At 57.7% G+C, this 57671-nt stretch carries 47 protein-coding genes and 1 pseudogene (1 of these 48 running past the window's edge); 23 read left to right on the top strand and 25 right to left on the bottom strand.

The window, feature by feature from the left end:
* Positions 1 to 514 carry the 3' portion of a formate dehydrogenase accessory sulfurtransferase FdhD gene (gene fdhD, locus VIL80_RS02490; protein ID WP_332034577.1) on the top strand. Its footprint begins 395 nt before the window's first position, so 514 of the gene's 909 nt are visible here — the last part of the coding sequence; its start codon lies off the left edge, out of view; its stop codon occupies positions 512 to 514.
* Complete coding sequence (locus tag VIL80_RS02485; RefSeq protein ID WP_332034576.1) at positions 511 to 2844, top strand: FdhF/YdeP family oxidoreductase; 2334 nt, start codon at positions 511 to 513, stop codon at positions 2842 to 2844. The genes fdhD and VIL80_RS02485 overlap by 4 nt, the downstream gene beginning before the upstream one ends.
* Positions 2845 to 2919: 75 nt before the next feature.
* Here VIL80_RS02485 and VIL80_RS02480 read toward each other — a convergent pair whose 3' ends face one another.
* Entirely contained in the window at positions 2920 to 4317 is a 1398-nt protein-coding gene (locus VIL80_RS02480) for a sensor histidine kinase (protein ID WP_332034575.1), read from the bottom strand.
* A complete protein-coding gene (locus VIL80_RS02475; RefSeq protein ID WP_332034574.1) occupies positions 4314 to 4982 on the bottom strand; it encodes a response regulator in 669 nt (222 codons plus the stop codon). Before VIL80_RS02475 ends, VIL80_RS02480 begins: the two co-directional genes overlap by 4 nt.
* 224 nt (positions 4983 to 5206) lie before the next feature.
* Here VIL80_RS02475 and VIL80_RS02470 point away from each other — a divergent pair, with 224 nt between their 5' ends.
* Positions 5207 to 6745 (top strand): SulP family inorganic anion transporter, encoded by a 1539-nt coding sequence (locus VIL80_RS02470; RefSeq protein WP_332034573.1) that lies wholly within the window; start codon positions 5207 to 5209, stop codon positions 6743 to 6745.
* A 15-nt stretch (positions 6746 to 6760) separates the two neighbouring features.
* On the opposite strand, the gene VIL80_RS02465 is transcribed toward VIL80_RS02470, so the two are convergent.
* The 7 genes from VIL80_RS02465 to VIL80_RS02435 all read right to left on the bottom strand — a co-directional run bounded on the left by VIL80_RS02465 (position 6761) and on the right by VIL80_RS02435 (position 13117).
* Complete coding sequence (locus tag VIL80_RS02465; RefSeq protein WP_332034572.1) at positions 6761 to 7273, bottom strand: DUF7931 domain-containing protein; 513 nt, start codon at positions 7271 to 7273, stop codon at positions 6761 to 6763.
* Positions 7251 to 7712, bottom strand: coding sequence for a GNAT family N-acetyltransferase (locus VIL80_RS02460; protein WP_332034571.1), 462 nt, complete (start codon positions 7710 to 7712; stop codon positions 7251 to 7253). The genes VIL80_RS02465 and VIL80_RS02460 overlap by 23 nt, the downstream gene beginning before the upstream one ends.
* Entirely contained in the window at positions 7712 to 8920 is a 1209-nt protein-coding gene (locus VIL80_RS02455; RefSeq protein ID WP_332034570.1) for a JmjC domain-containing protein, read from the bottom strand. The genes VIL80_RS02460 and VIL80_RS02455 overlap by 1 nt, the downstream gene beginning before the upstream one ends.
* A gap of 40 nt (positions 8921 to 8960) precedes the next feature.
* Positions 8961 to 10334 (bottom strand): adenylosuccinate lyase, encoded by a 1374-nt coding sequence (purB, locus tag VIL80_RS02450; RefSeq protein WP_332034569.1) that lies wholly within the window; start codon positions 10332 to 10334, stop codon positions 8961 to 8963.
* A 64-nt stretch (positions 10335 to 10398) separates the two neighbouring features.
* The gene (gene hflD, locus VIL80_RS02445; RefSeq protein WP_332034568.1) at positions 10399 to 11034 is read right to left on the bottom strand and encodes a high frequency lysogenization protein HflD; all 636 of its coding nucleotides are present in this window, start codon (positions 11032 to 11034) and stop codon (positions 10399 to 10401) included.
* Entirely contained in the window at positions 11031 to 12212 is a 1182-nt protein-coding gene (mnmA, locus tag VIL80_RS02440; protein WP_332034567.1) for a tRNA 2-thiouridine(34) synthase MnmA, read from the bottom strand. Before mnmA ends, hflD begins: the two co-directional genes overlap by 4 nt.
* A gap of 254 nt (positions 12213 to 12466) precedes the next feature.
* On the bottom strand, positions 12467 to 13117 hold the full coding sequence (locus tag VIL80_RS02435) for a pseudouridine synthase (RefSeq protein ID WP_332034566.1): 651 nt from the start codon (positions 13115 to 13117) through the stop codon (positions 12467 to 12469).
* A gap of 219 nt (positions 13118 to 13336) precedes the next feature.
* On the opposite strand from VIL80_RS02435, the gene icd reads away from it, so the two are divergent.
* Positions 13337 to 14587: an NADP-dependent isocitrate dehydrogenase gene (icd, locus tag VIL80_RS02430; protein WP_332034565.1), complete on the top strand. Its 1251-nt coding sequence runs from the start codon at positions 13337 to 13339 to the stop codon at positions 14585 to 14587.
* A gap of 226 nt (positions 14588 to 14813) precedes the next feature.
* Here the strand turns inward: icd and cspD are convergent, their stop codons facing one another.
* Positions 14814 to 15098, bottom strand: coding sequence for a cold shock domain-containing protein CspD (gene cspD / locus VIL80_RS02425; RefSeq protein WP_332034564.1), 285 nt, complete (start codon positions 15096 to 15098; stop codon positions 14814 to 14816).
* Positions 15099 to 15458: 360 nt separating this feature from the next.
* Here cspD and clpS point away from each other — a divergent pair, with 360 nt between their 5' ends.
* Positions 15459 to 15851 carry an ATP-dependent Clp protease adapter ClpS gene (gene clpS / locus VIL80_RS02420; protein WP_332034563.1) on the top strand — a complete coding sequence of 131 codons (393 nt, stop codon included), beginning with the start codon at positions 15459 to 15461 and terminating at the stop codon, positions 15849 to 15851.
* Between the two features lie 127 nt (positions 15852 to 15978).
* Positions 15979 to 18267 (top strand): ATP-dependent Clp protease ATP-binding subunit ClpA, encoded by a 2289-nt coding sequence (gene clpA, locus VIL80_RS02415; protein WP_332034562.1) that lies wholly within the window; start codon positions 15979 to 15981, stop codon positions 18265 to 18267.
* A 125-nt stretch (positions 18268 to 18392) separates the two neighbouring features.
* Here clpA and infA read toward each other — a convergent pair whose 3' ends face one another.
* From infA to trxB, 4 genes are all read right to left on the bottom strand, one after another.
* Entirely contained in the window at positions 18393 to 18611 is a 219-nt protein-coding gene (infA, locus tag VIL80_RS02410) for a translation initiation factor IF-1 (protein ID WP_010130378.1), read from the bottom strand.
* A 169-nt stretch (positions 18612 to 18780) separates the two neighbouring features.
* Positions 18781 to 19512: an arginyltransferase gene (locus tag VIL80_RS02405; protein ID WP_332034561.1), complete on the bottom strand. Its 732-nt coding sequence runs from the start codon at positions 19510 to 19512 to the stop codon at positions 18781 to 18783.
* Positions 19513 to 19694: 182 nt separating this feature from the next.
* Positions 19695 to 20429 (bottom strand): leucyl/phenylalanyl-tRNA--protein transferase, encoded by a 735-nt coding sequence (gene aat / locus VIL80_RS02400; protein WP_332034560.1) that lies wholly within the window; start codon positions 20427 to 20429, stop codon positions 19695 to 19697.
* A gap of 127 nt (positions 20430 to 20556) precedes the next feature.
* Positions 20557 to 21498, bottom strand: coding sequence for a thioredoxin-disulfide reductase (gene trxB / locus VIL80_RS02395; protein ID WP_332034559.1), 942 nt, complete (start codon positions 21496 to 21498; stop codon positions 20557 to 20559).
* Positions 21499 to 22156: 658 nt separating this feature from the next.
* Here trxB and VIL80_RS02390 point away from each other — a divergent pair.
* The 7 genes from VIL80_RS02390 (at position 22157) to VIL80_RS02360 (ending at position 30107) form a co-directional block, all read left to right on the top strand.
* Positions 22157 to 24478, top strand: coding sequence for a DNA translocase FtsK (locus VIL80_RS02390; protein ID WP_414684513.1), 2322 nt, complete (start codon positions 22157 to 22159; stop codon positions 24476 to 24478).
* Positions 24479 to 24575: 97 nt separating this feature from the next.
* Positions 24576 to 25193: an outer membrane lipoprotein periplasmic chaperone LolA gene (lolA, locus tag VIL80_RS02385; protein WP_332034558.1), complete on the top strand. Its 618-nt coding sequence runs from the start codon at positions 24576 to 24578 to the stop codon at positions 25191 to 25193.
* Positions 25186 to 26550 carry a replication-associated recombination protein A gene (locus VIL80_RS02380; protein ID WP_332034557.1) on the top strand — a complete coding sequence of 455 codons (1365 nt, stop codon included), beginning with the start codon at positions 25186 to 25188 and terminating at the stop codon, positions 26548 to 26550. The genes lolA and VIL80_RS02380 overlap by 8 nt, the downstream gene beginning before the upstream one ends.
* Positions 26551 to 26627: 77 nt before the next feature.
* Entirely contained in the window at positions 26628 to 27050 is a 423-nt protein-coding gene (crcB, locus tag VIL80_RS02375; protein ID WP_332034556.1) for a fluoride efflux transporter CrcB, read from the top strand.
* A gap of 18 nt (positions 27051 to 27068) precedes the next feature.
* Positions 27069 to 28346 carry a serine--tRNA ligase gene (gene serS, locus VIL80_RS02370; protein WP_332034555.1) on the top strand — a complete coding sequence of 426 codons (1278 nt, stop codon included), beginning with the start codon at positions 27069 to 27071 and terminating at the stop codon, positions 28344 to 28346.
* A gap of 18 nt (positions 28347 to 28364) precedes the next feature.
* On the top strand, positions 28365 to 29744 hold the full coding sequence (cysG, locus tag VIL80_RS02365) for a siroheme synthase CysG (protein WP_332034554.1): 1380 nt from the start codon (positions 28365 to 28367) through the stop codon (positions 29742 to 29744).
* A 99-nt stretch (positions 29745 to 29843) separates the two neighbouring features.
* Positions 29844 to 30107: a hypothetical protein gene (locus tag VIL80_RS02360; RefSeq protein WP_332034553.1), complete on the top strand. Its 264-nt coding sequence runs from the start codon at positions 29844 to 29846 to the stop codon at positions 30105 to 30107.
* Positions 30108 to 30222: 115 nt separating this feature from the next.
* Here VIL80_RS02360 and VIL80_RS02355 read toward each other — a convergent pair whose 3' ends face one another.
* A complete protein-coding gene (locus VIL80_RS02355; protein WP_332034552.1) occupies positions 30223 to 30828 on the bottom strand; it encodes an FMN-dependent NADH-azoreductase in 606 nt (201 codons plus the stop codon).
* 299 nt (positions 30829 to 31127) lie between these two features.
* Positions 31128 to 33485 (bottom strand): penicillin acylase family protein, encoded by a 2358-nt coding sequence (locus VIL80_RS02350; RefSeq protein ID WP_332034551.1) that lies wholly within the window; start codon positions 33483 to 33485, stop codon positions 31128 to 31130.
* A 370-nt stretch (positions 33486 to 33855) separates the two neighbouring features.
* Here VIL80_RS02350 and VIL80_RS02345 point away from each other — a divergent pair, with 370 nt between their 5' ends.
* The 8 genes from VIL80_RS02345 to VIL80_RS02310 all read left to right on the top strand — a co-directional run bounded on the left by VIL80_RS02345 (position 33856) and on the right by VIL80_RS02310 (position 46372).
* Positions 33856 to 36423, top strand: coding sequence for a TonB-dependent receptor (locus VIL80_RS02345; protein WP_332034550.1), 2568 nt, complete (start codon positions 33856 to 33858; stop codon positions 36421 to 36423).
* Positions 36424 to 36597: 174 nt separating this feature from the next.
* Positions 36598 to 37983, top strand: a complete 1386-nt coding sequence (gene egtB, locus VIL80_RS02340; protein ID WP_332034549.1) for an ergothioneine biosynthesis protein EgtB — start codon at positions 36598 to 36600, stop codon at positions 37981 to 37983.
* 2 nt (positions 37984 to 37985) lie between these two features.
* Complete coding sequence (egtD, locus tag VIL80_RS02335) at positions 37986 to 38960, top strand: L-histidine N(alpha)-methyltransferase (protein WP_332034600.1); 975 nt, start codon at positions 37986 to 37988, stop codon at positions 38958 to 38960.
* Positions 38944 to 39477 carry a DUF411 domain-containing protein gene (locus VIL80_RS02330; RefSeq protein WP_332034548.1) on the top strand — a complete coding sequence of 178 codons (534 nt, stop codon included), beginning with the start codon at positions 38944 to 38946 and terminating at the stop codon, positions 39475 to 39477. Before egtD ends, VIL80_RS02330 begins: the two co-directional genes overlap by 17 nt.
* Positions 39478 to 39565: 88 nt before the next feature.
* Positions 39566 to 40552, top strand: coding sequence for a hydrolase (locus VIL80_RS02325; RefSeq protein WP_332034547.1), 987 nt, complete (start codon positions 39566 to 39568; stop codon positions 40550 to 40552).
* 103 nt (positions 40553 to 40655) lie between these two features.
* A complete protein-coding gene (locus tag VIL80_RS02320; RefSeq protein ID WP_332034546.1) occupies positions 40656 to 41993 on the top strand; it encodes a TolC family protein in 1338 nt (445 codons plus the stop codon).
* Positions 41990 to 43228, top strand: a complete 1239-nt coding sequence (locus tag VIL80_RS02315; RefSeq protein WP_332034545.1) for an efflux RND transporter periplasmic adaptor subunit — start codon at positions 41990 to 41992, stop codon at positions 43226 to 43228. The genes VIL80_RS02320 and VIL80_RS02315 overlap by 4 nt, the downstream gene beginning before the upstream one ends.
* A gap of 9 nt (positions 43229 to 43237) precedes the next feature.
* Positions 43238 to 46372: an efflux RND transporter permease subunit gene (locus VIL80_RS02310; RefSeq protein ID WP_332034544.1), complete on the top strand. Its 3135-nt coding sequence runs from the start codon at positions 43238 to 43240 to the stop codon at positions 46370 to 46372.
* Positions 46373 to 46527: 155 nt separating this feature from the next.
* Here VIL80_RS02310 and VIL80_RS02305 read toward each other — a convergent pair whose 3' ends face one another.
* The 7 genes from VIL80_RS02305 to VIL80_RS02275 form a co-directional block, all read right to left on the bottom strand.
* Positions 46528 to 46863, bottom strand: coding sequence for a hypothetical protein (locus VIL80_RS02305; protein WP_332034543.1), 336 nt, complete (start codon positions 46861 to 46863; stop codon positions 46528 to 46530).
* Between the two features lie 153 nt (positions 46864 to 47016).
* Entirely contained in the window at positions 47017 to 48285 is a 1269-nt protein-coding gene (locus VIL80_RS02300) for a tyrosine-type recombinase/integrase (protein WP_332034542.1), read from the bottom strand.
* 311 nt (positions 48286 to 48596) lie between these two features.
* A complete protein-coding gene (locus VIL80_RS02295; protein ID WP_332034541.1) occupies positions 48597 to 50702 on the bottom strand; it encodes a M3 family metallopeptidase in 2106 nt (701 codons plus the stop codon).
* A 500-nt stretch (positions 50703 to 51202) separates the two neighbouring features.
* Entirely contained in the window at positions 51203 to 51997 is a 795-nt protein-coding gene (locus VIL80_RS02290) for an OmpW/AlkL family protein (RefSeq protein ID WP_332034540.1), read from the bottom strand.
* A gap of 140 nt (positions 51998 to 52137) precedes the next feature.
* Positions 52138 to 52596, bottom strand: a complete 459-nt coding sequence (locus tag VIL80_RS02285; RefSeq protein ID WP_332034539.1) for an ATPase — start codon at positions 52594 to 52596, stop codon at positions 52138 to 52140.
* A 274-nt stretch (positions 52597 to 52870) separates the two neighbouring features.
* Positions 52871 to 53467: an HD domain-containing protein gene (locus VIL80_RS02280; protein ID WP_332034538.1), complete on the bottom strand. Its 597-nt coding sequence runs from the start codon at positions 53465 to 53467 to the stop codon at positions 52871 to 52873.
* 10 nt (positions 53468 to 53477) lie between these two features.
* Entirely contained in the window at positions 53478 to 54251 is a 774-nt protein-coding gene (locus tag VIL80_RS02275; protein WP_332034537.1) for a class II aldolase/adducin family protein, read from the bottom strand.
* A gap of 118 nt (positions 54252 to 54369) precedes the next feature.
* Here VIL80_RS02275 and VIL80_RS02270 point away from each other — a divergent pair, with 118 nt between their 5' ends.
* Positions 54370 to 55062 (top strand): Crp/Fnr family transcriptional regulator, encoded by a 693-nt coding sequence (locus VIL80_RS02270; RefSeq protein WP_332034536.1) that lies wholly within the window; start codon positions 54370 to 54372, stop codon positions 55060 to 55062.
* A gap of 106 nt (positions 55063 to 55168) precedes the next feature.
* On the opposite strand, the gene VIL80_RS02265 is transcribed toward VIL80_RS02270, so the two are convergent.
* Together VIL80_RS02265 and VIL80_RS02260 are read right to left on the bottom strand one after the other, a co-directional pair.
* Positions 55169 to 55696, bottom strand: coding sequence for an acyl-CoA thioesterase (locus VIL80_RS02265; protein WP_332034535.1), 528 nt, complete (start codon positions 55694 to 55696; stop codon positions 55169 to 55171).
* Between the two features lie 70 nt (positions 55697 to 55766).
* A complete protein-coding gene (locus tag VIL80_RS02260; RefSeq protein ID WP_332034534.1) occupies positions 55767 to 56840 on the bottom strand; it encodes a DNA-binding protein in 1074 nt (357 codons plus the stop codon).
* Positions 56841 to 57059: 219 nt separating this feature from the next.
* Here VIL80_RS02260 and VIL80_RS02255 point away from each other — a divergent pair.
* Positions 57060 to 57671 (top strand): annotated as a pseudogene (locus VIL80_RS02255) (integrase); the annotation flags it as partial.

The following is a 57671-nucleotide window of genomic DNA, read 5'->3' as shown; positions in this document are numbered from 1 at the left end:
ACTGTCACAGGCACTCTCTTTTGGCGCGGTGCGTAACGAAAGTTTTTCCCAAGACGTTTATTCACCGCTGCCGCCCGCGGAACAATTCACGGACCTGCGTGCGCGATTTCATGCCGCACAGAAACATCGCGAGTTGCGCGGCGCCATGCACTGTGCGCTTTATGTCGATGAATCCGGGGAAACCCGGCTGTGTCGCGAAGATATCGGCCGCCACAATGCGCTCGACAAATTGATTGGCGCCTGCACCGCCGAGGGCCTGGATCTGCGCCTCGGGTTTGTCGCCGTCACCAGCCGTTGCAGTCTGGAACTTATCCAAAAATCCGTGCGCGCCGGCATCGGCACGCTGGTCAGCCTGTCCTCACCGTCGGACATCAGTGTGCGCTGGGCCCAGCGCTATCACCTCAATCTGCTGCATCAACCAGCCTCTGATGCCGCGCGAATTTACAGCGGTGCTGATATTGCGGTGAATAGCCGCGGTGCCGCGGAAAAACCTTCAATACGAGATTCCCAATGAAAACGCCTGTGGACCGCTTCCGCTTCAGACCTTACCAGCGTCCGGCCGCCGGTTGGGGCGCACTGCGCAGCGTCGCGCACGCCTGGCTGGATAGCCGCCAGCCTTTCAAGAACTTGCGTGCGATGTTGCAGACCAATCAGAACGGCGGTTTCGATTGCCCCGGTTGCGCCTGGGGCGAGGCGCCGAAAGAGGGGCGCATCCGTTTTTGTGAAAACGGCGCCAAGGCGGTGAACTGGGAGGCTTCTGGCCGCGGCGTGGACCGGGAATTCTTTGCGCGCCATAGCCTGCAGGATCTGATGGCACAGGACGATTACTGGCTCGAATATCAGGGGCGCCTCACCGAACCGATGCTTTTCGATGGCGAGAGCAATCACTATCGTCCCATCAGCTGGGACGACGCCTTTGCGCTGGTGGCCACGCATCTGCAGGGCCTCGATTCGCCGGATGAGGCCGCGTTTTACACCTCCGGTCGCGCCAGCAATGAGGCGGCGTTTCTCTACCAGCTTTTCGCCCGCGCTTTCGGTACCAATAATCTGCCGGACTGCTCCAACATGTGCCATGAGGCCAGTGGCGTGGCGTTGAAGGCCAGTATTGGTACCGGAAAAGGCACGGTCACCTATGGGGATTTCGATAAGGCCGAGGCCATTTTTGTCATCGGCCAGAATCCCGGCACCAATCATCCGCGCATGCTTGAGCCATTGAGCGAAGCGGTGGAGCGGGGCGCGCGGGTACTGGTGTTCAACCCCTTGCGCGAGCGCGGTCTCGAGCGCTTCCAGGCACCGCAAAACCCTGTGCAGATGCTCACTGGCGGAGAGGTGCCGTTGAGTACCGATTATTTTCGCCCTGCGCTCGGCGGAGATATGGCGGTAATCCGCGGTATCGCCAAGTTCCTGTTTCAATGGCAGGACGAGGCGCAGCAGATCGGCGAACAAGGCCCGCTGGATCTGGATTTTATCCGCGAGCACAGTGAGGGGTTCGAACAGTATCGCGCGGTGGTGGATGACACCAGCTGGGAGGAAATTCTGGCGTACAGCGGTATCTCCAAGGATGAGATCGAGTGTGCTGCGCATGTCTACAGTCGCAGCAACGCCACCATCATGTGCTGGGCCATGGGCGTAACCCAACACCGTCATTCTGTGGCGATCATTCAGGAAATCACCAACCTGCAGCTGTTGCGCGGCCAGGTGGGGCGGCCCGGCGCCGGTCTCTGCCCGGTGCGCGGACACAGCAATGTGCAGGGCGATCGCACCATGGGGATCGATGACAATCCCTCCGCGGTATTGCTTGATGCACTGGAGCGGAAATTTGCGATGCCAATGCCGCGTGAAGCGGGCGTGAACGTGGTGAAGGCGATTGAGGCAATGCTTGCAGGGCGGGTAAAAGTGTTTATCGGTCTCGGTGGCAACTTTGCCCAGGCCACGCCGGACAGCGCGCGCACCCACAGCGCACTGCGCAAGTGCGATCTCACGGTTCAGATCAGTACCAAGTTGAATCGCAGCCATCTGGTTACCGGAAAACAGGCATTGATCCTGCCCTGTCTCGGACGCACCGATATCGATATACAAGCCGGTGGCGCCCAGGCGGTGACGGTCGAAGATTCCTTCAGCATGGTGCACGCCTCTTTTGGCCAGCTGAAACCGCTGTCTACGGAGATGCGCTCTGAACCGGCAATTATCGCCGGTCTCGCGCAGGCGACACTGGGAGAGAAACCCGTGCCCTGGTTGAAGCTGGTGGAGGATTACCGGCTTATTCGCGACCTGATCGCGGATGTCATTCCCGGATTCGAAAACTTCAACCGCAAACTGGAAACCCCGGGAGGATTCTATCTTCCGAACTCCGCGGGCCAGCGCCGCTGGAACACCAAGAATGGCAAGGCCAATTTCGTCAGCCATTCGCTACCCGCGCCATTGCCGCCCGAGGTATTGGAGAAAATCGGCAAGGAGGGGGCGCGCAAGGCCGATCTGGTACTGCAGACACTGCGCTCCCACGACCAGTACAACACCACGGTTTACGGCCTGAACGACCGCTATCGCGGAGTGACCGGCAATCGCCGTGTACTGTTTGCGCACCATGATGATATCCAGCGTCTGGGATTTACGGACCGCCAGCCGGTGGATATCGTTTCTCTGTGGAGTGATGATGTGGAGCGCCGGGTGCAGGGCTTCACCCTGATTGCGTTCGATATACCGAAAGGGCAGGCGGCGGCCTATTACCCGGAAGCGAACCCGCTAGTACCGCTGGACAGCTACGGCATCGGCAGTTTCACGCCCACCTCCAAGTACATCGCGATTCGCCTGGAGCCGAGTAGCGCGCCGGAGCGGATCCTATAACAACCACAGAAACACTACTGCGCGTGAGCCTGGTGTCGATCACCAGTAACCCACGCGCTGCATTTTCAGTGGTTTCTAGCTCTGATTTTCCATTGTTGGAAAGGTACATACGAAGCACGCACCGCTCGTGTCGGGTGCCTGCTGTAATTCCACGGTCGCGCCGTGGGCGTAGGCGATTTCGCGTACAATCGCGAGACCCAGTCCGCAACCTTCACCGGTGATTTTCGAGCGGAAGAAACGCTCGAAAATCTGCGGCCAGTGCTCGCGGGGGATTCCCTGGCCATCGTCCTTTACCGCCAGTCGGATTTTGTTGGCGGTACGCGTGAGCTCCACCCACACATTACCGCCTTCCGGCACATACAGAATGCCGTTTTCCATCAGGTTCCACACCAGTTCACGCAACAGGTAGTAGTCACCGGGGACTTTAAAGGTATCCAGCGTTTCGCCGTTGATATTCTGGTGCACCTTTACCTTGCGGCTGCGGGCCAGCTCACGCAGGCTCTCGGCGGCTTCGCGCACCACATTGTCCAGGGCCACCGGTTCATTGCGCAATCCACGACCGGATGCGGCCTCCGCGCGCGCCAGTTTGAGCAGCTGGTTATTCAGGTGCGTCATGGCGTCGGTAGTCTGGCAAATACGTTCCAGTGCCTGGTGTGCGGTGTCGAGATTTTTCTCGCGCAGCGCCAACTGCGCCTGCAACTTGATGCCCGCGAGCGGCGTTTTCAGCTGGTGGGATATATTGCCGATGAACTGTTCGCGCGCACTGAAGGCACCGTCGAGTCGCTCGAGCAATCGATTGGTATTGTCGATAACCGTGCGCACCTCTTTCGGCGCCGGCAACGCGCTGATCGGTGTGAGATCCCGCGGCGAGCGGCTGGCAAGCTCCTGGCTGAGTCGGAGCAGGGGGCGAATCCCCCGACTGAGCGCAAAGGCGACAACCAGCAGCGCGACCACAATCATGGTGGCCTTGGATAGCACCACTTCAAACATCAGCGTCCGTGAAAGCGGAATGCGTTTGTGCAGGGTTTCCGCCACGCTTACCAGCGCGCTGTCGCGGGGGGAATCGGGATTTGCAAGAACGGTGACACTGCGCACCCATTCGCCGCCCATTCTCACGTTGGTAAATACCGGCCCCTTTTTGAGCGCGGCGATATCCGGATTTACCCAGGCTTCACTTCTGCCGCCGAGGACCTGGCCGTCGAGGGTGGAAACCCGATAGTAGACTTCGTCCAACTCGTCCCACTCGAAGACCTCAATCGCCGCTTCGTCGGCATACAGCACAAGTTTGTCGTTTTCACGACGGACTTCCTGCGCCAGTGAATAGGCGGAGTCGAGTAGCCAGCGATCGAATACCTGATTGGTTACATGCAGGCCGATACCGAAGGTGATCAGCATTTCGATCACCAACAGGACAAACAGCGGTCCGCCGACCAGCAATAGCAGCAGCGAACGCAATCCCAGGCTGGTGTTCAACCGGCTTCCTCCAGCACATAGCCGGCACCTCGCTGGGTGCGGATGGCGAGCCCGGAATCCTGCAATCGGCGGCGCAGGCGGTGCACGTAAACCTCCACCGCGTTATCGCCCACCTCGTCGCCCTCGCGACTGAGACGCTGGGCGAGGCGCGCCTTGGTTACCACACGACCGGCATTGAGCGAGAGAATTTCCAGGATTTCGTATTCGCGCGCCGGGAGTTCCAGTCGCTCGCCATTGAGGGTCGCAGTGCGCTGGAACGGGCTAAGCTGCAGGGCGCCCAAGCTGACTTCATCGGTGGAGAGGTCGTGGCTGCGACGCAATAGTGCCCGCACTCTGGCTTCAAGCTCGCGCAGATCGAAAGGCTTCTCCATGTAGTCGTCAGCGCCCTGATCCAGTGCGGCGACTTGTTGTTCCACGCCATCGCGGGCGGTCAGCACCAGTACCGGCACGCGACTCTGGCGGGCGCGCAGGCGCCGCAACAGCTCAAGCCCGTCCATGTCCGGCAGTCCCAGATCGAGAATGATCAGGTCCACGTCATTGGCAAGTAGCAGGCCCTCGGCGCGTTCGCCGTAAGGTGCGTGCACAACCGTATAGGCACTCTGCTTGAGCGCCTGCAATAACCCCTGTGCGATCAGTGGGTCGTCTTCTACCAGCAATACATTCATGGCGTCGGGCTAACCGTTGACTTTTTCAATACGGCAAAGATTACACGATTCCGCGCGTTTGTACCTGACTGTTGAGACATTCGGAAATCCGTCGCAGTGAAAGGTTACTGAAAGCGGTCGTCAGTAATCTCGCTGGCCTCATGGTCACTTTGCATGTGGTGCAGTGGCCGCCTTCCATTTCCGTTAATCGCATTGACTGATGAGTAGTACAGGAGTTGTTGGTGATGGATTTACAGAATCTCAAGAAAGACATTCCCGCAAGTGTGGTGGTGTTTTTTGTCGCACTGCCACTTTGTCTGGGCGTTGCGCTTGCGTCCGGAGCGCCACTGTTTTCCGGCCTGATTGCCGGTATCGTCGGTGGCATTGTAGTGGGTGCGGTGAGCGGCTCGCGTCTCGGTGTTTCCGGGCCCGCCGCCGGCCTTACCGTAATTGTACTGAGCGCCATCGAGACGCTGGGCTCATTTGAAGTATTTTTGCTGGCGGTGGTGATTGGCGGTCTGATGCAGATTGTGCTCGGTCTGCTGCGCGCCGGTATTTTGGGGTATTTCTTCCCGTCGTCCGTGATCAACGGGATGCTCACCGGTATCGGTTTGATTATCGTGCTGAAGCAGATTCCCTATGCGTTTGGCTTGGATGATGGCGTATCTATCAGTGATGGCGCGCTCTCGCTACTGAGCTCGGTACACGCGGGTGTGTTGGTGATTTTTACGTTGTCTCTCGCGCTGTTAATTGCCTGGGAAACGCCGCTGATCAAGCGTTCGCGCTGGCTGGCGATGGTGCCGGGCCCGGTGGTCGCGGTGCTTTCTTCGGTGCTGATGTACTTGTTGTTCCGCAACTCTGCGAGCCTGGGGTTGAGTGAATCCCACCTGGTGAGCGTGCCTGTGGCGACGAGCTTCAATGAATTTATCGGTCTGTTTACGTTGCCTGACTTCTCGCAACTGAATAATCCATTGGTGTGGACCGTCGCCGTAACCATCGCTGTGGTGGCGAGCCTGGAAACACTTCTAAGTGTCGAAGCCATCGATAAGATGGACCCGTTGAAACGCACTACGCCAACCAACCGTGAGCTGGTAGCGCAGGGGGTGGGTAACTCCGTTTCCGGCTTGATCGGTGGTTTGCCGGTTACTCAGGTAATTGTTCGCAGTTCGGTAAACCTGCAGACCGGGGCGCGATCCAAGGCGTCGACCATTTGCCACGGTGTCTTGCTGATGGTGTGTGTGGCGACTCTGCCCACCTGGCTCAACATGATTCCGCTCGGCGTGCTGGCCGCGGTGCTGATCCTAACCGGATACAAGCTTGCCAAGCCCGCATTGTTTCGCAAGATGTGGGACAACGGTATGGAGCAGTTCCTGCCATTCCTGATTACGGTAGTCGGGGTGGTATTTACCGATCTGTTGACCGGCGTTGGCCTGGGTGTGGTTGCGGCGATCTTTGCGCTGCTGCGTCGCAATTATCTCAACTCGCATTTCCTGCACAAAAAACAGGACACGGAGCAGGGTGATCGCATCCGCATCAGAATGCAGCTGGCCGAGGAAGTGACGTTTCTCAACAAGGGCGCCATCCGCAAAGAGCTGAGTGAAATTCCGGACAATGCCCATGTAATTCTCGACAAGCGCAACTGTGTGTACATCAATCACGATGTGGCAGAGGCAATTGCTGACTTTATCGAGACTTCCGCCACTCGCGGGATCGATGTGGAAATCATCGAGCGCAAACCCGTGGTGCCGATCTGGGACGAGAAAGGTTTCCGGGAAGTGGCGTAAGTCCGCAGTCAAAAATTAAAGGAAAAGTGTTTTAAGATTCGGGTCTGGCTGCGCATGTAGCCAGGCCCGCTCAAAGATTTCCCTCAACTGGCGCGTTCGCACCGGGTTGTTTGCCTGGTATTGCCCCAGCCACTTCTCTCCATCAGTACGCAGCAACAATTGCCGATTATCCGCTAGTACAAACTCGTAATTGTCGGGCTCTGACCCCGGCTGTGTCTTACGTAATTCGATACTACTTTCCAGCCGCTGGATCAGCGGCAGCAAACGGTGAGGTGAGCGCAGCAGTGGCTCGCCATCGCAAATCAGGATCTGCACGCGGGCGTAGCGGCTGCTGCGCGCAAAATCCGACAGTGCCTGTACCGTGTGCGGCTCGTGGTAGAGCGCGCGCGCGAGATGTTGCGAATAGATGACGATGTGGCGGCGGGCGTCAGCGATCAATCGCTGCAGGGCGCTGGCAAACTGCTCGGCAGTTTCCAGCGGCATGGGGGCGGGATTGCTGCCTGAATCAGCGGTTCCAGTCGTCCGCATTTTCGCAGGGTTCCTTGTCGTTCAGGGTAAGGTCCATGCGCACGTGCGGAATGTCCGCTTCCATGAACTCTTCCCCGGTCACCGTAAAGCCCGCTTTTTGATAGAAGGGGACGGCGTGAACCTGGGCGTTCAGATAGACGTTTTTCTGCCCGGATACCCGCGCAAATTTGCAGATGCGGTTGAGCAGCTCCAGCCCGGCGCCATGGCCACGAGCGTCCTTGAGGATCGCCATGCGGCCGATTTTGCCACCGCCAGTCAGGCGACCCGTGCCGATGGCCTTGTTGCTCTGATAGATCAGGAAATGCTGCGCACTTTCTTCCAGCTCATCCCACTCCAGGTCCGCAGGGACCTGCTGTTCTTCTACGAACACTTTCTGGCGGATGCCGCGGATGGCATCACGATCCGTCTGCCAGTCGGCCAGGCGTACAAACAGGCTCATCAATCACTCTCCTGATCTTCATCGAGATCTTCATCTTCGAGAAGCTCAGGGTAAATGAGACTGCCTTGGGAAACCAGCTGGTCGATCAGCGCGTCTTTGGCGGCCAGCTCGGGATGTGCATCGACATCGCTCTGGGTGATTTCCCGAGACTCACAGAAGCCTTCGGCGAACAGCAGTGGCACCGGCAGCGATTCGCCGTCCACGAACAGGGTGGCCGGGTCACGACAAAAGGCGCAGCGGGAGCCGGGGTTGAGAATCAGGTTGCCGCCCTCGGCGAGGTGCTCGCGCCAGTCGTCGGCAGCGCCCGCATCGAGGGCGACGGTATCCGGGTATTTGGCTTCGGTCATGATGGCGCCGAACCACTGGGCAATGTTCTGCGGTTGCTGCAGCCACTCTGCCAGTTGGCGCTGTACCCGCGCCACCGTTGCGCTGTCGATTTCCGCCGGGTTTGCCGGCAGCGTCAGGTCGGCATCGGTGTAGCGATAGTGGTCTGGCAGCCCTGCGCCCAGCTCGGCCGCCAGATCTTCCAGCATGGTGCGCGCGGATGGTGCGCGGAAGCCTACGGAAATGGTGGTGCAGCCACCTTCGGCAATGCCCCAGTGGCTGTACTGTGGCGGCAGATACAGCATGTCGCCGGGTTCCAGCAGCCAGCTGGCCTCGGATTCGAAATCCCGCAGGATATTCAGCGGTGTGCCTTCCACGCGCGGACTGCTGGCATCGGCCTTGGGCCCCAGGTGCCAGCGGCGATTGCCTTCCGCTTGCAGCAGGAACACGTCGTAGAAATCGTAGTGTGGGCCTACGCTGCCCTGATCGGCGGCGTAGCTGATCATGATGTCGTCGAGCCGCCAGTCGGGAATGAAGCGGAAGTAGTCTTTGATTTCCGCCACTTCCGGAATCCACTGGTCCACCGCTTGCACCAGCAGGGTCCAGTGGGTTTTCGGCAGTGAGAAGAAGTCTTCTTCGGTAAACGGACCGTTGCGCAGCTGCCAGGGTCCGTTGATACCGTGCTCCTCGACGATGCGGGATTCAATCTGCTCCTCGAGCGCCATACCGGCGAGCTCTTCACCGGAAATAGGCGCCTCGAATCCGGGAAATGCATTGCGAATCAGCAATGGCTTTTTCTGCCAGTATTCCCGCAAAAACGTTTCCACCGGGATTTCTCCCAGGTGAGTCAGCGGGTCAACGGAACGGTACACCGATGCCGTCATGGAACATCTCCCGAATTGAAAAACAGATTCTGAGTTTCAGTTAAATGTTGTTTGCCTGGGCAATGGCGTTGCCAATGTAGCTGGCCGGCGTGAGTTCACGCAGTGCCTGCTTGGCATCTTCCGGCATATCCAGGCCGTCGATAAATACCGCCAGGGTTTCCTTGGTGATGCCCTGGCCGCGAGTGAGCGCCTTGAGCTTCTCGTAAGGCTCTTCGATGTTGTAGCGGCGCATAACGGTCTGAATCGGCTCGGCCAGTACTTCCCAGGCGTTGTTCAGGTCGTCTTCCAGGCGTGCGCGGTTGATTTCCAGTTTGCTCAGACCCTTCAGGGTGGCGGCGTAGGCAATCACGGAGTAGCCGGCACCAACGCCCATATTGCGCAGTACGGTGGAGTCGGTGAGATCGCGCTGCCAGCGGGAAACCGGGAGCTTGGCGGCCAGGTGCTGGAATACCGCGTTGGCGATACCCAGGTTGCCTTCGGAGTTTTCAAAGTCGATCGGGTTGACCTTGTGCGGCATGGTGGAGGAGCCCACTTCGCCCGCCACAACCTTCTGCTTGAAGTAGCCCAGGGAGATGTAGCCCCACACATCGCGATCGAAGTCGATCAGGATGGTATTGAAGCGCGCAATGGCATCGAACAGCTCGGCAATGTAGTCGTGGGGTTCGATCTGGGTGGTGTAGGGGTTCCAGCTGAGGCCGAGGGAGGTCACAAACTCTTCGGCATTCGCCTGCCAGTCCACATCCGGATAGGCGGACAGGTGCGCGTTGTAGTTGCCCACAGCGCCGTTGATCTTGCCCAGCAGCTCCACATCGCGGATCTGTTTAACCTGGCGGCGCAGGCGCGCGACCACGTTGGCCATCTCCTTGCCCACGGTGGTGGGGCTGGCAGTCTGGCCGTGGGTACGAGACAGCATCGGCACGTCGGCAAAGTTTTTTGCCAGGGTGGCGATTTCGTTCACGATCTGGTTCATCGCCGGCAACAGCACCTGATCGCGACCGGCGCGCAGCATAAGTGCGTGGGACAGATTGTTGATGTCTTCGGAAGTACAGGCGAAGTGGATGAATTCACTCACTGCGGCCAGCTGCGCGTCACCTTGCACTTTTTCCTTGAGGAAATATTCCACCGCTTTCACATCGTGGTTGGTGGTGCGCTCGATTTCCTTGATGCGCTCGGCATCCTGGAGGGAAAACTGGCTGACGATGTCGTCGAGAATCTGGTTGCTGCTGCTTCCGAAGGGCTGCACTTCGGCAATTTTCTCGTGGCGGGCCAGCTGTTGCAGCCAGCGCACTTCCACTTCCACACGCGCACGGATCAGGCCGTATTCACTGAAAATATCCCGCAGCGCGGCGGTTTTGCTTTCGTAGCGTCCGTCAATGGGGGAAACCGCGGTAAGGGCGGATAGCTCGACAGTCATTGTGTCTCTCCGATATCAATATCACCGCTAACGGGCAGTTTCCCTGCGGCGGAAAATGAAAAATTTAGTGTTCCAGTGATTCGTATTTGGCCACCAGCGCATCCATGGCTGCGATCAGCTTCTTGCGCTGAAACAGCAGATGCAGGCGGCGCCCACCGAGTTGTCGCCAGAGCATGGCGGAGCGCACGCCGGCAAACAGCATGGTGCGGATCTGGTTGGCGATGCGCTGTTGCTGCAGGTAATTGAAGTCGCCGAGTACCTGGATGCGGAAGCGGAAGGTGCTCAGGGTGTCGCTGTAAATACTGGCGAGGTTGGCGTAGACATTCTCATGCCCGATTCCGAAGTGGTCGGTCTGCGAACGGGCCTTTTCCAATCGGCTGCCAATGATCGACAGAAGTCCGGGTTTCTTCGCCAGCTGCCGTTGCAGATACAGAATAGAAAGCACGTAGCGCAGGCAGTCGGTGTATTCCGGATGGCTGCGGGTGGCGAGCAGTTGGCGCGCGCCGCGCAGGCCCGCGAGCACTTTTTCCACACCGCCAAACACGTCCTCAGTGGTTTCCGGGTTCTGCTGGAACAGGCTGTAAACAGCGGTTTCCATCTGCTCTGTCGGCGCAGTGCCGGTTTTTGCCAGCCTCTCCACCAGAATTGCAGCCTGAAAAACGCCCGCCAGCGCCAGTGCCTGATCTCGCCAGTTACTCAATTGTTGCTCCCTGCAGCCTGTTGGGTGTTGCCCGGGTGTTGTATGTCGATTTCGCCGATGCCGGTAGCCTGTTCGATCACCGCGCCCCCGAGGCAGACTTCGCCCTGGTAAATGACCACCGATTGGCCGGGGGTGACGGCGCGCTGGGGTTTGTCGAACGCAATCGTCAGATTGCCATCTTCGCCCACCTTGATCAGGCATGGCTGATCTTCCTGGCGGTAGCGGGTTTTGGCCGCTGCACGGAACTCACTTGCCGGCGGGGCGCCATTGATCCAGTGCGTCTGGGTAGCCGTCAATCCGGTGGAGTAGAGTAGGGGGTGGTGTTTACCCTGGGCCACGATCAGCACATTCTTGTCGAGGTCCTTGCCCACCACATACCAGGGTTGGTCACCGGCACCCTTCACGCCACCGATACCCAGGCCCTGACGCTGGCCGATGGTGTGGTACATCAGGCCGCTGTGCTGGCCCATGACTTCCCCTTCCGGCGTTTGCATTTCGCCGGGCTGTGCCGGCAGGTACTGCTCAAGAAAGTCCTTGAAGCGGCGCTCGCCAATGAAGCAGATGCCGGTGCTGTCTTTCTTGCTGTGGGTGATCAGTCCATTCTCTTCGGCGATGCGGCGCACTTCCGGCTTTTCCAGCTCGCCGATGGGAAACAGTGATCGGGCAAATTCCGCTTCGCCCACGGCGTGCAGGAAGTAGCTCTGGTCCTTATTCGCGTCCAGCCCTTTTAACAAGTAGGTGCGGCCGTTCTCATCCCGTCGCCGGGTATAGTGGCCGGTGGCAATGGCGTCGGCGCCGAGCATCTCGGCATATTCGAGAAACACCTTGAACTTGATTTCGCGGTTACACAGGATGTCCGGATTTGGTGTGCGCCCCGCCTTGTATTCCGCCAGGAAATACTCGAAGACGTTATCCCAATACTCGGCGGCGAAATTGGCGGTATGGAGCTTGATGCCTAGACGGGCACAGACCGCTTCGGCATCCGCCAGATCCTGTTTCGCGGTGCAGTATTCGGTGCCGTCGTCCTCGTCCCAGTTCTTCATGAACAGCCCTTCGACCTCGTAGCCCTGTTGCATCAGGAGCAAGGCGGCCACGGAGGAGTCCACTCCACCGGACATGCCGACGATTACCCGCTTGGGCTTTACTGGCTGGTCGTTGGTGCTAGAAGGCAAAGACATATCCGAATCTGACATGGAATACCGGGTCACTAAAGTGAGGGGCGCGGAGGGGTTTTCAACCCTTAGTAGCTCCAAGTGCCCAGAAACCCACAGGGGGCTGGAAAATGGGGGCGCATTTTACCCGCGATTCCCTTTGCTGACCAATCTTCGGATATCTGGTCCGAAAAGCGGGGGAGGCGAGTCACCAGAAAAATACGCGCCAGTTCCCTATCAGCCTAGTCGAATGGCCCGTAGAGGTGTGCCCGGTGCTCCTTTCAGCGCTTGCGGCTGCGCCCCTGACCACTGCGGGAGCCCGCGGGCTTGCGCGTTCCCGCTCCGGGTTTGTGGCGGGTTTGCGGTTTGCCCTTGAGCGGGGGGAGGCCGGTGGTTTCCGTGCGCTGTTCCCCTGGCTGCAGGCCGTTAAGACTCCAGGTGCCGATGGACCGGCGGATCAGGCGCAGGGTAGGGTGGCCGACGGCGGCGGTCATGCGCCGTACCTGACGATTGCGCCCCTCTGTAATGGTCAGCTCGATCCAGGTGGTAGGGATCGATTTGCGCTCACGGATGGGAGGGGTGCGCGGCCACAGATCTTTCTCTGGCTCGGCAATGACTCGCGCCTTGGCCGGCGCGGTGCGGCCGTCTTTCAGGTCGACGCCGTGGCGCAGCATATACAATGCCTCTTCCATCACCTCGCCCTCAACTTGTGCCCAGTAGACCTTGGGTTGTTTGTTGTCCGGGTGGGCAATCTTGTGCTGCAGGCGGCCGTCGTCCGTAAGCAGCAGCAGTCCCTCGGAGTCGTAGTCCAGGCGGCCTGCGGCATACACCCCAGGTGTCTTGATGTAATCCCCCAGGGTGGGGCGACCTTCCGGGTCGGTGAACTGGCAGAGAACGCCGTAGGGCTTGTTGAATAGAATGAGTTGAGTCATGAGGCTCGGTGAACGTTGGTTCTGGTACCTTGGTTGTAATCAAACTACAAAATTGGACAGATACTGATATAATCCCGCCGATTTTTAGCCGGCTCGGCGTATGCAACGACGCAAACAATGGGCGGCAACCATGACCGGCGGTGGAAAGTTCGGCGCATTATGCCGTTTTTTCCCAGATAAAGCCGGGCGTTTAGTCAAAGAGTTACGGGAGTCAACTTAATGGGTCATATCCAAGTGCCGGCCAACGGCGAAAAAATCACAGTCAATGCAGATGGTTCTCTGAACGTACCGAGCACCCCGATCATTCCGTTCATCGAAGGTGACGGCATCGGTGTGGATATCACCCCGGTAATGATCAAGGTGATCGACGCTGCAGTCAGCAAGGCCTACGGCGGCGACAAGTCCATCGCCTGGATGGAAATCTACTGTGGTGAAAAAGCGGCAGAAACCTACAGCGGTGACTGGTTCCCGGCCGAGACCCTGGAAGCGATCAAAGATTACGTTGTCAGCATCAAAGGCCCGCTGACCACTCCAGTAGGCGGCGGCTTCCGCTCCCTGAACGTTGCTCTGCGTCAGGAGCTGGATCTGTACGTATGTCAGCGTCCGGTTCGCTGGTTCAGCGGTGTGCCTTCTCCGGTTAAAGAGCCGAACAAGGTAGACATGGTGATCTTCCGTGAGAACTCCGAAGACATTTACGCGGGTATCGAGTGGAAAGCTGGTTCCGACGAAGCGAACAAGGTCATCAAGTTCCTGCGCGAAGAAATGGGCGTTAAGAAAATCCGTTTCCCGGAAAACTGCGGTATCGGCGTGAAGCCGGTTTCTGAAGAAGGCACCAAGCGCCTGGTGCGCAAAGCCCTGCAGTACACCATTGACCAGGATCGCGACTCCCTGACCCTGGTGCACAAAGGCAACATCATGAAGTTCACCGAAGGTGCCTTCGCCGACTGGGGCTACGAAGTGGCCCGCGAAGAGTTCGGCGCGCAGCTGATCGACGGCGGCCCCTGGTGCAGCTTCAAGAACCCGAACACCGGCAAGGAAATCGTGGTTAAGGATGTAATCGCCGACGCCATGCTGCAGCAGATCCTGCTGCGTCCGGCCGAGTACGACGTGATCGCCACCCTGAACCTGAACGGTGACTACCTGTCCGATGCACTGGCTGCGCAGGTAGGCGGTATCGGTATCGCCCCGGGTGCCAACCTGTCTGATGAGGTTGCCCTGTTCGAAGCTACCCACGGCACTGCGCCCAAGTACGCTGGCCAGGACAAGGTAAATCCGGGCTCCCTGATCCTTTCTGCTGAGATGATGCTGCGTCACCTGGGCTGGAACGAGGCTGCCGAGCTGGTAGTCAAGGGTATGGAAGGCGCGATCGAAGCGAAGACCGTTACCTATGACTTCGAGCGTCTGATGGACGGTGCAGAGCTGAAATCCTGCTCCGCATTTGGTGAGGAAGTGATCAAGCACATGGCTTGATTCTTCGCTGAATGAAAAAGCCCCGCGCCGAAAGGTGCGGGGCTTTTTTTATGCCGGTCACTTTTGCCCGCGAGGATTTGTAGTGTACGTGAGGGCAGCAGGGATATGGAACTGGTACGGTCGTGCCAACGGCAGGGCGGGCCGTTTTTACTGGCTATCCCCTTTGCCTTGGTCGGGTTTGGTCGCGGGCAGGAAGCCGTTTGCGGCTTCATCTGCCGCGTCGAGGTCAGTCGAGCGCTTCCTCGGTCTCTTTCTCGCGTACGGATTGCGCCTGGGGTGCCGGCGACGATGCGCGAGGGGCATTTGCTGTGGCGAGGCTGATATTGGCTGCGTGATAGCCTTTATCGCCCTGAATGATATCGAAGTTGACCTGCTGGCCAGCCTTCAGGGTGCGGTAGCCCTCCATCTGGATGGCCGAATAGTGCGCGAACAGATCTTCTCCGCCCTCATCCGCAAGAATAAATCCGTAACCCTTGGCGTTATTGAACCACTTTACGGTACCGGTAGGCATGGCGAAATCCCTCTAAATTGCCGGGGCGACTGCTGGCCGCCTATAAGTTTTCGTTATAGTTATCGCGCTTCATGCGCTTCATTATTCGCACAAAGTCATTTGTACGACTCAATGCTAGTGCCTTTAAACCGCTTGGCGCGGTTACTACCTCTTGTAGCCAAGACCCCAGTAGTTGTCAAGCGAATCAGAGCCCCCGGACTGTGTCCGCTGGCGTTTGCGGTTACAATGCCCGCTTGCCAAATTCACTGCAGTGACTGATACCTTCGGGCGATTCGCGGTCTAACCCCGGTCGAGCCCGGACTGAAACTTTCCGGGCGTCAGTACTGTGAACTGATTCTTGAAACCTGATTGACTTGCACTATGGGAAAATCACAAATCATTAAACTACACTCGAACGAAGGCGAGGGCGACGACGACCGTTTTTACGAGTCTGGCGGAGATACCGCGCTGGCGGAAGCCAAGCCGCGACTGAAAAGACCGCCAATGTACAAGGTGGTCATGCTCAATGATGACTACACCCCGATGGAGTTTGTGGTCGAAGCGCTGGAACTTTTCTTTTATGTGAATCGAGAGCGCGCCACTCAACTGATGTTGCAGGTGCACACTAAGGGAAAAGCGATCTGCGGTGTCTATACTCGGGATATAGCGGAAACAAAGGCCGCGCAGGTAAATCAGTTTGCGAGAGATCACGAGCACCCACTGTTGTGTGAAATCGAGGCTGACGAGGGCGATGAAAACGGCGAGGAGGGTTGAATAAGCAGTTCCAGCGCCTGACTCCTGAAAGGCGTGATTTTTCCGGCCGGTACAGCGGCGACAAACATGAATACCGGGTGTGTAACCGCAACCCGGATTACATTGGCCAGTAAGGTTTGAGGTTCAGATGCTCAGCAAGGATTTAGAGGTAACGCTCAATCTAGCGTTCAAAGGTGCACGGGCGAAACGCCATGAGTTCATGACCGTAGAGCACCTTTTGCTGGCGCTGCTGGACAACGAATCCGCGGCGGATGTTCTGCATGCCTGCGGTGCGGATCTCAGCGCACTGCGCCGGGAGCTGCTGGAGTTCGTGGACTCCACGACGCCACTGATTCCGGAAAATGATACGGAGCGCGAAACCCAGCCCACACTCGGGTTCCAGCGGGTGCTGCAGCGTGCAGTGTTTCATGTGCAATCATCCGGCAAAAAGGAAGTGACCGGAGCTAACGTACTGGTGGCAATCTTTTGTGAGCAGGAAAGCCAGGCAGTCTACTACCTCAAACAGCAGAGCGTGGCGCGGATTGATGTGGTGAATTACATCACACACGGCATCTCCCGCGTCAGCTCGTCCGGCGGCAACAACGCCCACCACAGCCCGGATCCATCACCGGAGCAGGTGGACGAAGATCTCGGTACCACATCGGAATCCGGCGGCTCAGATCCGCTGGAAAGCTACGCCACCAATCTTAACCAGGAGGCCATTCTTGGTCGCATCGACCCGCTTGTAGGTCGCGCCCTGGAAGTGGAGCGCGTGACTCAGGTATTGGCGCGCCGCCGTAAGAACAATCCGCTCCTGGTGGGTGAGTCCGGGGTCGGTAAAACTGCGATTGCGGAAGGTCTCGCCCGCCGAATTGTCGATGGTGAAGTACCCGAGCCACTGCAGCACAGCACTATTTACTCCCTGGATCTCGGTTCGCTGCTGGCGGGAACCAAATACCGTGGCGACTTTGAGAAGCGCTTTAAGGCCCTGTTGGCGGAGCTCAAAAAGCGTGAACACGCCGTGCTGTTCATTGACGAAATCCACACCATTATTGGTGCCGGTGCGGCGTCCGGCGGCGTCATGGATGCTTCCAATCTGCTGAAGCCACTGCTCTCCAGTGGCCAGATGCGCTGTATCGGCTCCACCACATTTAACGAGTACCGTGGAATTTTTGAGAAAGACCGCGCGCTTTCACGCCGCTTCCAGAAAATCGACGTGCATGAACCATCGGTAGACGAAACCGTACAGATTCTGCAGGGGCTCAAATCCTGCTTTGAGGATCACCACAAGGTGCGGTTTACCGATTCGGCCCTGGAGGCCGCCGCCCAATTGGCCAATCGCCACATTACCGAGCGTTTTCTGCCAGACAAGGCAATTGATGTGATCGACGAGGCGGGTGCGTACCAGGCGCTGCTGCCTGCGGAAAAACGCACCAGCACCATTACCGTCAGCGAGATTGAGCAGGTGGTGGCAAAAATGGCGCGGATTCCGGCGAAGAGCGTGTCCGCCTCCGACAAGGCGGCGCTGGCGAAGCTCGACGACAACCTGAAGATGGTGGTGTTTGGTCAGGATATCGCCATCGAGGCCCTGAGCACCTCCATCAAGCTTTCCCGGGCCGGTCTCGGTGCCGAAGAGAAACCCATAGGTTCCTTCCTGTTTGCCGGCCCCACCGGTGTGGGTAAAACCGAGCTTTGTCGCCAGTTGGCGAAGGTGATGGGAATTGAACTGATCCGCTTTGATATGTCGGAATACATGGAGCGCCACACGGTGTCCCGGCTGATCGGTGCGCCTCCGGGCTATGTTGGTTTTGACCAGGGCGGCCTGTTGACGGACGCTGTCACCAAGCACCCCCACAGTGTTGTGCTACTCGATGAGATCGAGAAAGCGCACCCTGAAGTGTTCAACCTCCTGTTGCAGGTGATGGATCACGGTACCCTCACCGACAACAATGGCCGCAAAGCCGACTTCCGCAATGTCATCCTGATTATGACCACTAACGCAGGTGCCGAGCTGATGAGTCGGCGCTCAATCGGTTTTGCCAGCCAGGATCACACCACTGACGGAATGGAGGAGATCAAGAAAATGTTCACTCCGGAATTCCGCAATCGCCTGGACAGCATCATTCAGTTCGGCGCACTGAGCATGGATGTGGTCAAAACCGTGGTGGACAAGTTTGTGGTTGAGCTGCAGGCGCAACTGGATGACTCCCGCGTTACCCTCGAGGTGGACAATGAAGCGCGTGAATGGCTCGCGATTCACGGCTATGACGAGAAGATGGGGGCGCGCCCGATGGCACGCCTGATCCGCGAAAAGCTGCGCAAACCACTGGCGGAGGCCGTATTGTTCGGCGAGCTGTCAGAAGAGGGGGGCAAGGTCGAGGTGACCGTGGAGAACGATCAACTCAAGATCAATACCGCGGTACCGGCACTGCACTGACTGCAGTGAGCCATCAGTACTGATTTTTCGGAAGACCGTGTAACCAAAAAAGCCACCTTAAAGGTGGCTTTTTTATTGTCCGGACATTTGCGCTTGTTGATTGTCGGCGCAGACCGGAGCGGTATTCAGCGGGCGCGGTAGGTAATGCGGCCTTTGCTCAGGTCGTAGGGAGTGAGCTCAACCTTTACCTTGTCGCCGGTCAGGATACGAATGTAGTTTTTGCGCATCTTGCCGGAAATGTGCGCGATTACCACATGTCCATTTTCCAGTTTTACTCGGAATGTGGTGTTGGGCAGGGTGTCGATCACCTCGCCTTCCATTTCAATGTAATCGTCTTTTGCCATGCGGCAGGAACCTTTGATTAATGTGTACTTGCTATTCCGCCAGGTAATTATGGCTCGCAAAGCGGGAGCCCAGCGGTACGACGGGCGTGCATTTTGCACGAAAAGTGGCATCACGCCAAGCGAAACCACATGGTCGGTAGAAATGGTGAAAATGAGCGGAAATATGGCCTTACGAGTCCGGATTACCTGACTTCAGGGTCCAGCGCCCGCCCTGGAGGATTTCCAGCGGCTGGAACTGACTTTTATAGGCCATCTTGTGGCACTCGGAAATCCAGTATCCCAGATACAGGCTCGGCAGGCCCAGACGCCGCGCCCATTCAATCTGGTAAAGAATTGAGTAGCTGCCAAGGCCCCGCTTGATTTCATCCGGGTCGTAGAAGGTATAGATGGCGGATACACCGCCGCTCAACACATCGGTAACTGCCGTCGCCAGCAGTTTCCCGCGCGCGCGAAACTCCAGATAGCGGGTAGTGCCCCAGGCGTTATTGAGGAAGCTGCGAAATTGATCGCGACTCGGGGGGTACATTTCACCGTCCGCGTGTCGGCCCTCAATATAGCGCGCATACAGGTCGTAGTGTTCATCGGTATCGATGTCGTAGCGGTGGAATACATCCAGATCCCGGTTTCGTCGCCAGCAGCGGCGCTGGTTGCGATTGGGAGCAAACAGCTCTACCGGCACTCGCGCCGGAATACAGGCCTGGCAGTGTGTGCACTGGGGTCGATAGAGATAGTTGCCGCTGCGGCGGAAACCCAGCTCGGAGAGGCGGCTGTACAGGCGCTGATCTACCGCGGTTTGCGGATCGACGAACACGGTAGTGGCCTCGCGGCCATCCAGATAGCCACAGGGGTGGGGCAGGGTGGCGAGCAGGCGCACGGAGTCCAGTTGGGAGTACTGGCTCATGGTGTGCGGGCTTCCCGTTGTCGAATGTTGTTACACATAGCTCGCGGCCGTGGTCATTCCATGTTTGCGCGGCTGAAGTTGCCGCGTGAATGTGGTGACAGTGCGGTCACTGTTCGAGTACTGGCATTTTCAGACCCGAGGGTAATTTGCCGTCACAAAAAACACAAACGCGCCAGATGTACCTAAGGCGTATCAAACAAGCCGGGTGAGGGCGCCGAGGGCCAGGCTGTGGGGAATCCCTGTTTATCCACCTCGCCCCGGAGGATCGATTCGAACTCCGCCCTGGGCAGCTCTTCGGCGCCGAGGCTCAGGGTATGTGGGTTGCTGACCTGGCAGTCGATGAATTCGCAGCCCCAGGAAGCTAATTGTCGTGCGAGATGAGCAAAGGCTACTTTGGAGGCATCGGTGGCGCGGTGAAACATGGATTCACCAAAGAAAATCCGGCCTATTGCCAGTCCGTACAGACCGCCAACCAGCTCCCCGTTCAACCACGTCTCAATAGAGTGCGCATACCCGAGCCGGTGCATCGCCCCGTAGGCATCGCGCATTTCCTCGGTGATCCAGGTGCCCGCCTGATCCGCTCGGGGAGCGGCGCAGGCTTCCATTACCGCTTCAAAGGCGCGGTCGAACGTCACCTGGTAGCGCCCCTGACGAATCACTTTACGCAGGCTGCGACTGAAGTTCAGGGTCTGCGGACGCACCACGCAGCGGGCTGAAGGGGACCACCAGAGAATGGGCTGGTCATCGGAGAACCAGGGAAATATGCCCCGACGGTAGGCCGCGAGCAGCCACTCGGGTGTCAGGTCGCCCCCCACCGCCAGCAGGCCATCCGGGTCTTCCAGCGCATTGGCGGTATCGGGAAATACGACCAGTTCTGGATCCAGCAGGGTGAGTATGTTGTTCGTGCCGTGACTCACGTTTGAGGCCCTATGTCGGTGTCGTTTCTCTCGTGCAGGGGGTGAAGTCGTGTTTTGCCACCTCATGCAAGCCACAGACAAAAAAGGCGGCTTTGCAGCCGCCTTTTCTAGAAGCCTGGTTGCAGGCTTATTGTGCGTCGAGATAGCGCTCCGCATCCAGTGCCGCCATACAGCCGGTACCGGCGGACGTTACCGCTTGGCGGTAGATGTGGTCAGACACATCGCCGGCCGCAAATACGCCGGGGATGGAGGTCTGGGTGGCATTGCCGTTCAGGCCGCTCTCCACCACGAGGTAGCCGCCGTTCATTTCCAATTGGCCGGCAAAAATGTCGGTGTTCGGCTTGTGGCCGATCGCGATGAACACGCCGGATACTTCCAGCTCTTTGGTGGAACCGTCCTGAACATTTTTCAGGCGCACACCGGTCACGCCCGCGTCGTCACCCAGAACTTCTTCCAGCGTGTGGTGCCAGCACAGCTTGATATTGCCGTTCTGCGCCTTCTCCATAAGGCGATCCTGAAGGATCTTTTCGGAGCGCAGTTCGTCGCGACGGTGCACCAGGGTGACTTCGCTGGCGATGTTGGACAGGTAGAGGGCTTCTTCGACTGCGGTGTTACCACCGCCGACCACCACCACTTTCTGGTCGCGATAGAAGAAGCCGTCACAGGTCGCGCAGGCACTTACGCCGCGGCCCTGGAAGGTCTGCTCAGACGGCAGGCCAAGGTACTGGGCAGAGGCGCCGGTGGCGATAATCAGTGCGTCGCAGGTGTAGGTCTCGTTGCCCTTGAGAGTGAAGGGGCGCTGTTTGAGGTCTACTTCGTGGATATGATCGAAAATGATGTTGGTGTCGAAGCGCTCTGCGTGCTGCTGCATTTGCACCATCAGATCCGGGCCCTGCAGATCGTGTACGCCACCCGGCCAGTTTTCTACTTCCGTGGTGGTGGTGAGCTGGCCGCCCTGCTGCATTCCGGTAATGACCACCGGGTTCAGGTTGGCGCGGGCAGCGTAGATGGCGGCAGTGTAGCCGGCGGGGCCGGAGCCCAGGATGATCAGTCGGTGATGATTGCTCATGGCGGCACTCTCAATACTTCTAATGTTGAAAACTTTATCGTGAAAATCGGGGGCCAGCGGCTCCGCGGAGATTGCGCATTGGCGTGCTGTATAGTTCAGCCACACCGTGGTAACAGAAACTCTGTCACCGATATCGAGTCAATATCGGCAATATCAAGGCGCTATATCGCCTGCCGCTGGCAAAAATTGCTGGCAATGATAGGGGAGGCGGCTCAGTGAACCAAATAGTTTGGCCTTATTTATCTAATTGTGGGTCTTTATAGGCTGATCAAATGATGGGCGGGTCGGTTGTAGAAGGCAATGCGATAGGCGTCCCAACTATGGCGTGTAAATCATCTAGAAGGTTGTGAAGAGTGCATTAGGAAGTGAGCATAAGGCATTGATATATAACGCAAAAAACAATCTTAAAGTGATTTGTTACCGGCGCCGGCGGTGGATATTGAGGCGGGCCTGTAGTACACAGGCCCCGGAATGGAATGGATAAACTCGTGGTGAATCAAAGCGTGAGCAAACAGCGTCATCGTTAAAAAGTTGAAGCTGCACTGACGCGCGTAAAGCGAGATAGCAGTAAACTCACGTTATCTGGCGCCAGATGCGCTGCAATAAAAGACCGCGAGCCCTCGTGGCTCGAACAAAAAATAAACATTGAGGTAAGCCATTGAAGGCGGAAAGCGAAACTGAATCTAGCCCTGCCATCCCCGACTCATTGATGGCGCGCATCCTGCGTGAAGGGTCGTTGATCGCATTGCTGGCGGGTGCGCTGCTTGCGGGCATCAGCCTCCTGAGTTACAGCCCGCAAGACCCGGGCTGGTCCCACACCGGTAGTGGCAGAGGCATCGATAACGCCATCGGACCGACCGGTGCGTGGCTTGCCGATGTCTGCCTGTCGCTGCTGGGTTGGATGGCGTATCTGTTTCCGGTGCTGATCGGCTGGCGCGCTTACCTCATCCTGCGGGACAAGAACGCCCGGTTCCACGGCCCACTCTTTGCGCTACGGGTTGGTGGTCTGGTGCTACTGCTCGTTTCCGGTGCCGCACTCGCCACGCTCTGTTTCGCCCAGTCCTCCGAGCCGTTGCCGTTTTCCAATGGCGGCATCGTTGGCGCCTCCGTGTCCGATTTTATGGAAACCGGATTGGGTTATGTCGGCGCCACCATCATGCTGCTGGCCATGTTCGCCATCGGTGTCACAGTGTTTACCGGTATGTCCTGGCTGAAACTGTTTGAAGATATTGGCCGCAGTGTGCTGTTTGTGTTCGGCTGGCTTGGCCAGCGCCTTGCGCGTGCACGCAAGGAGCGCGAAGAGCAGCGGGTAGCCCGCGAAGCCGTGCTCGTGCGCAAGGCCGTTTTTGAAGAGGAAAAGCAGCGCACTGCCAAGCGCCAGCCGCCACAGATCGCACCGGTCGCACCACCGCCGAAGCAGAGCCCGCGAGCGGTGAAGGAAAAGCAGGGGGAGCTGTTCAAAGGCCCGGTAACTGGCGATTTGCCGCCACTGTCCCTGCTGGACGCCCCGGAAACCAATAAAAAGGCCGGTTTCAGCCGTGAGGCGCTGGAAGCGCTGTCGCGCTTGCTGGAGCTGAAGCTCAAAGATTTCGGTGTTGTGGCCGAAGTCGTTTCGGTGCTGCCCGGACCGGTGGTGACCCGCTTTGAAATCCAGCCCGCCGCAGGTGTAAAAGTCAGCCGCATCACCAATCTCGCCAAAGACCTGGCGCGCTCCCTGGCTGTGATCAGTGTGCGGGTGGTGGAGGTGATTCCGGGTAAATCGGTGGTGGGCATCGAGATCCCCAATGAGAATCGACAGATGGTGCGTCTGTCAGAGGTGTTGGGTTCCGAACTTTACGAAAAAGCCGGCTCAGCCCTGACCCTGGCACTCGGGCACGATATCGCCGGCCAGCCGGTGGTGGCGGACCTGGCCAAGATGCCGCACTTGCTGGTGGCCGGTACCACCGGTTCCGGTAAATCCGTGGGCATCAACGTGATGCTGCTGAGCCTGCTGTACAAATCCACCCCGGATGAAGTCCGTCTGATCCTGGTGGACCCAAAGATGCTCGAGCTCTCGGTGTACGAGGGCATTCCCCATCTGCTGACTCCGGTCATCACCGATATGAACGATGCGGCGAATGGCCTGCGCTGGTGTGTGGGGGAAATGGAGCGCCGCTACAAACTGATGGCGGCTATGGGTGTGCGAAATCTCGCTGGCTTCAACCGCAAGGTGAAAGAGGCCATCGCCGCCGGTGAGCCTCTGACGGACCCGATCTGGCAGCCGGACCCGATGTCCAGTGTGCCGGAGGCAGATCAGACTGCACCGCACCTGAAGCCGCTGCCCGCCATTGTGGTGGTGATCGACGAATTTGCCGACATGATGATGATCGTCGGCAAGAAGGTAGAGCAACTGATTGCGCGGATTGCCCAGAAGGCTCGTGCGGCAGGTATCCACCTGCTGCTGGCGACCCAGCGCCCGTCCGTGGATGTGATCACCGGCCTGATCAAGGCGAACGTGCCCACACGGATGGCTTTCCAGGTCTCTTCCAAGATTGATTCGCGCACCATTTTGGATCAGGGCGGTGCCGAACAGCTGCTGGGGCACGGTGATATGCTTTATCTGCCGCCAGGTACCGCACTCCCCGTAAGGGTGCACGGTGCATTCGTAGACGACCACGAAGTGCACCAAGTTGTGGCGGACTGGTGTCGCCGCGGCGAGCCGGAATATATCGACGGCATTGTGGACGATTCCAACAACAGCATCCCGGTACCGGGTATGGCCACGGAAGGGGGCGAGGACGATCCGGAGGCGGACGCGCTGTACGACGAGGCGGTGGCGTTTGTGGCCAAATCCCGCAAGGCATCCATTTCATCCGTGCAGCGTCAGCTGCGCATCGGCTACAATCGCGCCGCGCGCATGATCGAGGCCATGGAGGCAGCGGGAGTGGTTTCCGCTCAGCAGCCCAATGGCAACCGGGAAGTGCTGGTTCCTCCGCCCTGACAAATCATGCCGTCCCACAGGATTGCCCGGTTCAGGCCGGGTTCACCTGCCGCCGACTAGGCTTCAAGGACAGGATCAGCAAATCTGGAAGGCACTTATGAAACGTACACTTGGCATTCTTTTTATCGCACTGGGATTCACCTTCGGTGCGGCGGGCGCGAGCGCCGACGCCAGTGAGGAACTGAGCCGCCTGCTGCAGCCCCTCGGCTCGATCTCCGGTGGATTCCGCCAGACCCTTAAAGACCAGAAGGGCAAGACCCTGCAGAAGAGCAGCGGCAATTTTTCTGTGCAGCGCCCGGGCAAGCTGCGCTGGCAGACCGGCGAGCCGTTTTCGCAACTGCTGGTGACCAATAACCAGAAGCTGTGGTTGTATGACCCGGATCTGGAGCAGGTGACCATCCGCCCGGTAGACAACCGCATGAAAGAGACCCCGGCATTACTGCTCGGCGGCAAAGTGGAGGATATCCGCAGTTCCTTCAGTGTGGAGAGCAAGAAGGGGGCTTATTATCTGACCCCCAAGAGTGCATCCGCTCCGTTCAAATCCATGGTGATCCGCTTTGACAGCAAAGGGTTGCCGGCAGCAATGACCGTGCGCGACGGCATGGGCCAGACCACTGACATCCAGTTCAGCGGCCTGCAGGCGAACCCGAAACTGTCGTCCGCAATGTTCAACTTCAAGCCGCCGAAAGGTACCGACATCATCCGCGATGAATGATCTTTTCCAGGCGCCGCCCCGGCACCAGCCACTGGCCGCGCGTATGCGACCCCAAACTCTGGCCCACTATGTGGGCCAGACGCATTTATTGGGCCCCGGTAAACCACTGCGTGAAGCGGTGGAGCGGGGCCAGCTGCACTCCATGGTGCTGTGGGGGCCGCCCGGGGTCGGCAAAACCACCTTCGCTCGTTTGCTGGCGCAGGAGTGCGATGTGCGCTTCGCAACCCTGTCCGCCGTCCTTGCCGGTGTAAAAGAGATCCGCCAGGCCGTGGCCGAGGCGGAGCAGCACGCGGCGCAATTCGGCCGCGGTACCATCCTGTTCGTGGATGAGGTGCACCGTTTCAACAAGTCCCAGCAGGACGCTTTTTTGCCTTACGTGGAAGAGGGCACGGTGACCTTTGTCGGCGCCACCACGGAAAACCCGTCGTTTGAACTGAACAATGCTTTGCTGTCCCGCTGCCGGGTTTACCTGCTACGCAGCCTGAGCCAGCCGGAACTCCAGGGGCTGTTGCAGCGCGCGCTGACTGAAGATGAGGAGCTGCGCGCACGCGATATCCAGATGACGCCGGAGGTACTGGAGCGCATCACCCTTAGCGCGGATGGCGACGCGCGCAGCGCGCTCAATCTGCTGGAGATCGCCTGCGATTTGTCGCGGGAAGAGGGCGGGCGTCAGGTGGTTGACGACGAAGTGCTTGCGGAAGTGCTGAGTGCGGATGTGCGGCGTTTCGACAAGGGCGGCGACTATTTCTACGACCAGATTTCTGCGCTGCACAAATCCGTGCGTGGTTCCGACCCGGATGCAGCGCTCTACTGGTTTGCACGCATGATCGACGGCGGTTGTGATCCGCTCTATGTGGCGCGCCGGGTGGTACGTATGGCCAGCGAAGACATTGGCAACGCAGACCCGCGAGCGCTGGAGATTGCATTAAATGCCTGGGACGTTCAGGAACGCCTCGGCAGCCCGGAAGGGGAGCTGGCGATTGCGCAGGCGGTGGTCTACCTCGCGATCGCCGCCAAAAGCAATGCAGTTTACAGCGCTTATAAGCGGGTGCTGGCGGACATCCGTCGCGAGCCCAGTTATGAAGTGCCGATCCATCTGCGCAATGCGCCCACCAAGCTCGCCAAAGAAATGGCCCACGGCGCGGAATACCGCTACGCCCACGACGAGCCTGACGCATTCGCCGCGGGGGAGAACTATTTCCCCGAAGCCATTGCCGGGCGCCGCTACTACCACCCGGTTAATCGCGGTCTGGAGCTAAAGATTGAGGAAAAGCTTCAGCGTCTGCGCGCCCTGAACCAGGAGAGCCCGCTGCAGCGCTATGCGCCGGAGCGTCCATCAGACTCGTACAAGCGTTAGCGACACAGGCAGACGTAAGCGATACAAGCAGACGCTAGAGACACTGAAAGGCGTTAGAATCGCCCCACGCTGGCCTCGTGGAAAACGGCCTGGATAAAAGTCAGGGAACAATAAAAGGGTATCCCATGCAGTGGATTGCAATTGCGCTGGGGGGCGCCATCGGCGCAGTTCTGCGGCACCTGGTCGCCATCTGGAGTTTTCCGGTTTTTGAAAATCGGCTGCCTCTCGGGACGTTTATTGTGAACATCACCGGTTCACTACTGATCGGCGTCGCTTACGTGGCGATTGTGGAGCGCGGCATGCTCGGACACGAGTGGCGCCTATTGATCATGACAGGCCTGTTTGGTGCGCTCACCACCTTTTCTACCTTCTCGCTGGAAACCGTGCTGTTGTGGCACAATGGCCAGCCTTTAACGGCGCTGGCCTATATAGCGGTCAGCCTTCTGGCGTGTTTGGCAGCCACCGCGGCCACCATCTCGCTGGGAATGAAATATCTGTAACGCGGTAATCAAATCACCATGCTCGATCCCAAACTGATTCGTACCCAACTCGACGACGTTGCAGCGGCGCTCGCAAAGCGCGGCGTGCAGCTGGACACAGCAAAACTGGAACAGCTCGAAGAGCAGCGCAAGGAGCTGCAGGTGCGCACCGAAGCGCTGCAGAACGAGCGCAACAGCAAATCCAAGAACATCGGCCGTGCCAAGGCGAATGGTGAGGATATTGCCCCGCTGCTGAAGGAAGTCGAATCTCTGGGTGGTCAGTTGACCGAGGCCAAACAGGCGCTGACCGAGCTACAAGAGCAGCTCGATGACATGCTGCTGGCTATCCCAAACCTGCCGCACGAATCGGTGCCGGAAGGCAAGGACGAGAATGACAATGTGGAAGTGCGCCAGTGGGGCACCCCGCGCAGTTTCGATTTCGAAGTTCGCGACCATGTAGACCTGGGCGCGCGCCTCGGCGGGCTGGATTTTGAAGTGGCGAGCAAAATCACCGGTTCGCGCTTCGCGGTAATGACCGGCCAGGTGGCGAAGCTGCATCGTGCATTGGCACAATTCATGCTTGATCTGCACGTAGAAGAGCACGGTTATCAAGAAGCCAATGTGCCGGTCATTGTAAATAGCGATTCCCTGTACGGTACCTCGCAGCTGCCCAAGTTTGCTGAGGATCTGTTCAAGCTGGAGGACGAGCGTGGTTTTTACCTCATCCCCACGGCAGAAGTACCACTGACAAACCTGTATCGCGACGAGATCATCGAAGATGCAGCGTCACTGCCGCACAAGTTTGTCAGCCATACCAACTGTTTTCGCTCAGAAGCCGGTTCACACGGTCGCGACACCCGCGGCATGATCCGTCAGCACCAGTTCGAAAAAGTGGAGCTGGTGTGTTTTGCCCGCCCGGATCAGTCCATGGACGTGCTCGAACAGCTCACCGGTCATGCAGAAAATGTTCTGAAGAAACTGGATCTGCCGTACCGCACCGTGGTGCTGTGTGGCGGCGATATGGGTTTCGGTGCAACCAAAACCTATGACCTGGAAGTGTGGATTCCGTCCCAGGATAAGTACCGGGAAATTTCCTCGTGCTCTCTGATGGGCGACTTCCAGGCCCGGCGTATGAAAGCCCGCTGGCGCAACCCGGAGACGGGCAAGCCGGAACTGCTGCACACCCTGAATGGATCGGGGCTGGCGGTGGGCCGTACGCTGATTGCGGTGCTGGAAAACTACCAACAGGCCGATGGTAGTATCGAGGTACCGGAAGTACTGCGCCCGTACATGGGGGGCGCAACCAAGATCGGCTAAGCAGTATGGAATAAGAACTTGCGTTACCTGCCTCTCGCGTTTGATTTGAAAAATCGCCCCTGCCTGATTGTCGGGGGCGGCTCTATCGCCACGCGCAAAGCGCGATTACTCAACAAGGCGGAGGCGCGCCTGCTGGTTGTAGCTCCGGACATTACCGACGAGCTGCGCCAGCTGGTTCTGGCCAGCGGTGGTGAATATATCGTTGGCCGCTACCGCAGTGACCTGCTGGAGCATGTCGAAATGGTGGTTGCCGCTACCGCCGACAGCGAGGTCAACGCGCAGGTTTCCGTTGATGCCCAAGAGCGGCGGCTGCCGGTCAATGTGGTGGACTCCCCGGAACTTTGCACCTTCACTTTTCCCTCCATTGTCGAGCGCGGCCCCGTGGCCATTGGCATCTCAAGTGGTGGTTCCGCACCGGTTCTCACCCGTATGCTGCGCTCGCAGATTGAAACCCTGTTGTCGCCCGGTCTTGGCCTGATCGCGGATCTGGCCGGTCGCCTGCGCGGTGCGGTTAAGGCCGCATTGCCGGAAACCCAGCGCAAGGATTTCTGGCACTGGGTCTTCAATGGCCCGGTGGTGGGCCAGATTGAGCGTGGCCACAAGGCGGAGGCGGAACAGGCGGTGCTGGAAGAATTACGGCGCTGGCAGGATAAACCCGCCGCGAGCGGTGAGGTGTATCTGGTCGGCGGTGGCCCCGGCGATCCGGACCTGCTCACCTTTCGCGCCCTGCGCCTGATGCAGCAGGCGGACGTAGTGCTCTACGACAGGCTGGTTTCCACGGAAGTGCTGGAGCTGGTGCGCCGCGATGCCGAGCGTATTTATGTCGGCAAGATGAAGCAGTTCCACTCCGTGCCACAGGACGATATCAACCAGTTGCTGGTGGATCTCGCCAAAGAGGGCAAAAAAGTACTACGCCTGAAGGGCGGTGACCCCTTTGTGTTTGGCCGCGGCGGGGAAGAAATCGACAAGCTGGCAGAAGCTGGTGTGCCGTTCCAGGTGGTGCCGGGCATTACCGCCGCCATCGGCTGCTCTGCCTATTCCGGTATTCCGTTGACCCACCGGGACCACGCACAGTCCGTACGTTTCATCACCGGTCACCTGAAGCAGGGCGATCTGGTGCTGCCGTGGGAAGAGCTCATCACCAGAAACCAGACGCTGGTGTTTTACATGGGCCTCACCGGCCTGCCTACGATTTCCGAAAAGCTGATCGCCCACGGCATGGACGCGGATACTCCGGCGGCGCTGGTGGAGAAAGGTACAACCCGGGACCAGCGGGTGATTGTGGGCACCATCGGCACACTGCCGGAACTGGCGGAAACCCACAAGGTTGAGGCGCCGGCACTCACCATCATCGGGGGTGTGGTGACACTGCGCGAAAGCCTCGGCTGGTATCAGTAGCCGCCATCGGGCGCTCCACGCGGGCGTAAACCTCTTCTGCGCCCATCCACTGGCAAACCCCTATCTATACTGAGGGAGTTGTTTGCCAGTGGTGATTCTATGTTTTGGATGCTGCTTCGTTTCTATTGCACGCTTCTGGTGCGCAGTTTTCTGCCGCGGGAGAGTGAAATTGTGCTTCCCAAAGAAGACGACAGCCATCTGCGGCGCTATTCGCGCAAATACCGGGTAAAACGCAACTGGGTAAAGAACCTTTGGATCGGTTCTTCTCTGCTGATGATCTGCTTTCCGCTCCTGCCGTTCATTCTCGGTCTGGGACTTCTCACCTCATTCCTTTCTTTCGCGATTCTCGACGAAACGGCGTGAGCCCTTGTGGTTGCGGGGTAGTGGTATCGTTGTTGTGGCCATACGGAATCACGCATAAAAAAGGGTGACCGCAGTCACCCCAAGCACGCAGGTATGATAGTGCCGGTGGCTTAATTCAAGCCAGCTGCGCGAGGCGTTCTCGCGCTGTGTTCAGTGCTGCATTTCTGGATTCATCGCTGATCGCCAAGCCCTCAGCATGGATAAATTCCACATCCGTAATGCCGATAAAGCCCAGGATCTGGCGGATGAAGTTGGTCTGCGCGTGCTCCTCGCCATACAAGCCTCCGCGGGTAATGACCACGTAAGCTCGCTTGCCGGTGAGCAGGCCTTCCGGGCCATTTTCCGTATAGCGGAAGGTCACCCCGGCACGCGCGATATGATCAAAGTAGGCGTGCAAAGAGGAGGGTACACTGAAGTTGTACATGGGGATGCCGAATACCAGTGTGTCCGCGGCCCGAATTTCTTCAATCAATGCGTCGGAGAAATCGACCACCGCTTGCTGCTCCTCTGTGCGGTTCGCGGGGTCACTGCTGAGCGCCTGGAAACGCGGCAGGTCGAGATGAGGGACCGGATTGGTCGCCAAATCGCGCAAGACAACTTGGCCGCCCGGATTTGCAGCGAGCCAGTTATCGGCAAATTGGTTGATCAGTTGGGAAGATTGCCCACCGTTCTGAAACAGGCTGGTCTGAATCTTGAGAAGTTTTCGGGTCGATGTCGTCATTTGTGGATCTCCAATGGGTTACTGGTTGCCCGTTGGAAACATTGAAGCACCGGTTTAATAGATAAAAAATCATAAAAAAACGCTTAAATCCATCTACTAAAACGATAAATGACCCTGTTAATACATTCGGCTCATGGTAAGCAGGCGTTGTTCAAGCCTCGCGGATGGCGCTGCCATCGCGCCTGCCTTGGGGCGCAGGGAAAGCACTACTGGCGCCTCCGCGGCGCTCGTGTGCACTCCAGTAAACAAAAAAAGGCGCCCACCCAGGGCGCCTTTTTGCGAGGTTACAGCTTCGAAAATCAGTGCAGTTTCAATGTGTAGCGGGTTGCCTGTTCCTTGATCGGTGAAGGGTTACCCTGGACCCAGTCCTCATGACCGTTACCAAAGAACGGCGACAGCGGATGAGCGCTCTGGCCGGTGGCCATATGAAAAATGCCCAGCTCTTCATGTCCCGGCGCTACAACCATGCGTTCGGACGCGCCTTTGGTGGAGGATTGGACGCGCGGCATATGGGAGTCGCCAGAAAGGTGATCCGCCGGCATGGCCGTAAACCAGTTCACCGCCGCCACCGCACGTCCCAGCGGATGCCGAACTTTCGCCGTATTCTCCACGCCCCAGGTCTGCTGTGGGAACGGCAAACCATCTTTTGCCATGTCTGTCAGCACCTGATCGAGGGCCGCCAGTTTGAGTGCATTCCAGGATTCAAACTCCGGATTCAGCAGATGCTCCGGCTCGTTAGCCAGCATTTCCCACGCCGGGTACTCCACCTGGCGGTTTGAACGCCCGAATGAAAAATCCGTATTGTGACGCTGCATAAATGTGAGTACTGGTGCTGTTGCCAGGTCGATAAAGCGCAGGCGGAAGTTGCGCACGATGCGGTAGCCGACGGAATCCGCGCTGGCGCGCCCACCCCAGTTGCTTACCTGTTCTTTTACCTCGTCATAGCCCTCAACGGAGCCGAGCAGGGCACTCAGCTGCCGTTGCCAGCGCTCCAGGAATACCGCGCGGTCGTCCAGCTGGATATCCAGCAGGTCCTGTTCGGTAAAGTGCTCACGGGCAAACAGGTCGTCGCGGATCTGTTGCTGTCTTGCACCGAGGGCGTAGCCGCCGTCGCCCATCACCTTGAGGTATTCGCCATCCATGGTGCGGGAGTTGGCCGTCCAGATCCGGTGGGAGGGTGGGTTGTACACATGTGGGTGCTCTTCCAGCGGCAGGTAACCATCCCAATAAGCAGTACCGTCCGCCCAGCTTACCGAGCGGCTGCCATCCAGGCCCACACGGCGGGGAATCGGTCCGGCCACTGTCCAGCCGATATTGCCGTCGGCATCACCGAGCACGAAGTTCTGGTGCGGCAGACCCAACTCCGGCGCCAGATTCATGGCCTCGCGGGTGCTGGTAACGGTTTCCAGATTGAGGATGTTCATATTGGCACCGCGGGCGTCATGGGCGACCCAGCGATAGGCGAGGGGGGTACCCTTGTGGTTTTCGGCTACCACCGGACCCCAGATGGTCTTGCGGATTTCGACACTGGCTGGCTGCTTGCCCTTGACCGCGATCTCCTCTTTGACGATCTCAAAATCCCGCCAGCCATCGGGCGTGCGGTACTGCTGGCCATCTGCAGACAGCTCCAGCGGAATCAGGTCGCCCCAGTCCGCAGTGGTATTGGTGAAGCCCCAGGCGACCTTGCCGTTGCTGCCGGCGACAATGATTGGGCCGCCGGGCAGCGTGGCACCACGCATCACGAAGTCAGTCCCGGGTACATTCCATCCCGCGCGAAACCAGATGTTGGGCACGGTTATGCTGAGATGCATATCGTCGGCCACTATGGCTGCGCCGTGTTCCGTCAGCGCACCACCAACCACCCAGTTGTTGCTGCCGAAGATCATGTCTTCGCTTTCCATCTTTTGCCGAACCATGGGCTCACCGTCCTGTACCAGTGCGGCGATATGGGTTTCCGGCATAGCCAGTGGGCCGCGGGCGTCACCAATCAGCGGTGCATCCCAGATACCACCCTTGGGTACGAAGAACTCGTACAGGTCGCCGGGCAACAGATCTGCCAAGGCATTATCCCGCAGCTCGAAACTACCGGTATTGCTCTGCAGGGTAAGGTACATGCTGAAGATGGTCAGCAGACTGTCGGCCGGCACCCACTGGCGCGGCTGCTGTCGGAGCAGTGCGTATTCCCAGGGCGCAGCGCCCAATTGGGCCAACCCGTAGTTCACGCCCGCGGCGTAGTGCTCGAGTATTGCCTGTTGCTCCGCTGGCATGGCGGCGATATTACGCTCGGCGCGAGCGCGGAACTGGTGAATGCGGATTTCCTGGTCGTGCTCCAGCGCCGCTTCACCCACCAGTTCAGACAGCTCACCGGATGAGTTACGGCGCAGAAGATCCATCTGGAAAAAACGCTCCTGCGCATGCAGGAAGCCGAGGGCGAAAGCGCTGTCGGTGCGCTTCTCCGCGGTAATGAAGGCCACACCCTGTTCATCGCGGGCAATGGTTACCGGCTTTTCCACCAGGCCGGTGTCGAGCTCACCATCTAATAGCGGCAGGCTTAGGCGAAGCCAGAACCAGGCGGCCGCGGCGGCTAGCAATAAAAGGACAAGCAGGGCGGTGGAACCGCGAATCACGCGGGTCGACCAGGGGGTATTTTTCAACATCGCATGTTCTCTCGGGGAAAATACGGAATGGTTATTTTAGGACTTCGTTGGGCGTAAGTCCGTTTTATCGCCCGTTTTCCAGCGCGCCAGTACAGCGCCTGGAAACGACTCAGAGTCTAGCAGTGTCGCACAATACAGTCTGGTTACCAGCGGACCGTTTCTGGTCATGATTCAGCGGATTTGAATGCGTTTAACGCCATGATGGCGTACAATTCGACTAAATTGCGACACAAAACTGACCAGTCACAACAAAAAGGTCACAACAAGCTTTTCTTGGACCGTCGCTACCCGTAAGATGGCCCAACATAACTATCAATAACGACCATTTTCCATCACGCTTTTCATATAAATAGAACGCGAGGACGCGATGATGTACAACGCCGATCAGTCCGGTAAAAACCGGTTTTTCACCCTGTCCACTCTCTCGGCCGCCATCGCTGTTAGTACAGCACTGAGTGGCGCTGCATCCGCTGCTGAGATTGAAGAAGTAGTAGTAACCGCGCAGAAGCGCGCGGAAAACCTGCAGGACGTTCCGATTGCCATTTCCGCTTTCACTGGCGACAGCATGAAAGCAATGGGCGTAAAAAGCCTGACCGACCTGGGTAAATTCACCCCGGGTGTGGAAATGAACAACGACACCCCGCTGCAGCCGACGTACAGCGTGCGCGGCATCGAAACCGGCGACTTCACCGTGGGCTCTGACCCTGCGGTAGCCGTATACGTAGATGGTGTCTACACCGGCCGTGGCGCCGGCGCTGAGATTCCGCTGGCGGATATCGAGCGTGTCGAAGTGTTGAAAGGTCCGCAGGGCACTCTGTTTGGCCGTAACGCCACTGGCGGTGCGATCCATATCATTTCCCAGAAGCCGCAGGCGGATGACACCACCGAGCTGAACCTCAGCGCAGGTAATTACGGTCGTCAGTCCAGCGACTTGCTGGTGAACCAGCAGCTGAGCGATACCGTTTACACCCGTTTCACCGCGTCCACCAACCGTCGCGATTCCTTCGCCGATAATCTGGCGGGCGATTTTGAAACTGGCAACATTGACACCCAGACTTATCGCGCCTCCCTGCTGTGGGAAGCTAGTCCGGATACCGAAGTTCTGTTCCGTGCCGACTACGGCATCATGGATCAGGGCAGCGCGCTGCGCACCTCCATTGTTCCGTCCCTGCAGGCGGAAGCCGGTGGTACCGATGTGTTTGGTGACTACGCCCTGGATACCCCGACCATCGAAGACCGGGACTCCTGGGGTACTTCTCTGTCGATTACCCACGACTTTGAGAACGTGACCTTCACCTCTATCACTGCCTATCGCGGTTTTGACGCGCATCTGCAGCAGGACGAAGACGGTACCGCGAACCCGGATTACATGTTCGGTTCCGCCAACTTTGACGATCAGACCCAGTTCTCTCAGGAATTTCGTCTGAACGGCGCCACCGATACCCTCAAGTGGACTCTGGGTGCATCCTACTCCCGCGAGGAGCTGGAGCACGTTACCGACGCTTACTTTACCGCGGGCTCTCTCGAGTCCTTCGCCGTGTACGAGGGCGTGAAGGCGGCTTATGCGGGTGCAGGCCTGAACACCACTCAGCTTGAAGATGCTGCTTACGCCGCGCGCAAGCAGATGATTGCTGCGGGTCTTGAAGGTGCAGCGGTTTCTACCTTTATTTACGACCTGATGGTGCAGTCCGGCCAGGCTGATGCTCTGCTGCAAGCTCTGGGTGCGCCCGAATTCGTTAACGCCAGCATGCTGAATCGCGACCAGATGATTGGCCAGCTGATGGCGGGCATCACTCCCTGGGTAATGGCAGACACCCCGTGGAACGAGTCGGTTACCAACACCGGTGATTACCGTTCCGCAGCCATCTACGGCGATGCCACCTGGAGCCTCACCGACAAGCTGGATCTGACCGTTGGTGCCCGTTACACCGCGGATGAAAAAGACTTCACCATCGAGAGTGCTTACCAGAACACCCTGCCAATCGCGTTTGTGGGCGGCCCGGTACAGCTGATGGACCCGGACGGCAACGTCATCGGCGCCATCACTCTGCCTTCCGGCCAGATTGCCGAGATTCCGTTCGGTATGGCGTTCAACAACAACGGTGTCGCCGATCTTAACCAGAAGCTGAGCGATTCCTGGAGCGACCTGTCCGGCCGTCTGGTGCTGGATTACCGCTGGAATGACGACGTCATGACCTTTGTGTCTCTGGCGGATGGCTTCAAGGCTGGTGGCTTCAACAGCTTCAGCGCAGCGCCGGGCATTGATCCGTCCTTCGACCAGGAGAGCGTGACCAACCTGGAAATCGGCATGAAGAGCAGCCTGTTCGACAACGCTGTGCGCTTCAATGCGTCCGTGTTCGCGTATGACTACAAGAACCTGCAGCAGCTGGACCTGGTAGGCGCGCCGATCCCCAACTACTACCTGCGCAATGCCGACGCTGAAGGCCGCGGTGCGGAGTTTGAAGTGCAGTGGGCGGCTACCGACAACCTGTTTATCGCCGGTAACTACTCCTACCTGAAAACCGAGTACACCCGCTACCAGATCATCGAGTCGATCGGTGAGACCGAAGAAGAAAACTCCCGTGTAGGTCAGCCCCGTGTTGGCACCCCGGAGAACAAGTTCAACATCATGGCCGAGTACACCTGGGAACTGGCCGCTGGTGGCGACGTGTCTCTGCGCGGCGACTACAACTGGACCGACGAGCGTGTGGGCTCCATCAGTGATCCGGCCCGTGTGATTCCGGATTACCAGCTGATGAACCTGCGCGCTGGCTGGAACAGCCCCTCCGACCGTTACTCCGCAGCACTGTGGGTACAGAACGTAACCGACGAGGAGATTGCTGGCGGCTACGGCGGTACCGGTGCGGCAATCGGCGCCAGCCCGGCGTGGCGTTTCATGCCCCGTATGTACGGCGCGGACTTCGCGGTTCGCTTCTGATTCCCGCTTCGGGTCAGAAACAAAAGGGTCGGCAATGCCGGCCCTTTTTTTATGCGCAGGATTTAGTGGGAAATTCCTGGCGCTGATTACGTCGTCAATTCCTGTGTGCAGATGGGAATCCGCCACAATGGTTGTATGATCAAAGGCAGTTTTTGCAGTTGACCGGGCCAGGGGATGAGTCTGATTTCTGACGCAGGTTCAGGGGTATCCAAAGTTTCCGGGGTTCTGGATGACTCCGGCGATCGCACATTCGACGACGCAAAGCGGGATCTCTCCCTGGATGAGCGCGCTACGCTAATCGATCATTTTCTGCAGGTCCGCCGAGAAACCGAAAGTCTTACCGACCCGCTCACTGCGGAGGACATGCAGCTGCAATCCATGCCGGATGCCAGTCCCAGCAAATGGCATCTCGGTCATACCACCTGGTTTTTTGAAACCTTTATCCTGCGCGACATGCTGGCCGGTTACCGGGTGTTCGATCGCGGCTTTCACCACATTTTCAATTCCTACTACAACTCCCTCGGGCAACCGTTTCCCCGGCCGAACCGCGGCCTGTTGTCGCGGCCGTATATCGAACAGGTATTTTCCTATCGCGCCCATGTGGATCGCCATATTGAGCAGTGGCTCACCGAGGAAGATGTGAATACCGAGCAGGCGGAATTCCTCAGGCTGGGCATCCACCACGAGCAGCAACACCAGGAACTGTTGCTGACGGACATCAAGCATGCGTTTTCCCTGAACCCGGCATTGCCTGCCTACCGTGAAGACCTGGATCCTGGCACTGAAGACGGCGACGCGGCGCCTTTACAGTGGCTGCAGGTACCTGAAGACCACTACACCCTTGGCAGCGACGGCGAATCGTTCAGCTTCGACAACGAACAGCCCTCACACCAGCGATTCCAGCCCGCATTCCGCATCGCCTCGCGGCTGGTTAGCAACGGTGAATTTCTGGAGTTCCTGCAGGACGGTGGATACCGGGAGCCGCGCCTGTGGCTGTCCGATGGCTGGAGCCAGATTCAGCAAGGCGGAAAGCAGGGCATTAAGGCCGCACCTTTGTACTGGCGAGAAATCGATGGGGAATGGTTTCAATTCACCCTCGGCGGCCTGCAGCCCCTGGATCTCAATGCTCCCGTGTGCCACGTCAGTTATTACGAAGCAGATGCGTACGCCAGTTGGGCGGGGCAGCGCCTGCCCACGGAGTTTGAATGGGAGGTTGCGGCTTGGTTGCACTGTAAAAATGAAGCGGTGGAGGAAGCAAACCTGCTGGAAAACCGGCACTTCCACCCCATTGCTGAACAGGAAGTTCGCGGGCGCAATCTACAGTTACTGGGCAATCTGTGGCAGTGGACATCCAGTGCCTATTCGCCGTATCCCGGCTATCGTGCCAGCAGCGATGCGGTGGGGGAGTACAACGGGAAATTCATGTGTAACCAGATGGTACTGCGGGGCGGTTCCTGTGTAACACCGCGCCGCCACATTCGAATCAGCTATCGCAATTTCTTTTATCCGCACCAGGCCTGGCAGTTTACCGGTATCCGCCTGGCAGGAGACGTTAAGTGAATATGGCAATAGGCAACACGGATGGGGTGGGGCTGCCACCGGGGGAAAACCTGCGCAGGCAGTTTGAGCGGGATGTGCTGGCAGGGCTGTCCACCACCCAGAAAACCCTGCCGTGCAAGTATCTCTATGATGAAGCCGGATCAAAGCTGTTTGAAGCCATCTGCGATCTCGATGATTACTACCTGACTCGCACCGAAGCCGCCATTTTTACGCGTGCGCTGGATGAAATGGCTTCAGTGCTCGGCCGCGAGGCCCAGTTGATCGAACCAGGTGCCGGTAACTGCGAAAAGGCCGAACCGCTGCTCGCGGCGATGGACAACCCCAGTGCCTATTACCCCTTGGATATTTCGCGGGAAATCCTTCTGCAGGCACAACAGCGGATCCAACAGCGGCTGCCGCAGCTGGAGATCGTGCCGATCATTGGTGACTTTACCGCCGATGACGTCTGGGGGCGATTGCCGCAGTCGGGTGCGCGCAAAGTGATCTTTTTCCCCGGCTCAACCATCGGCAACTTTTCTCACGAGCAGGCCCGCGCGTTGCTGATTCGGTTTGCCGGGCAGCTGAACCCCGGGGATGGGCTGTTGCTGGGCGCGGACCTGGTCAAGGATTCTGTGGTGCTGGAGCGCGCCTACCATGACAGCAATCATGTGACCGAGGCCTTCAACAAGAACTTGCTGAACCGGATCAACAGCGAATTGAACGGTGACTTCAACACCGAGGCTTTTGCCCACCGGGCGTTTTACCACAGCTTCCGCCAACGCGTGGAGATGCATCTGGTGAGTCTGGTGGAACAGCAGGTTTCTGTGTCGGGCCGACAATTCCAGTTCGCCGAGGGCGAAACCATCCATACCGAAAACAGCCATAAATACACCTTACCCGACCTGCAGGATCTGCTGCGGAATACCGGGTTTTCCCCTGAAAAATACTGGACGGATAATAAACAACACTATGCCATCTACTATGCCCAAATCCCGTGATCGCACACCGAGCTTATCGCGTCTGTTTTCATTATTGATGCTGTTGGTATTGGGCGGCTTGACGGCCGCCTGCAGCAATACCAATACCAGTGCGGAAGCGCCCAAAGGGGCCGGGGAACACACCGAAGACATCGTGGTGTACAAATCGCCTTTCTGCCTGTGCTGCAAGGAGTGGATGGCACACCTGGAACAGAACAAATTTTCCGTCGGCAGTGAAAACGGCCTGGACATGGCGTCGGTCAAGCAACAATGGGGGGTGCCAGCCAGCATGCAGAGTTGCCATACCGGCGTGTGGCGTGGCCAATATGTTTTTGAAGGCCATGTTCCGGCGCGCCTGATCCGCAAGTTTCTCGCCAACCCACCCAAGGACAGCATAGGTCTTACGGTGCCGGGTATGCCCAAGGGGAGCCCGGGTATGTATCGCGGTGGCGACTTCGATCCCTACGTGGTGTATCAGATTCAACGGAATGGCGAATACCGTTTCTACGAAAGGGTCACCGCACCCGAAGCCTCATAGGTGGGATTGGCGATTGATCCACTCGCCCGTGGACGCTAGGCTTGCAGCCCGAATTTATTCCTTGTGATTTCCTTGCCGGGCGGCAGTAATGATTTCTCCCTTCGCTCCGGCAGTTGGCCTCGGCAACTGCCACCTTCAGACCATCTTTCCCCGCTTTCACCGGCCCCAGCCCTGGATTCACACCCAGTGTCAGTGGCTACAGACCCCGGATGGGGACCGTATCGCCCTGCATACGCCGGTTAAGCTGGTGGATGATCCCGAGCGACCGCTGGTACTGGTGCTGCATGGACTGGAGGGCTCGGTCGAGTCGCCTTACGTACAGGGCATCATGCAGGCATTGCTCGCGCTTCGCTTTCAGGTGGCAGTGATGCACTTTCGCGGTTGCGGCGGGGTGCCGAACCTAATGGCCAGGGCCTATCACAGCGGTGACAGCGGCGACCCCCGTTGGCTGGCCGCCCACCTGCGAGACCGTTACCCCAATACGCCACTGATGGCGGTCGGCTACTCCCTGGGCGGAAATGTACTGCTGAAATGGCTCGGGGAAGATGGCGGTGACTCGCCACTTTCCGCGGCAGTTTCGGTATCTGCGCCACTGGATTTACACGCGTCCAGCCGGCGAATGGGGCAGGGCTTTTCCAAAGTCTACCAGCGGCACCTGCTCAACAGCCTCAGGCAAAGCCTGCGGAAAAAGGCGCTGGATCCGGAATTGGCGCGACAGATGCCGGCACTGGATGAGCAGCGCTATTTTTCGGATTTCCGGCACTTTGACGATCATTTCACTGCGCCACTGCATGGTTTCCTTGGGGTGGATGATTACTACACCCGCGCATCCAGCAAACCCCTGCTGCGGCATATCCGGAGGCCAACGCTAATCATCCATGCGGCGGATGATCCCTTCGTATGCCCAAGCGCCATTCCAACGAGCGACGAAGTCGGTTCTCATGTCGAGCTGGATATCACAAGCAAAGGGGGGCATGTGGGATTTGTCAGTGGCAGTGTCTGGCGCCCCGTGTACTGGCTTGAGCAGCGAATCCCGCAATTTCTTGCCAAGCAGCTGCTTGCCAGAGGTCGTTGAACGCCAGCGGTTCGCCGAGGAACTGCTAATGTAAGTGCATAAGTGCCATAAAACGGGCCTGGCGATGACTGCCTGCGCGCCGGGACGTCCGAAAGGAACCTCTGTGCTCCGAATACTGCATCTCCACCACGACCGCAAATGGATGCGCCTTTTCTGCCCGCTGTGTTACAAGACGGCAACGCAGCTGGTGTCCTGTGTTTGCGCTGCCTTCCTCGGTGGGCAACAGTCGCAGGCGCAAGATGGTGCGGTCTTGCCCCGCATTTCCTACGAGCAGGCTATTTTCCAAAGCTTGCAAAGCCACCCCGATCTCGCCGGATATGAATTCCGCCTGCAGGCAGCGGCAGCGGATATTGCGCATGCCGCCCTGGGACCGCGCCCCGAACTCGGCCTGGAAATTGAAGATGTTGCAGGTACCGGTGACATAAGCGGCGTGGAAAGCGCGCAGACAACCCTCGGTATCAGCTGGCTGTTGCAGTGCGATGTCATCGACAAACGGGTACAGGCGGCGCAACGCCAGGTCGCGGTGATCGGGTCACAGCAGCAGATTGCTGCGCTGGATGTCGCCGCAGATTCCGCACGCTTTTTTCTGCAGGTACTCGCGCAGCAGGAGCGGCTGACGTTGGCACAGCGGGCCGTGGCTCAAGCGCAGCAGGGACTTGCCGATATTCGTCGGCATGTGCGCGCGGGCAAACTCCCGAGGGCTGAAGCGTCCCGTGCCAGTGCAGAGGTCGAGCGCAGAAGTCTCGCGGCGGAAGACGTTGAGCACGAATATGCGGTAGCCAAACATCAACTGGCGGCCCAGTGGGGTGAGCGCAATCCCCAGTTCTCTGGCGTTGTGGGCAACCTCTCCACGCCGCTTCCGGCGGTCGATATTACCTATCTTCGCCAGCAGGTCGCGAGTAATCCCGCGCTGGCGATTTTCCTGGATCGCGAGCGAGTTGCCGATGCCGAGATAGCCCTGGCGAGGGCAGAGGCCGGTATTCAGTGGCGGCTTGCGGCGGGTATACGCAGGCTCGAAGCGTCCGATGACTTCGGTCTGGTGGCCGGGGTCGCCATCCCGCTCGGTCGCCGCAATCGCAATGCGGCCCGCGTGGCGGCACTTCAGGCCAATCAGTACCAGTATCGCGCGGAGCGCAATGCGCGGGAAATTGAATTGGAAACCCGGGTCTATGTCATGGCGGAACAGCTTCGGCACAGCCGTCACATTGCCGATACCATGACTGGGCGCATTATCCCGAGCCTGGAACAGGCGTTGGCTGATACTCAGCATGCCTACCAGCAGGGAAAATACAGCTATTACGAACTGGCGTCGGCGCAGCAGGACCTGATCGACGCTCGCTTGTCTTATCTGGAGGCGCAGTACACGGCACATCTGTACCTGATCGAAATCGAAAAGCTCACCGGCCTTTCGTTGGCGCAGTTTCCCGGATACTCAAAGTGAAAAGTGTCGCGATCATCTCGTTACTGGTGGTTTTGCTGGTGGTGTTATTCGTCGGCTTCAGTGGCAATGTGCAAACATCGGAGGTGGCAGCATCGGAGGATCCGCAATTGCCCGATACCGGGCCCCATCATGGTCGCTTACTGCGCGCGGAAGACTTTGTTGTTGAACTCGCCATTGTCGAGCCCGGTACACCACCCGAATTCCGGGCGTGGGTGAGTGAAAAGGGAGCTGCGGTGAAACCTGAAAAAGTGGGGCTTACCCTGGTGCTGACCCGGCTCGGTGGCAAGGAGGAGTCTATCGGGTTTACCCCGCGGGAAGATTACCTGCGCAGCGATAAAACCATTGCCGAGCCGCATTCCTTTGTTGTCACGGTAAATGCCCGTTACCAGGGAAAAAGCCACCGCTGGCAATACGAGAGTTTTGAAGGGCGCACGCGTATTGATTCTGCCATCGCCAGCTCCCTGGGTATCAAGACCGGCATTGCCAGCCCCGCCCTGATGAGCGAGACAACCAGAGCCTACGGAAGGCTGGTGGTGAACCCTGAACAGACACGCGAGATACGCGCGCGCTTTGACGGTGCGGTGGACTCGGTAAAGGTCCAGCTGGGTGAGCGTGTGAGCAAAGGACAACCGCTCATTGCGATCAACAGCAATGAAAACCTGAACACCTATACGGTGAACTCGCCGATTGCGGGGGTAGTACTGCAGCGCAATGCCAACCCCGGCGAACAGACTGCAGGCCGTAATCTTCTGGTCATTGCCAATGACAGTGCTTTGCTGGCGGAGCTTGATGTGTTTCCGTCCGTGCGCGGCCGTATAAAAGCAGGCAATCCGGTCTCGCTACTGGTGCGCGGCCGGCGTACCCCCGTAAAGGGGGTAGTGAGACAGCTGGATCCTGTGATTCAACCGAACCAGGCGAGCACCGTTCGCGTCGCCCTGCAAAATGCAGGGGTGGAGCTTGCTGCGGGTGCATTTGTCACCGCAGAGATACAGGTGGCGTCCTACCAAGTGCCTCTGGCGGTAAAGCGAAGCGCATTGCAGACCTTCCGAAATTTCACGGTGGTGTACGCACAGGTGGGCGATGAGTATGAAGTCCGCATGCTCGAACTCGGGCGAGAGTCCGGGGAGTGGGTGGAGGTGCTGGGTGGTCTCGAACCCGGCACACGCTATGTGATCGAAAACAGCTACATCATCAAGGCCGACATCGAAAAGTCTGGCGCTGCGCACGAGCACTGAGGTTCAAGGATGCTCGCGTTCATCATCCGCGCTTCGATACAGAACAGGGCAATGGTGCTGGTCATCGTGGCACTGCTGTGCGGCATCGGGGTCTGGAATTTTACCCGGCTACCCATTGATGCGGTTCCGGATATCACCAATATCCAGGTGGTCATCAATACCGAAGCGCCGGGCTTTACGCCGCTGGAGGTGGAGCAGAGGGTCACCTATCCGGTAGAAAGCGCGATGGCCGGGTTGCCCAAGCTCGCCTATACCCGCTCACTTTCCCGCTACGGCCTGTCGCAGGTCACCATTATCTTCCAGGACGACACTGACATTTACTTTGCCCGCCAGTTGGTCAACGAGCGGCTGGCTGTTGCACGCAGCAATTTGCCCCATGGTCTGGAACCGGAACTGGGCCCGATCTCCACCGGACTCGGGGAAATATTCATGTTCACCGTCGACGCGGAACCCGACTCCGTGAACCAGGACGGAAGCCCCATTACCACCACGGATTTGCGTACCGTCCACGACTGGATCATCCGCCCGCAATTACTGCGGGTGCCCGGGGTAATCGAAGTCAATCCCATTGGCGGCTACAAGCGCGAAATTCTTGTATCCATAGAACCGGACAGACTGCTGGCATTCGGCCTCACACCGGAGGATTTGATCAGATCGGTACAGTCCAATAACGAAAACCGCGGTATCGGCTTTATTGAATACAACGGCGTGCAATGGATGATGCGCGTACCCGGGCAGGTGGAAACACTGGATGCGCTGAATGATTTTCTTGTTGCCGAAGTGGGCGGTGTGGCGGTATGCCTGGGGGACGTCGCGCGCATTGGTGAGGGGCGCGAGATGCGGACCGGTGCCGCCACCCAAAACGGGCGCGAAGTGGTCATGAGTACGGTGTTTATGCTGATCGGGGAAAACAGCCGCACTGTTGCCCACGCCGTCGGCGAAAAGCTCGAGGCGATCAAGCCCAGCCTGCCGCCGGGGATCACCGTCACTGCGGTTTACGATCGAACCGGCCTGGTGGACAAAACTCTGCATACGGTGCGCACCAATTTACTCGAAGGGGCAACGCTGGTCATCGTTATTCTGTTCCTGCTGCTGGGGAACGTGCGTGCCGCCATTTTGACCGCACTGGTAATCCCAATTGCCATGTTGATGACGGTTACCGGCATGGTGCAATCCGGCGTAAGTGCCAACCTGATGAGTCTCGGCGCGCTGGATTTTGGGCTGCTGGTGGATGGGGCGATTATTATCGTGGAAAACTGCCTGCGGCGGCTGGGTGAGGCATCGCAAGGTGGCAGCCAAATCGGGCTCAAGCAGAGGCTGGAAATCGTCTTTCAGGCGACGCGCGAGGTTGTGCGCCCGGCGATGTTCGGGGTGTTTATTATTACGGCGGTATATCTGCCGATTTTTGCCCTGTCAGGTGTGGAGGGCAAAATGTTTCATCCAATGGCGACCACGGTGGTGATGGCTCTGCTATCCGCCATGCTGTTATCCATTACCTTTGTGCCAGCCTGTATCGCGCTTCTGTTTCGGAAGCCCGTGGTGGAAAAGAATCATCTGGTGCTGGATCGGATACGCAGGCTTTACCGTCCGATACTGGAATTCGCCATCCGCCAGAGGCTGTTTGTGGTTGCCGGGGCAGGGGTGCTGGTTGCCTTGTTTGGTGTTGCCGCCACCAGGCTCGGCAGTGAATTTGTGCCCAATCTGGATGAAGGGGATATCGCAATGCATGCGTTGCGTATTCCCGGTACATCGCTCGAACAGGCCGTTGCATTGCAGGAATCGCTGGAGTCGCGCATCAAGGATCTGCCGGAGGTGGAACGCGTTTTCGCAAAGCTTGGCACGGCGGAAGTGGCAACCGACGCGGTCCCCCCCAGTGTGGCCGACAATTTCATCATCATGAGACCGCGAGAGCAGTGGCCGGACCCCGACAAACCCAAGGTACAGCTGGTTGAGGAGCTGGCGGCGCTGGTCGAACCGATACCGGGTAACCGCTATGAATTCCTGCAGCCAATCCAGATGCGTTTCAATGAATTGCTCGCCGGTGTCCGCTCGGAGCTGGCAATAAAGGTATTCGGCGATGACTTTGAGCAGCTGACAGCCCTAGGTACGTCCATAGAAAAAGCCATCGCAAATATTGATGGCATTGCCGACATTCACGTCGAGCAAATTACCGGATTGCCCATGCTCACCGTGGTACCGGACCGTAGTGCGTTGACCCAATACGGCCTGGACGTCGATCGGGTACAACAACAGCTGGCCACGGCAATGAAAGGCGCTCGGGCTGGGCAGTTTTACGAGGGCGATCGCCGGGTCGATATCGTTGTACGGTTAGCGGACCACCAGCGCAAGGACTTGCGCGGACTGGCCAAATTGCCGGTATATCGCGACGACGGAAATTATGTACCGCTCGACGAAGTCGCCGAACTCAAGTTGCTGCAAAGTATCAATCAGGTCTATCGCGAAAACGGCAAACGGCGGCTGGTGGTAACGGCGAATGTGCGAGGCAGGGATCTCGGCAGTTTTGTGGGCGATGTTCAGAAGGCCGTGAGCAAGGTGGATATTCCACCTGGCTACTGGCTGGAATACGGCGGAACATATCAGTCTCTGCGCTCTGCCACGCACCGTCTCGCCATGGTAGTACCGCTGACGCTCGCCTTGATCATGGGACTGTTGTTACTTGCGCTGGGGTCATTGCGCGATGCCGTAGTGATTTTCAGCGGTATACCGCTGGCGCTGACCGGTGGCATCTTGTCGCTGATGTTGCGCGATATTCCATTCTCCATTTCTGCCGCAGTGGGCTTTATTGCGCTGTCCGGCATCGCCATTCTTAATGGGCTGGTGATGGTAGCTTTCTTCCGGGATCTCCGCTGGCATGGATACGATCTGGACCGGGCGATAATCGAAGGTGCTCAGATACGCTTGCGCCCAGTACTCACAACGGCATTGGTGGCATCCCTGGGTTTCGTGCCGATGGCACTCAATACAGGAATCGGGTCCGAGGTTCAGCGCCCGCTCGCAACGGTGGTGGTCGGCGGCATAATTTCATCGACCCTATTGACCCTGGTAGTACTGCCGGCGCTGTATCGCCTGGCTCACAGCCGAAGTGCGCATACCACTTCAGACCAGGACCCAGTCACTCCATAGCCGGAGTATCAGTCCCCACTACTGCGTTTTGGCGGTGGTTTTATGCTTTAGGCAAGATCGGGGGAGGGCACATTGAATCGCGTCCAATATCCCCCGCCCGCGGCAAGATCACGACGGCCGTATACCTATTGAGCGTGCCGCGCTTCCTCCTGAAATCACTGCCGTGTCGATCCGGTGACGGATTGCATGTTGTCTATATCCATGCAGAACGTCATGTACTTGTGCATGGCACTGGTAGCGGCGATGTCCTGATACATCGTTTGCTCGAATTCGGGGTGCAGGGCGATGACCTCCACCATGCCGAGGTGGTAATCGGTTCCTGAATGCAGGCGCAATGCGTCAAAGGCGATTGTTGCCATCTTGTGGGCCAGGTCATCTGCTGCGCCCTGGTCCACAAGTACATTCTTGAATGCGCTGGTGAATTGTTTCCAGAACGCCGGTTCAACTGCAAACTGTTCGATCAACTGGTAGATTTTCTGTCCGATAGACATGGTCTGTTCCCCCCGGAAAATGAGCGGGGCATGCTAATCGAAGGGCTGCCCATACCGAAGAGAATGGACCGCCAGATAGCACGAGTTTGGCGACAGATTTACGGGTTCACACTGGAATGGCGGCAATCGCGTTATTGCGCAGCGCTTCCGGACTTACTCAACACCACGCCCCTTGCCGCTTTGCGCGCGCACCCTGTTTTCCGTCTGCACGTACACCGTGTCAGTCGTCGCCATGCTGGAATGCCCTAGATCTTCCGACAGGTCCTTGAGTGCGCGCCCGCGCTCCACCTCCATACTGGCACCGGTGTGGCGCAGCCAGTGGGTTGAGGCTTCGCGCAGTTTACGCGCGTTGTCTTCGCCCTCGGCCTGACGCATATCGTCATAAGCGCGATCAAACACCTGTTGCACAATGCGGGTCAGCTGGCGTGCGGTCATGCCGCCCTGGCCGCGGATTTTTTCCACGATAGGGTGGTTTTCACCAACGGCGGGTAGGGGGCTTAACCCGCGGTAATGACGGTAACGCTTGAGATACGGAATAAAACTGGGAGGCACGGTGATATCCCGTAGTTTGCGCCCTTTTCCGAATACCTTGAGCCACCAGTTACTGTCGAAATCCTGCCAGAAATGGCTCATCACCGGGGTCCAGTTAGTGCGTTCCGACAGCTCGGAAATCCGTAAAAACAGTGTTTTCAGCGCACAAATAACGAACAGGCTGCGCTCGTAAATTGGATCCTCGTCGGCCATGCTGATGGCCACATTGAACACATATTGCCACTGGGCTTCGGTCAGGCGGCGAATCTCCTTGACCTGCGCGTCCTTGATGAAATGCCGGCAATCGGTCTTGGCAATCTGTGCGGGATTGCCGTACAGGTATTCCTCGTTCATCAGATACTTGTAAAACGCGATGATGCCGGTAAACGTGGCGGTCAGGGTCTGCTGAGATGGACGGTACTTTTTCCTGTCCGCTTCGGAATCCTGTGGCTGGCTGTTTTTCGGCAGCTTCAGGCGAAATGGCGCCCAAGCCGGATTCTGGACAAAGCAGCCGTTGTTGAGCAGGAACTTTTCGTGGTTTGCCAGGCAAATCCAGTCTACCGGTGGCTGCCAGCAAAAATCCGCATACTCGAGAATATCCGCCTTGCGCAGCCGATCCATGGGTGTAGCCTTGACCAGGAACACCCACAGCAGAAAGCGCTCGGTTTCATTTCGAAAGCGCGTAAATGTGTGTTCGGATTTATTGCGGCCGATGTAGCTCAGGAATTCCTGACCCCAGAGCCAGTGCGGCATCCACCAGGATTCGCCGGATTGGAGAAACTGCTTGAGTTCGCGATGGTCGTTGAAAAAGGTCTGGTCCGGGTTAATCGGCTTGAAGCCTTTGAGTTCAGCGTAAGTTGGATACAGCGGAACGGGTTTCGGGATAGCCATATCTGAGCGCCTGGGCCTGGAAATTCACAAGAAAGCCATTCTAGCCGCTCCCCATATAGAATGTCGAACACTAAACAGTATTGGACATAGTGAAGGGTGAAGGTACTGCTGCCTCAGACTCTTTCCATAACCTGCTTGTGTTGATTCTCGCCAGAACCAGAACCTCGCAAACCCCGCTCCAGCGGAAACGTCCAGATCGCCCCATCTATGTCGATGGAACGACCTGATGACCAACGGCAAGGCACGAGCTGAGCTCTGCTACCCGATATTGTCGGTAAGCCGCACATCCCTGTGCAGCTCGTTACCCGCTGTTAGCCCTCTTCTTTCTGCTTGAGTCCGCGACGGATCAACAGGGCTTCGGTGGTTGGCTCCTGGCCACGGAATTTCACGAAGGATTCCATCGGATCGCGGGAGTTACCCACTGCCAGGATATTCTTGCGATACCAATCACCGTTTTTCCGGTTCAAGCCACCGCGGTCACCCAAATAGGCAAAGGCGTCGGCTGCCAGGATCTCGCTCCACATGTAGGCGTAGTAACCGGCCGAGTAGCCGCCGCCCATGGAGTGCGCAAAAAAGGTCGACTTGTAGCGCGGCGGTACTGCCGCCAGGTCGACACCATGTTTAGCCAGTGCATCGGCTTCAAACTTTTCTACATCCTGTTGCGGTGCATCGGCCGGCAGTGAGTGCCACTCCATATCCAGCAGCGCGGCGGACATATACTCCAGGGTATCGAAGCCCATATTGAAGTTTTTGGCCTTCAGCACTTTTTCCAGCAGTTCCGCGGGAATGGCCTCACCGGTTTTGTAGTGGTATGCATAGTTGGCCAGTACTTCCGGATTGCTCGCCCAGTCTTCCTGGAAAGTTGACGGGAATTCGACAAAATCGCGGGAAACGCTGGTGCCGGCAAGGCTCGGGTAACGGACGTCGGAGAACATTCCGTGGAGGCCGTGCCCCAGTTCGTGGAACATGGTTGTGACGTTGTCAAAGCTGACCAGGGTCGGCTCGCCTTCGGGGCCCTTGGGAATGTTCATTACATTCACAATAACCGGCTTCTGCTCCAGCAGGCCTGACTGACCCACAAAGGAGCTCATCCAGGCACCGCCACGCTTGCCGTCACGCGCGAAGTAATCAGCATAGAAAATCGCGAGGCTCTTGCCATCGTGATCAAACAGTTCGAAGGCCTGCACATCCGGGTGATAAACCGGCAGATCCGGGCGCGGTTCGAAGCGAATACCGAACAGACGGTTCATGGTGTAGAACAGGCCATCGTGCAGTACCCGATTGAACTCGAAATACTCACGCACTTCACTTTCGTTCAGATCGTATTTTGCCTGGCGCACCTTTTCTGCGTAGTAAGCCCAGTCCCAGGGCTGCACCTCAAAATCACCACCTTCCTGCTTAACCATGGCCTGAATATCGGCCTGCTCTGCCTTGGTGTTACTCACCACTGCCGGCACCATGGAGTTCAGCATGCTGAATACGTTTTGGGGTTTTTTCGCCATGGTGCCGGTCAGCTGGTACTCGGCCCAGTTTTCGTAACCCAGCAGGTCCGCTTTTTGCGCGCGGATCTGTGCGATGCGCTTGACCAGCGGCCGGTTGTCGAGTTCGCCAGATGTGCCGCGGTATGCGGAAGCTTCCCAAATGCGCTGGCGCAACTCGCGATTTTTCAAGGAAGTAAGCACAGGCTGGCGTGTGGTATTGGTGATGCTGATCAGATACTTGCCGTCATGGCCGGCGGCAGACGCGGCTTCAGCTGCAGCTTTGATCTCGCTGTCAGCAAGACCGTCCAGCTCGCTCTTGTCTTCGACAACTACGGCAATGGCCTTGCTCAGTTTCAGCAGGTTCTGGCTGAATTCAGTGGTGAGCTTCGAGTGTTCTTCGTTAAGCGCACGCAGGGTGACTTTCTGCTCTGCGTTAAGCTTGGCACCGGCCTTGACGAAATTATCGTAATAATCTTCCAGCAGGCGTGTGGATTCAGCATCCATTTCATGGGTAACGCGCTGCTTATAGAGCGTTTCCACGCGCGCGAACAGATCGGCATTCAGGTAAATACTGTCGGAGTGTGCCGCCAGCATCGGGGCCAGTTTGCTTTGCAGTGCCCGGCGCTCTTCGTTGCTGTCGCTGCCTACCAGGTTGAAAAAGATACGCGATACCCGCGTAAGCAGAGAGCCCGCCTGCTCCATGGCTACAATAGTGTTGTTGAAGCTGGCCGGTTCCGGGTTGTCAACAATCGCCTGGATTTCGCGCAGGTGCTCGCTCATTCCCTGCTCGAAGGCCGGCTCGAAGTGGCTATCCTTTATTTGACTGAAATCCGGCGCCTGGTACTGCAGAACGCTTGGCTGGAGCAAGGGATTATCTTGCGTTGCCGGCGCGGTCACGTCACCAGCTACCTGTGCGTTTTCTACTTCAGTTGCCATCACAGACTTCTTGGCGTCTGAATCGGGCGCCTCAGAACAGGCAGCAACAGCCAATATGGCTACCGCAAGCAGGGATTTCCGCATTTCATTCTCCGGATTGAGTTATTTCAAGTGTTTTGCCCAAAATTGGACAAGACGGACATGCCGTTTTCGCTTGCACATTGCCGCCCTTGATATCGGCGACGGGTTGATCACCGTGCAACGGTCCAATATATCATTTCGGAGGTGACTGGGAATTCAGCGCCATGTTGCCTATCTCAACAAGGCAACCATTCATCGCGTAATTTTATTTGCGCAATGGTGTTTGTAATGGAGGACGGCATTTCGCGCGAGGCATGAGAGTTGCGGAGGCCCACAACAAATTCTATAGAGGAGCGCCCTGCTCCGCAGTTAATGGCCATGCGGTAGTATGGATTAGCGGCGAGTCGCACTGGCGATTGAGCGAGTCCCAATAAAAATGGGCGCCGCAGCGCCCAATTTAATCTGCCGAATTGGGAAAGTCAGAAGGAGAACTTGTAGCCTACTGACAGATTGAACATCCATGGATCATAGATGTAGTCACCGGAGTAGGATTCGATAATCGGCTCCACGTCCACAGGTGGCGGAACATCATCAAATACTGCAATACGCATATCCGTTACCGAACGCGCGTAAATCGCGGCAACATTCACTAGCCAGGAACTGTCACGGCCAAAATTGAAGTCAATACCTGCCTGCCAGGTATAGCCCCAGGAGTACCCCATATCGAAACTACCCCGCAGACCGAATTCAGCTAGGTCATCGCGCAACGAACCACGAAAGCGATTGGCACTGAAGTCGGTATAGCTGATACCGCCACCAACATAGGGTTGAACCATGCAGGTGTCATCCAGCGGGTAGAATTTCAGACTTGCGGTACTGACGTCTGCATCAAAACGGGCAATATCACCGGTTACATCACCAAATACGATGTCCTCGGTAATCAGAGGGAAATAGCCATCGGCGTTACCGCCGCTATGCGTGTCTCCATCAATATAGCCGAGCTCGATACCGAAGTGTTCTATCGGCTTCCATTCAACGTTGATGTTCCAGCCCCACTCATCATCCGGATCAACAGTGGTGCGGAATGAATCAAAGAACTGAAAGCTATCGTCGACAAAGCTAACCTGGTCCTGCCGTGGAGACATATAAGTGCCGCCAACACGGACAATAAAGTCCTGCGGGCCGGTTAAGCCGAGGAATCCGGCGGATGCCGTACTGGAGAATGCGAGGGCCAGGGGGGCCAAGATAGGTGAGAATTTAAGTAGCCGTTTCATCTAAGGTAACTCCTTGTATACCTGTGGAATAAAAAGTGTAATCCAGCCTTTTCCCATACATAGGAAATGCATCTAAATTTACGTGCCAAAATAGAACGTTTACGTAATTTAGACGCCTTTTTTGTTTTTCCATCTTTCGACTACAAATCCTGCAGGCGATTTGCCGCTTGAGTCATCAACATGGCTTCCTGTTCCTCAAGTGATTTCAGGTTGCCAACCAATTCCCTGATCGATTCGGTATCCGCTCTGGCATGGAGGTAGCGGTAAAGGTCGATAACCTGCTCGTGCTGGTCGGTAACGACATCCATGATTTCTTCCGCATCCAGTTTCTGGAAGGGTGCATCGCAGCCCGCGCTTCGTAGAATTGGATGCTTCTCCATATAGTCATAGCACCAGGTATTCAGTGCCTTCATTTCCGCGCCAACTTCGAATTCTGCAACCAGCCCAGAGAGTTTGTCCTCATGCTTTGCCAGATAATCGAGTAAGAGTCTGGCGCGCTCGCTCTCGTTGCTTCCAGCGCACTCGTGCAGGCAATCGGACAGGTTACTGTGGAATTTTCGTGTCCACTCCAGCACATCTTTCAACGTCTCGACTTGCACGCTCTGCCTCCAGGATAAATAGAAATTGGGCCAGTCATCCGCCTGGCCTATATGAAATGGTAGCAAGGGCGATAGACAGAACGGTGCCCGACCTCTCGGCGAACAGCCAATTGTCGCGTGGTTACGCGATCGACTTAAGTGGGCAACGATTCAATACCCGGAGAGCCCGCTCGAGCGTGGCAGGGAAAATTGGGGGCGGGAAGTTCGCGCGGGGCAGTGGGAACGGAGGCGAGTACTCCGGCAAGGGCCGGAGTACGTTTTGGTCAATACCAGGTCAGGCAGAGGCTTCCATTGCTTTCTTGTACAGAGACTTTCTGGGCTGTGCAAACACACGTCGCACCATGGGGGCAAAGAATTCCAGTGGCAGAATTTCACCTTCCGCATCAAACGCCGGTGCGTCGTATTTTTCGATGAACTCGAGCGTACGGGCGTAGTGTGGGTGATCCTTGTATTGGTCGCGCAGGTTGCGATCCATACCGAGATACTCGAAGAAATAATAGCCCTGGAAGATCGCGTGGTGCTTGATCATCCAGTGGTTCTCTTCACTGACAAACGGCTCCAGCAGTACCGCGGCTACATCGGCGTGGTTGTAGCTCCCAAGCGTGTCGCCGATATCGTGGAGCAGTGCACACACCACATATTCCTCGTCCTTGCCGTCGCGATAGGCCAGGGTTGCGGTCTGCAGGCAGTGGGTCAGGCGATCAACCGGAAAGCCGCCACAGTCGCCCTTCAAGAGGTTCAAATGGGCCATGATGCGCTCAGGCAACTCCTTGGCGAAGGGTCCGAAGGCTTCGGCAATAATCGTCCAGTCTTCCTGGGTGCCCTCTTCCATATGCTTGAACTGGGCTTGATTTTCTAATACGTGTTCCATCATTTGCTCCTCAGTCGCGATAGCCAGGATTGATTCGGTCGAGTTTGCGCAGCAGGCCGGGCCACGCGAGCATGCCTCCCTTGCTGCTGGTCACCTTGTTACCTTCTCCCTGGATCTTGTCGATGATGGGCTGGGGTACTGGCGTCAACGGGCGGTTCCCCGCAAGCGCGGCAATCTGGATTTCACAGGCGCGCTGCAGGATGTACATGGACAGGAAGGTATCCGCGACGGTGGGCCCGCAGGTAAGCAGGCCGTGGTTGCGCAGGATCATGTAATTGGCGGTACCAAGATCGCGCACAAGGCGGACTTTCTCGTCTTCACGTACCGCAATGCCCTCGTAATCGTGGTAGGCGAGATCGGACAGGGGGAATAATGATTGCTGGGAAATCGGCAGCAGCCCCTCACAGTGCGTAGACACCGCTACGCCCTCGGTGGTGTGCGTGTGCATCACGCACTGGGCATCTTCTCGCGCCTCATGGATGGCGCTGTGAATGGTGAAGCCCGCCGGGTTCACCGGGAATGGGTTGTCCTCAACCTTTTCGCCATTCATGTCAATTTTGACCAGACTTGAAGCCGTAATTTCCTCAAACATGGTGCCAAAAGGATTGATCAGGAAATGGTGCTCCGGGCCGGGAATGCGCACGGAAAGGTGGGTGAAGATCAGTTCATCCCAGCCAAAGTGGGCAACCAGGCGATAGGCGGCGGCCAGGTCGACCCGCAGCTGCCATTCAGCGTCGCTTACCCTGCCCTTGGCGGATGAGATTGCTAGCGTCGGTGCGTGCATCGGTTTTCTCTCGTTATTCTCTGGTTGTTATTGCATTGCTATCGGACGGTTACATTCTAGGAATGGAACGCCCCACAACACTGTCAATTTGTTGACGTTTTTTGTTTACACTGCACCGATGATTGACCCGATACCCATTTTCAAGGCCTGCCCCCTGCTCGGCGGCCTCCCGGACGAGGCCTTTGCCGAACTGGCACCACTGGTCCGTATACGCCCCTACCGAGCGGACGAGCTGATCTACCTGCCTGGTTCCATGCAGAGCCAGCTGTCGATTGTCGCCGAAGGGCGGGTGCGTATTTGTTCCAGCAATGCCGCGGGGCGCGAGGCGACTCTCGCGATACTGGACGTGGGCGCCTGGTTTGGTGACACCGTCTTTTCCCCCGGTATGTCGCGGGTATTCGGCGCCACCGCGCACGACGACTGTGTGGTGGTGGATGTACCGGGAAACGTCCTGCGGTCGCTGCTTGCCCGCAACCCAGAGGCCTATCCAGTGGCACTTGATCTCCTGAACCGGCGACTGTGGGCGGCCATGTCGATTATCCAGGACGACGTACTGAGGGGTACCGAGGCGCGGATCGGCCGGCGTTTATTGTTCCTTGCCCAGATGCACAACCCGTCGGGTGTCGATAGCGGAGCGGCAAGTTTTCGCCTGACCCGGGAACTGCTGGCGAATATGATGGGAATGACCCGCCAGGGGGTGCATGCGGTATTGAAAAAGATCGAGGCGCACGGGTTGATTGAGTTCGCCTACGGCCAAGTGACGATACCGGATATTGCCCGCTTGCAGACGTATATCGAGGCATTGGATTGAGGCAGCGGAGCGCCGTTAAGGTGGCCTGACGCCCTGCGTGCTTCCTTATATAGTTCTGTCGTCACTCGTGGAAGCACTGCGGCGCGCAGCCTTTATCATGGGCGGATTATGGGGTGGCCACCTCCTTCTCCGGTTGCCAGTCCGGGTTGCGCACCTTTTCCTTGATCGCCATATGCGCGGCATCCTGCTCATGCAGCAGCTTGCGGCGCAGGGCCGCCGCTTCAAATCGCTGCTTTTCAACCAGGGTCAGAGGTTCCAGTCGCCGTACTTTGGTCGGTTTGCCGCTTGCATCCAGTGCAACCATGGTGAAATAACAGCTGTTGGTGTGGCGCATCTCGCGGGTGTGTATGTTTTCGGTGACCACCTTGATGCCCACTTCCAGTGAGGTATTGCCGGTGTAATTGACGGATGCGAGGAAGGTCACCAGTTCCCCCACATTGATGGATTGCCGAAAGATCACCCGGTCCACGGACAGTGTCACCACGTAACATCCCGCATAGCGGCTGGCGCAGGCGTAGGCGACCTTGTCGAGGTAGGAAAGCAACTCACCGCCGTGAACCTTGCCGGTAAAATTGGCCATGTCCGGTGTCATCAGTACACTCATACTGAGCTGGTGATCGCGGGTGTTTTCCATATTTGCTGCCTCTGTTGCTGCTTGATTACGGATACATCTCGGCAAGGTCCGGTGACCGCTGCGGTGACGCTCAGGCGACCGGGGCAGGAGTCGATGCCTTGCGTTCCAGTTGCGTCAATTGCCCCTGCAGTTCGGCTTTCTGCTGCAGCACCTGCTGGTGTGCTGCAGTCAGCGCGGTAAGAGCCTCGCGCTGCTGCCTTATCTCGGCCTCCAGTTTATGGCAGGTTTCACGCTGCAGCTCCGCCTCGCGGGCAAGGGTCGCATTACTGCTCGACAGCGTGGCAATCCTCTCCCGCATCCCTTCTGCCTCCGCAAGATACTCCCTCAGCTGCACCTGTTGCGCGGCCATACTCTGCTGCAGTGCGACGTGCTCCGCTCGATTCGCGGCCAGTACGTGCTGCGTGCTTAGTAGTTCGGCGGTCTGCTGGGCGTACAAGGCGCCCTGCTCCTCAATTTTTTGCTCGCGCTCGGTAATTCGGCGGTTCGCAAACGTCAGCTGATCATTCAGGCTGGCGACCTGGCTGTTCAACTGCGCGCTGACCTGGCGAAACTGGTCGCGCTCCTGCTGGCGATCGTCGGCAATTCTCTGCTGAAAGAACTCAAAGTGTTCACGCACGGTGCGATTTTCCTGCTTGAGTTCCTCGATGTTTGCACGCAGTTCAGTGATCCGCGCACTCCCCTCTTCCCGCTGGTACTCACTTTTCACGAGCGCTGCCTGCACTTCATCCAGTGCCAGCTTGCGACTCCGGCTCTCCTGTTCAGAGTCCTGCAATTTTTGCTCCAGTTCCCGCAGATAGCCGTTGCGCTCGGCAAGCACTGCACGCAGCTGGGTGAGTTCTGCCCGCGCCTGCTCCACGGTTATCGCGGCTTCTTCGCGCACCATGTCCACTTTGCGATCGGCGTCTTCCTGCACGCGTACATGTAACGCCTTGAGTGCATCCAGCAGGTCTTGCGGTAGACCTGTGGCGTCGTGCTGGGCATTTCCCGTTTCACTCTTCCAGCGTTTCAGCAGCGGAGCAATGGTGCTCTTGCTGCCGGTGCCCAGTTCCTCACGTACTCGGTCCACCGTCGGTTCGTCACCGCGGTGGCGGATCGTTTCTGCCGCCTGGGCAATATCGAAGTAACTGACGCCTATGCGTGCCATTTGGGGTCCCTGTTGTTTTTTGTCGGAGTGGTTGCTGTGTGAATATCGTTACGTATTACGTGGTACGTAATAATACATACTATGTGATTTTAAAATCACCTTTTAATTAGCTTTTTATAACCGACGATAATCGAACTTATCGTGGGTTATGGTTTTCAACTGTGCGAAAATGTCGCTCCCACCGGTACACAAACCATCATTTCGGCAATGCCCCAAAATATGAAAAAACACCAACAGAATTCGCCGATCAAGACTCCGACCTGGTCTGACTCCACTGAACCCCGAGCGCTACTTTCCCGGGAAACCGTGCAGGCGTACCTGAATGCCGCCACATCTGACAGCACCCGCAGGGCCTACCGCTCTGCGATTCGCCAGTTTGAAAAATGGGGCGGGCGCTTGCCGACGGACAGTGAGACCCTGGTGCGCTATCTGCTAAGCCGCGCGGAGACACTCAATCCGCGCACACTCGAATTGCACCTCACCGCCATCGGCCAGTGGCACCTTTTCCAGGGCATCGCTAACCCTGTTGTAGAGCCACTGATTCAAAAAACCATGAATGGCATACGGCGTGTTCACGCCCGCCCCAAGCAGAAAGCTAAGGCGCTGCGCCTCGAGCACATCGCGACTATGGCGCGACACTTGCGCGCACAGCCGGACAGCAAGAAGAAGTACCGCGATCTGGCGCTGGTGCTGATGGGATTCTTCGGTGCGTTTCGACGCAGTGAGCTGGTGGCGATTCGGGTGGAAGACCTGATATGGGAGGATGAGGGCCTGATCGTGCGGCTGCCGCGTTCGAAAACGGACCAGACTGGTCAGGGCATTCAGCGGGCA

This window comes from Microbulbifer sp., from assembly GCF_036563125.1.
Lineage (GTDB): Bacteria > Pseudomonadota > Gammaproteobacteria > Pseudomonadales > Cellvibrionaceae > Microbulbifer.
Note: the sequence above shows the minus strand (reverse complement) of the source record. Positions and strands in the feature narration are given on the sequence as shown.

Bases quoted from the DNA above. Each gene is read 5' to 3' on its own strand.
- clpS (WP_332034563.1), top strand. From the start codon at position 15,459: ATGGGAAAATCACAAATCATTAAACTACACTCGAACGAAGGCGAGGGC.
- lolA (WP_332034558.1), top strand. From the start codon at position 24,576: ATGAAACGTACACTTGGCATTCTTTTTATCGCACTGGGATTCACCTTC.
- cspD (WP_332034564.1), bottom strand. From the start codon at position 15,098: ATGCCTACCGGTACCGTAAAGTGGTTCAATAACGCCAAGGGTTACGGA.
- icd (WP_332034565.1), top strand. From the start codon at position 13,337: ATGGGTCATATCCAAGTGCCGGCCAACGGCGAAAAAATCACAGTCAAT.
- VIL80_RS02310 (WP_332034544.1), top strand. From the start codon at position 43,238: ATGCTCGCGTTCATCATCCGCGCTTCGATACAGAACAGGGCAATGGTG.
- egtD (WP_332034600.1), top strand. From the start codon at position 37,986: ATGGCAATAGGCAACACGGATGGGGTGGGGCTGCCACCGGGGGAAAAC.
- VIL80_RS02485 (WP_332034576.1), top strand. From the start codon at position 511: ATGAAAACGCCTGTGGACCGCTTCCGCTTCAGACCTTACCAGCGTCCG.
- VIL80_RS02470 (WP_332034573.1), top strand. From the start codon at position 5,207: ATGGATTTACAGAATCTCAAGAAAGACATTCCCGCAAGTGTGGTGGTG.
- mnmA (WP_332034567.1), bottom strand. From the start codon at position 12,212: ATGTCTTTGCCTTCTAGCACCAACGACCAGCCAGTAAAGCCCAAGCGG.
- VIL80_RS02360 (WP_332034553.1), top strand. From the start codon at position 29,844: ATGTTTTGGATGCTGCTTCGTTTCTATTGCACGCTTCTGGTGCGCAGT.
- VIL80_RS02260 (WP_332034534.1), bottom strand. From the start codon at position 56,840: ATGGCACGCATAGGCGTCAGTTACTTCGATATTGCCCAGGCGGCAGAA.
- VIL80_RS02475 (WP_332034574.1), bottom strand. From the start codon at position 4,982: ATGAATGTATTGCTGGTAGAAGACGACCCACTGATCGCACAGGGGTTA.
- VIL80_RS02350 (WP_332034551.1), bottom strand. From the start codon at position 33,485: ATGTTGAAAAATACCCCCTGGTCGACCCGCGTGATTCGCGGTTCCACC.
- VIL80_RS02405 (WP_332034561.1), bottom strand. From the start codon at position 19,512: ATGAGCCAGTACTCCCAACTGGACTCCGTGCGCCTGCTCGCCACCCTG.
- VIL80_RS02345 (WP_332034550.1), top strand. From the start codon at position 33,856: ATGTACAACGCCGATCAGTCCGGTAAAAACCGGTTTTTCACCCTGTCC.
- VIL80_RS02330 (WP_332034548.1), top strand. From the start codon at position 38,944: ATGCCCAAATCCCGTGATCGCACACCGAGCTTATCGCGTCTGTTTTCA.
- clpA (WP_332034562.1), top strand. From the start codon at position 15,979: ATGCTCAGCAAGGATTTAGAGGTAACGCTCAATCTAGCGTTCAAAGGT.
- infA (WP_010130378.1), bottom strand. From the start codon at position 18,611: ATGGCAAAAGACGATTACATTGAAATGGAAGGCGAGGTGATCGACACC.
- VIL80_RS02325 (WP_332034547.1), top strand. From the start codon at position 39,566: ATGATTTCTCCCTTCGCTCCGGCAGTTGGCCTCGGCAACTGCCACCTT.
- VIL80_RS02265 (WP_332034535.1), bottom strand. From the start codon at position 55,696: ATGGAAAACACCCGCGATCACCAGCTCAGTATGAGTGTACTGATGACA.
- purB (WP_332034569.1), bottom strand. From the start codon at position 10,334: ATGACTGTCGAGCTATCCGCCCTTACCGCGGTTTCCCCCATTGACGGA.
- egtB (WP_332034549.1), top strand. From the start codon at position 36,598: ATGAGTCTGATTTCTGACGCAGGTTCAGGGGTATCCAAAGTTTCCGGG.
- VIL80_RS02380 (WP_332034557.1), top strand. From the start codon at position 25,186: ATGAATGATCTTTTCCAGGCGCCGCCCCGGCACCAGCCACTGGCCGCG.
- VIL80_RS02460 (WP_332034571.1), bottom strand. From the start codon at position 7,712: ATGAGCCTGTTTGTACGCCTGGCCGACTGGCAGACGGATCGTGATGCC.
- VIL80_RS02270 (WP_332034536.1), top strand. From the start codon at position 54,370: ATGATTGACCCGATACCCATTTTCAAGGCCTGCCCCCTGCTCGGCGGC.
- VIL80_RS02295 (WP_332034541.1), bottom strand. From the start codon at position 50,702: ATGGCAACTGAAGTAGAAAACGCACAGGTAGCTGGTGACGTGACCGCG.
- serS (WP_332034555.1), top strand. From the start codon at position 27,069: ATGCTCGATCCCAAACTGATTCGTACCCAACTCGACGACGTTGCAGCG.
- VIL80_RS02290 (WP_332034540.1), bottom strand. From the start codon at position 51,997: ATGAAACGGCTACTTAAATTCTCACCTATCTTGGCCCCCCTGGCCCTC.
- VIL80_RS02355 (WP_332034552.1), bottom strand. From the start codon at position 30,828: ATGACGACATCGACCCGAAAACTTCTCAAGATTCAGACCAGCCTGTTT.
- VIL80_RS02300 (WP_332034542.1), bottom strand. From the start codon at position 48,285: ATGGCTATCCCGAAACCCGTTCCGCTGTATCCAACTTACGCTGAACTC.
- VIL80_RS02280 (WP_332034538.1), bottom strand. From the start codon at position 53,467: ATGGAACACGTATTAGAAAATCAAGCCCAGTTCAAGCATATGGAAGAG.
- VIL80_RS02455 (WP_332034570.1), bottom strand. From the start codon at position 8,920: ATGACGGCATCGGTGTACCGTTCCGTTGACCCGCTGACTCACCTGGGA.
- VIL80_RS02275 (WP_332034537.1), bottom strand. From the start codon at position 54,251: ATGCACGCACCGACGCTAGCAATCTCATCCGCCAAGGGCAGGGTAAGC.
- VIL80_RS02305 (WP_332034543.1), bottom strand. From the start codon at position 46,863: ATGTCTATCGGACAGAAAATCTACCAGTTGATCGAACAGTTTGCAGTT.
- VIL80_RS02435 (WP_332034566.1), bottom strand. From the start codon at position 13,117: ATGACTCAACTCATTCTATTCAACAAGCCCTACGGCGTTCTCTGCCAG.
- VIL80_RS02465 (WP_332034572.1), bottom strand. From the start codon at position 7,273: ATGCGGACGACTGGAACCGCTGATTCAGGCAGCAATCCCGCCCCCATG.
- trxB (WP_332034559.1), bottom strand. From the start codon at position 21,498: ATGAGCAATCATCACCGACTGATCATCCTGGGCTCCGGCCCCGCCGGC.